This is a genomic window from Celerinatantimonas sediminis, assembly GCF_046054195.1.
Taxonomy (GTDB): domain Bacteria; phylum Pseudomonadota; class Gammaproteobacteria; order Enterobacterales; family Celerinatantimonadaceae; genus Celerinatantimonas.
In genome coordinates this window covers 460,880-518,550 of record NZ_JBEQCS010000001.1, presented here as the reverse complement: position 1 = coordinate 518,550, position 57,671 = coordinate 460,880, and the positions used below count along the sequence as shown (strand labels likewise).

The 57,671-nt window shown below is 42.2% G+C and carries 48 protein-coding genes (1 of these 48 cut by a window edge); 18 read left to right on the top strand and 30 right to left on the bottom strand.

All coding sequences use genetic code 11. From position 1 onward, the window contains the following. Window positions 1–367 precede the first annotated feature (367 nt). From ABTQ23_RS02410 to ABTQ23_RS02400, 3 genes are read right to left on the bottom strand one after another with little or no spacing between them, the layout of a single operon-like run. Window positions 368–1,522: a beta-barrel domain-containing protein gene (locus ABTQ23_RS02410; protein WP_408614030.1), complete on the bottom strand. Its 1,155-nt coding sequence runs from the start codon at window positions 1,520–1,522 to the stop codon at window positions 368–370. Window positions 1,523–1,531: 9 nt separating this feature from the next. Beyond that, window positions 1,532–3,643 carry an ATP-binding cassette domain-containing protein gene (locus ABTQ23_RS02405; protein WP_408614029.1) on the bottom strand — a complete coding sequence of 704 codons (2,112 nt, stop codon included), beginning with the start codon at window positions 3,641–3,643 and terminating at the stop codon, window positions 1,532–1,534. 14 nt (window positions 3,644–3,657) lie between these two features. Then, a complete protein-coding gene (locus ABTQ23_RS02400; protein WP_408614028.1) occupies window positions 3,658–4,893 on the bottom strand; it encodes a TolC family protein in 1,236 nt (411 codons plus the stop codon). An 837-nt stretch (window positions 4,894–5,730) separates the two neighbouring features. On the opposite strand from ABTQ23_RS02400, the gene ABTQ23_RS02395 reads away from it, so the two are divergent. After that, on the top strand, window positions 5,731–6,705 hold the full coding sequence (locus ABTQ23_RS02395) for a helix-turn-helix domain-containing protein (RefSeq protein ID WP_408614027.1): 975 nt from the start codon (window positions 5,731–5,733) through the stop codon (window positions 6,703–6,705). A 63-nt stretch (window positions 6,706–6,768) separates the two neighbouring features. On the opposite strand, the gene ssb is transcribed toward ABTQ23_RS02395, so the two are convergent. Next, window positions 6,769–7,359, bottom strand: a complete 591-nt coding sequence (gene ssb, locus ABTQ23_RS02390; RefSeq protein ID WP_408614026.1) for a single-stranded DNA-binding protein — start codon at window positions 7,357–7,359, stop codon at window positions 6,769–6,771. A gap of 234 nt (window positions 7,360–7,593) precedes the next feature. Next, the gene (locus ABTQ23_RS02385; RefSeq protein ID WP_408614025.1) at window positions 7,594–8,967 is read right to left on the bottom strand and encodes an MFS transporter; all 1,374 of its coding nucleotides are present in this window, start codon (window positions 8,965–8,967) and stop codon (window positions 7,594–7,596) included. 149 nt (window positions 8,968–9,116) lie between these two features. Here ABTQ23_RS02385 and uvrA point away from each other — a divergent pair, with 149 nt between their 5' ends. After that, entirely contained in the window at window positions 9,117–11,945 is a 2,829-nt protein-coding gene (uvrA, locus tag ABTQ23_RS02380; RefSeq protein WP_408614024.1) for an excinuclease ABC subunit UvrA, read from the top strand. Between the two features lie 452 nt (window positions 11,946–12,397). On the opposite strand, the gene ABTQ23_RS02375 is transcribed toward uvrA, so the two are convergent. The 5 genes from ABTQ23_RS02375 to ABTQ23_RS02355 all read right to left on the bottom strand — a co-directional run bounded on the left by ABTQ23_RS02375 (window position 12,398) and on the right by ABTQ23_RS02355 (window position 18,820). Continuing rightward, window positions 12,398–13,027, bottom strand: a complete 630-nt coding sequence (locus ABTQ23_RS02375; protein WP_408614023.1) for a hypothetical protein — start codon at window positions 13,025–13,027, stop codon at window positions 12,398–12,400. 386 nt (window positions 13,028–13,413) lie between these two features. Beyond that, a complete protein-coding gene (locus tag ABTQ23_RS02370; RefSeq protein WP_408614022.1) occupies window positions 13,414–14,082 on the bottom strand; it encodes a hypothetical protein in 669 nt (222 codons plus the stop codon). Window positions 14,083–14,174: 92 nt separating this feature from the next. Further along, window positions 14,175–15,140 (bottom strand): helix-turn-helix domain-containing protein, encoded by a 966-nt coding sequence (locus ABTQ23_RS02365; RefSeq protein ID WP_408614021.1) that lies wholly within the window; start codon window positions 15,138–15,140, stop codon window positions 14,175–14,177. Window positions 15,141–16,286: 1,146 nt separating this feature from the next. Then, window positions 16,287–17,801, bottom strand: coding sequence for a glycerol-3-phosphate dehydrogenase (glpD, locus tag ABTQ23_RS02360; RefSeq protein ID WP_408614020.1), 1,515 nt, complete (start codon window positions 17,799–17,801; stop codon window positions 16,287–16,289). Window positions 17,802–18,061: 260 nt separating this feature from the next. After that, complete coding sequence (locus tag ABTQ23_RS02355; RefSeq protein ID WP_408614019.1) at window positions 18,062–18,820, bottom strand: DeoR/GlpR family transcriptional regulator; 759 nt, start codon at window positions 18,818–18,820, stop codon at window positions 18,062–18,064. 285 nt (window positions 18,821–19,105) lie between these two features. Here ABTQ23_RS02355 and ABTQ23_RS02350 point away from each other — a divergent pair, with 285 nt between their 5' ends. Continuing rightward, a complete protein-coding gene (locus tag ABTQ23_RS02350) occupies window positions 19,106–19,960 on the top strand; it encodes an MIP/aquaporin family protein (RefSeq protein WP_408614018.1) in 855 nt (284 codons plus the stop codon). Between the two features lie 13 nt (window positions 19,961–19,973). Beyond that, on the top strand, window positions 19,974–21,497 hold the full coding sequence (gene glpK, locus ABTQ23_RS02345; protein WP_408614017.1) for a glycerol kinase GlpK: 1,524 nt from the start codon (window positions 19,974–19,976) through the stop codon (window positions 21,495–21,497). A 69-nt stretch (window positions 21,498–21,566) separates the two neighbouring features. Here glpK and ABTQ23_RS02340 read toward each other — a convergent pair whose 3' ends face one another. Beyond that, on the bottom strand, window positions 21,567–22,187 hold the full coding sequence (locus ABTQ23_RS02340) for a flavin reductase family protein (protein ID WP_408614016.1): 621 nt from the start codon (window positions 22,185–22,187) through the stop codon (window positions 21,567–21,569). Between the two features lie 471 nt (window positions 22,188–22,658). Between ABTQ23_RS02340 and ABTQ23_RS02335 the strand changes: the two genes are divergently transcribed. Further along, complete coding sequence (locus ABTQ23_RS02335) at window positions 22,659–22,874, top strand: DUF1127 domain-containing protein (protein ID WP_408614015.1); 216 nt, start codon at window positions 22,659–22,661, stop codon at window positions 22,872–22,874. Window positions 22,875–23,028: 154 nt separating this feature from the next. Next, entirely contained in the window at window positions 23,029–23,961 is a 933-nt protein-coding gene (miaA, locus tag ABTQ23_RS02330) for a tRNA (adenosine(37)-N6)-dimethylallyltransferase MiaA (protein ID WP_408614014.1), read from the top strand. Here the strand turns inward: miaA and ABTQ23_RS02325 are convergent. Further along, a complete protein-coding gene (locus ABTQ23_RS02325) occupies window positions 23,928–24,107 on the bottom strand; it encodes a DUF3624 family protein (protein ID WP_498038931.1) in 180 nt (59 codons plus the stop codon). The two genes, miaA and ABTQ23_RS02325, sit on opposite strands and share 34 nt — an antisense overlap. 132 nt (window positions 24,108–24,239) lie before the next feature. Further along, a complete protein-coding gene (locus tag ABTQ23_RS02320) occupies window positions 24,240–26,495 on the bottom strand; it encodes a TonB-dependent siderophore receptor (RefSeq protein ID WP_408614012.1) in 2,256 nt (751 codons plus the stop codon). Window positions 26,496–26,689: 194 nt separating this feature from the next. Here ABTQ23_RS02320 and fes point away from each other — a divergent pair, with 194 nt between their 5' ends. Then, complete coding sequence (gene fes, locus ABTQ23_RS02315; RefSeq protein WP_408614010.1) at window positions 26,690–27,925, top strand: enterochelin esterase; 1,236 nt, start codon at window positions 26,690–26,692, stop codon at window positions 27,923–27,925. Here fes and fepB read toward each other — a convergent pair. Continuing rightward, a complete protein-coding gene (gene fepB, locus ABTQ23_RS02310) occupies window positions 27,922–28,881 on the bottom strand; it encodes a Fe2+-enterobactin ABC transporter substrate-binding protein (RefSeq protein ID WP_408614008.1) in 960 nt (319 codons plus the stop codon). The genes fes and fepB overlap by 4 nt on opposite strands. A 219-nt stretch (window positions 28,882–29,100) precedes the next feature. On the opposite strand from fepB, the gene ABTQ23_RS02305 reads away from it, so the two are divergent. The 4 genes from ABTQ23_RS02305 (at window position 29,101) to ABTQ23_RS02290 (ending at window position 33,715) form a co-directional block, all read left to right on the top strand. After that, the gene (locus ABTQ23_RS02305) at window positions 29,101–31,320 is read left to right on the top strand and encodes a TonB-dependent receptor (RefSeq protein ID WP_408614007.1); all 2,220 of its coding nucleotides are present in this window, start codon (window positions 29,101–29,103) and stop codon (window positions 31,318–31,320) included. 178 nt (window positions 31,321–31,498) lie between these two features. Next, the gene (locus ABTQ23_RS02300) at window positions 31,499–32,506 is read left to right on the top strand and encodes a YheT family hydrolase (RefSeq protein WP_408614006.1); all 1,008 of its coding nucleotides are present in this window, start codon (window positions 31,499–31,501) and stop codon (window positions 32,504–32,506) included. Between the two features lie 87 nt (window positions 32,507–32,593). Then, on the top strand, window positions 32,594–32,830 hold the full coding sequence (locus ABTQ23_RS02295; protein ID WP_408614005.1) for a YheU family protein: 237 nt from the start codon (window positions 32,594–32,596) through the stop codon (window positions 32,828–32,830). 15 nt (window positions 32,831–32,845) lie between these two features. Next, on the top strand, window positions 32,846–33,715 hold the full coding sequence (locus ABTQ23_RS02290) for a phosphoribulokinase (RefSeq protein WP_408614004.1): 870 nt from the start codon (window positions 32,846–32,848) through the stop codon (window positions 33,713–33,715). Window positions 33,716–33,732: 17 nt separating this feature from the next. On the opposite strand, the gene ABTQ23_RS02285 is transcribed toward ABTQ23_RS02290, so the two are convergent. Beyond that, window positions 33,733–34,143 carry an OsmC family protein gene (locus tag ABTQ23_RS02285; protein WP_408614003.1) on the bottom strand — a complete coding sequence of 137 codons (411 nt, stop codon included), beginning with the start codon at window positions 34,141–34,143 and terminating at the stop codon, window positions 33,733–33,735. A 547-nt stretch (window positions 34,144–34,690) separates the two neighbouring features. On the opposite strand from ABTQ23_RS02285, the gene crp reads away from it, so the two are divergent. From crp to ABTQ23_RS02255, 6 genes are all read left to right on the top strand, one after another. Then, the gene (gene crp, locus ABTQ23_RS02280) at window positions 34,691–35,329 is read left to right on the top strand and encodes a cAMP-activated global transcriptional regulator CRP (protein ID WP_408614001.1); all 639 of its coding nucleotides are present in this window, start codon (window positions 34,691–34,693) and stop codon (window positions 35,327–35,329) included. Between the two features lie 285 nt (window positions 35,330–35,614). After that, the gene (locus ABTQ23_RS02275) at window positions 35,615–36,526 is read left to right on the top strand and encodes a LysR family transcriptional regulator (protein ID WP_408614000.1); all 912 of its coding nucleotides are present in this window, start codon (window positions 35,615–35,617) and stop codon (window positions 36,524–36,526) included. A 166-nt stretch (window positions 36,527–36,692) separates the two neighbouring features. After that, window positions 36,693–37,760 carry a TRAP transporter substrate-binding protein DctP gene (gene dctP / locus ABTQ23_RS02270; RefSeq protein ID WP_408613999.1) on the top strand — a complete coding sequence of 356 codons (1,068 nt, stop codon included), beginning with the start codon at window positions 36,693–36,695 and terminating at the stop codon, window positions 37,758–37,760. A 2-nt stretch (window positions 37,761–37,762) separates the two neighbouring features. Then, window positions 37,763–38,272, top strand: a complete 510-nt coding sequence (locus tag ABTQ23_RS02265) for a TRAP transporter small permease subunit (RefSeq protein WP_408613998.1) — start codon at window positions 37,763–37,765, stop codon at window positions 38,270–38,272. A 1-nt stretch (window position 38,273) separates the two neighbouring features. Next, a complete protein-coding gene (locus ABTQ23_RS02260; RefSeq protein WP_408613997.1) occupies window positions 38,274–39,593 on the top strand; it encodes a TRAP transporter large permease in 1,320 nt (439 codons plus the stop codon). 9 nt (window positions 39,594–39,602) lie between these two features. Further along, on the top strand, window positions 39,603–41,039 hold the full coding sequence (locus ABTQ23_RS02255) for an N-acyl-D-amino-acid deacylase family protein (protein WP_408613996.1): 1,437 nt from the start codon (window positions 39,603–39,605) through the stop codon (window positions 41,037–41,039). A gap of 79 nt (window positions 41,040–41,118) precedes the next feature. On the opposite strand, the gene ahpF is transcribed toward ABTQ23_RS02255, so the two are convergent. The 8 genes from ahpF to ABTQ23_RS02215 form a co-directional block, all read right to left on the bottom strand. After that, the gene (ahpF, locus tag ABTQ23_RS02250; RefSeq protein WP_408613995.1) at window positions 41,119–42,672 is read right to left on the bottom strand and encodes an alkyl hydroperoxide reductase subunit F; all 1,554 of its coding nucleotides are present in this window, start codon (window positions 42,670–42,672) and stop codon (window positions 41,119–41,121) included. Between the two features lie 74 nt (window positions 42,673–42,746). Next, window positions 42,747–43,304 (bottom strand): alkyl hydroperoxide reductase subunit C, encoded by a 558-nt coding sequence (ahpC, locus tag ABTQ23_RS02245; protein WP_408613994.1) that lies wholly within the window; start codon window positions 43,302–43,304, stop codon window positions 42,747–42,749. 167 nt (window positions 43,305–43,471) lie between these two features. Next, window positions 43,472–44,272 carry a DUF1338 domain-containing protein gene (locus ABTQ23_RS02240; RefSeq protein ID WP_408613993.1) on the bottom strand — a complete coding sequence of 267 codons (801 nt, stop codon included), beginning with the start codon at window positions 44,270–44,272 and terminating at the stop codon, window positions 43,472–43,474. A gap of 197 nt (window positions 44,273–44,469) precedes the next feature. After that, entirely contained in the window at window positions 44,470–45,699 is a 1,230-nt protein-coding gene (locus ABTQ23_RS02235) for a coiled-coil domain-containing protein (protein ID WP_408613992.1), read from the bottom strand. Between the two features lie 390 nt (window positions 45,700–46,089). Next, window positions 46,090–47,550 (bottom strand): succinylglutamate-semialdehyde dehydrogenase, encoded by a 1,461-nt coding sequence (gene astD, locus ABTQ23_RS02230; protein ID WP_408613991.1) that lies wholly within the window; start codon window positions 47,548–47,550, stop codon window positions 46,090–46,092. A gap of 25 nt (window positions 47,551–47,575) precedes the next feature. Continuing rightward, a complete protein-coding gene (astA, locus tag ABTQ23_RS02225) occupies window positions 47,576–48,589 on the bottom strand; it encodes an arginine N-succinyltransferase (protein WP_408613990.1) in 1,014 nt (337 codons plus the stop codon). Window positions 48,590–48,600: 11 nt separating this feature from the next. Next, window positions 48,601–49,818, bottom strand: a complete 1,218-nt coding sequence (locus ABTQ23_RS02220; RefSeq protein WP_408613989.1) for an aspartate aminotransferase family protein — start codon at window positions 49,816–49,818, stop codon at window positions 48,601–48,603. Between the two features lie 279 nt (window positions 49,819–50,097). After that, window positions 50,098–50,688: an anthranilate synthase component II gene (locus tag ABTQ23_RS02215; protein ID WP_408613988.1), complete on the bottom strand. Its 591-nt coding sequence runs from the start codon at window positions 50,686–50,688 to the stop codon at window positions 50,098–50,100. A 174-nt stretch (window positions 50,689–50,862) separates the two neighbouring features. Here ABTQ23_RS02215 and ABTQ23_RS02210 point away from each other — a divergent pair, with 174 nt between their 5' ends. Further along, window positions 50,863–51,600, top strand: a complete 738-nt coding sequence (locus ABTQ23_RS02210) for a carbonic anhydrase (protein WP_408613987.1) — start codon at window positions 50,863–50,865, stop codon at window positions 51,598–51,600. A 138-nt stretch (window positions 51,601–51,738) separates the two neighbouring features. On the opposite strand, the gene ABTQ23_RS02205 is transcribed toward ABTQ23_RS02210, so the two are convergent. The 7 genes from ABTQ23_RS02205 to ABTQ23_RS02175 all read right to left on the bottom strand — a co-directional run. Further along, window positions 51,739–52,416, bottom strand: coding sequence for a phosphoglycolate phosphatase (locus tag ABTQ23_RS02205; RefSeq protein WP_408613986.1), 678 nt, complete (start codon window positions 52,414–52,416; stop codon window positions 51,739–51,741). After that, window positions 52,413–53,084 (bottom strand): ribulose-phosphate 3-epimerase, encoded by a 672-nt coding sequence (gene rpe, locus ABTQ23_RS02200; RefSeq protein WP_408613985.1) that lies wholly within the window; start codon window positions 53,082–53,084, stop codon window positions 52,413–52,415. The genes ABTQ23_RS02205 and rpe overlap by 4 nt, the downstream gene beginning before the upstream one ends. A gap of 36 nt (window positions 53,085–53,120) precedes the next feature. Then, the gene (locus ABTQ23_RS02195) at window positions 53,121–53,984 is read right to left on the bottom strand and encodes a Dam family site-specific DNA-(adenine-N6)-methyltransferase (protein WP_408613984.1); all 864 of its coding nucleotides are present in this window, start codon (window positions 53,982–53,984) and stop codon (window positions 53,121–53,123) included. Window positions 53,985–54,010: 26 nt separating this feature from the next. Continuing rightward, window positions 54,011–55,600, bottom strand: a complete 1,590-nt coding sequence (locus ABTQ23_RS02190) for an SPOR domain-containing protein (RefSeq protein ID WP_408613983.1) — start codon at window positions 55,598–55,600, stop codon at window positions 54,011–54,013. Continuing rightward, the gene (gene aroB, locus ABTQ23_RS02185) at window positions 55,597–56,679 is read right to left on the bottom strand and encodes a 3-dehydroquinate synthase (protein WP_408613982.1); all 1,083 of its coding nucleotides are present in this window, start codon (window positions 56,677–56,679) and stop codon (window positions 55,597–55,599) included. Before aroB ends, ABTQ23_RS02190 begins: the two co-directional genes overlap by 4 nt. Before the next feature lie 11 nt (window positions 56,680–56,690). Further along, window positions 56,691–57,209, bottom strand: coding sequence for a shikimate kinase AroK (gene aroK / locus ABTQ23_RS02180; protein WP_408613981.1), 519 nt, complete (start codon window positions 57,207–57,209; stop codon window positions 56,691–56,693). A 155-nt stretch (window positions 57,210–57,364) separates the two neighbouring features. Further along, window positions 57,365–57,671: the end of a type IV pilus secretin PilQ gene (locus ABTQ23_RS02175; RefSeq protein ID WP_408613980.1), read on the bottom strand. Its footprint extends 1,340 nt past the window's final position; only the last 307 of its 1,647 coding nucleotides appear in the window; its start codon lies beyond the right edge, outside the window; it ends in the stop codon at window positions 57,365–57,367.

The window sequence follows — 57,671 nt, the reverse complement described above, 5'->3', positions numbered from 1 at the left end:
AAATAAATTAATATCTAGATTTATAATTTTTATTAAAATTATATTAATCACTTTTATTTGAATAAAAACAAATGGATTTTTTCTCGTTAACGACATCATAGTTGAATTTTTTATTATCTATAAAAATAAAGTTATTTACTACTTTCTTAAAGTTAACATTTTTCTTGCGATTATTAGCAATATGTAAATTTATATATAAAGCACATATACAAATACACATCAGGCAGCAGAAAAATAAGAACACAATAATAAAATTCAAATTTTCATTAGAAATAGGAGGCAAAAGCTCAACTAATAAAAATATACAACTTAGCGTAAATATCCACTTAACATAATTTAAGAAAGTCAATTTTCTCTCCCATTATAACTATTTTTCACCAAATGATTGTGAAATAGTTTTACGCAGTGGTTTTAATAAATAATCTAACAAACTCCGAGTTCCAGTTCTGATAGAGACTGATGCGGTCATTCCTGGAATGATATGAATTAGATGGCCAGTATTCGTTTTGACTGGCGATAAATTAGGTATGACATGGACTCGATAAAAAATCTCTTCATTATCGCCATCCTTTTCTTTTAAAGTATCTGCACTGACATACTTCACGGTTGCTTTGACACTTCCATAGATTGTGTAGTCAAAAGGATCCAAGCGAATTTCAGATTCTAGACCTTTATGAACGCGAGCAATGTCTTGTGGCCTTACCCTCGCCTCAACAATAAGTTGATCGTCAGTTGGAACAATCTGCATCAGTTCCTCACCGGCCCGCAGAACGCCACCAATTGTTGTTACTTTAATATTTTTAACGATGCCAGGAACTTTTGCGATAAAAACACTATCTTTTAACTCCTGCTCTTTGCGAGTTAAAACTTGCTCTGTCTGACTAGCATCATCTTCAGTTTTAGCTAGCTCTGAACGGGCCTTCTCAAAATAATCATTCCTTTTCTTAATAATATTCGATTTGGACTCATTGAAATTTTGTTTCGCTTTAATCAATTCTGACTCATTCACATCACCATGATGCTTCAAGTCAGTAACCATTTTAAGCTCTTTTTCTGCTAAAGCTTTAGCGGTATACAGATTCGATAATTCGGAGTGCAACCCTTCGACTCGTTGATAAAAAAGAGCTCGTTCGACCTCGATAATATCAGGGTAATTTTTTTTATATTTATCAGGGAAAGAAACAGTCTTTTTACCAATAACTTCAGCGCGAAGACGAATAATCCTTAGCCGCTGAGCTACAAGTTTTGCCCGAATCTCATCGACAGCTGCACCAACCCTGGTTTGTTCCAAAGTAGCTAATACTTCACCTTTTTTGACAATATCACCTTCTTTAACATTAATACTTTGAATAACACCACCATCAACCGACTGGATCACCTGAACCCGACTGCTAGCAATCACTTCTCCCCTAGCTCGAGCAACTTGATCAACTTTAAAAAAATAGCTCCATAAAATGAACACAATGAAAAAAATCATTAATGGAATAAAAAGTAAACCAAACTTTCTTTTGTGATAATTCATAGCAATATCCTAGGCGAGTTTTAGTTTAATATTTTTGTTAATTCTTGTTACAGGTTTTCTTAAAGAGGAATCACTAATGATATTCCCATCCCCAATATTTATAACTCTATTAATATACCCATCTAATAAAGTGTCGTTATGGCTAGAAACAATTAAAATATCCGATGGCTTAACATATGATTTAAGTGTGGCTAGGACTCTTTCTTGAGTTAATTTATCCATCGATGTTGTTGGTTCATCTAGTAGCCAAACAGATGGATTAGAGGAAATGACTCTATTTAGAGCAACAAGTTGCTTTTGCCCCCCAGATAACCCCTGACCGCCTTCTTGAACAGGCATATCAAATCCATAGGGACTTTTGTATGCAAATTGGTTAATTCCCAGTTCATTGGCAATTTTTGATACATAGTCAGGAGCGACCATTCCAGACAAAGACAAATTATCTCTTAATGTTCCTTTAAACAATTGACTATCTTGTGATAGATAACAAATTTCGGTGCTTAATTGAATAGGATCGACTTCCCATAAATCAATGTCATTTATTTTTACCATTCCTTCATTTGGCCTATATATTCCCGCTAACATTTTTAATAATGTAGACTTACCACCGCCAATCGAACCTAAAATTAGCACTCGGTCACCGGAGTTAAACTCAAGTTCTGGAGTATAAAACGAGTATGTAGGAGATTCAGGATAGAAAAATTTCGCATTAGCTAAAGCGATTTTGGTGACACTTTTTTCTAGTAGCAGTAAGTCTTGCTCATATTTTCGTTCTGTTTCTTTATTTAAAAGGCCATCGACTAGAGCAATGGATTGAGAAACGCCCTGCCAACGAACAAGCGTATTGGCCAGTTGTGCAACAGGATTAATAATTCGAGAACCGACAATAGTGGATGCGACAATGCCACCCGTTGTTAAATCACCATTAGCTATCTGAATCACACCAACAATGATCGCTGAAACATAAGCCATCGTCCCTAATCCTGAAATGATAGAACTACAAAGTTGACCTACATCTCGCTGCTTGTAACTATACTTTGAAACGGAGCTATTAATACCTTTCCATTTGAATAAAAATCGCCAGTTAGCATTATTGGTGCGAATCGTTTCAAGACCTCGAATCGAATCAACCAATAATCCTTCTCGCTCATTAGATTGTGTGATTTGCTTTCTCACAACATCTTTCGATAAGAAGTATGAAAATAATCCAACAATCAGAGATATCCCAAAAAAGATAGTGTAGACAATCCCCATATCATGCCCAACAAGATAAATAAATGCGATAAATAAAAAGGCAAAGGGTAAATCAACAATACTAAAAATCACGTTACCTGAGAAAAATCTCCTTATATTTTCGTAACTACTTACTTGGGCATGTAGCAAACCTAAACTAAAATTATCAACTCCCATTTTCAACTTTAGTAAATGATCAAATATCTTTAAACTTACAGTGTCATCTACTTCAGCGGCCAACGACTCAATGATACGAGAGCGTAACACTTTTAGTACAAATGAAATAGCAATAGCTATTAGCATACCAAAAGACAAGGTCGTTAATGTAGAAAATGCAAGTGTTGGAACAACACGGTCATAAACTTGCATCGAGAATAGCGAAGTAAAAATGACCAGCGTATTAATTATTACACTCGCAATAATACAATTGGTTAGCCAAGATTTGCTTTTAAAGATCTCTTTCAATATTATTTTTGATATTTTTTTATTACCTATATTATTCTTGTACATGCTGATTTTGGGATGTTTAATCCATAATACATAGCAATTCCCAAAAAGTTGTTCAGATGTTACTTCTTGCTCCTCCTCATCTTCATTTATTATTTTTATTTTTTCTTCTTCATCAGAATTGTCTGCCATCCACCATTGGTTATTGAAGAAGATAGGAGCAGGAAGGACTCGACGGTCAAGCCGATCCCAGCGAATCATAGATAACCGAGTACCACGAAGATTTAAGTTATTACATAATAACCCCAAAGATTTTAAGGGTGGCAGGTTTTCTTCTTGAAGCTTATCATATTCCTCATCAAATAATTGCTTGGGAATTCGAATCCCTTTTTGATATAACGCCTTATGTAAAAGATCTTTTGAAATATTATAAATTTCCATTTAGAAAAATCCCATTAATTTTGTTGAATACTTATATTGTTATATAAAATAGATAACTTGGCTTTATAACTAAGAACTGAATTATTAGCATTTATAAGTTTTAATTTTTCTTGAGAAATTTCTTTTGCAATATTTAATATATCTAACCATGATTTCCTACCTTTATTATAGAGGCGTTCATAAGAATCGAAAGTTTTGTTAAGTTCGATAATCAGATCTTTTTGAGTTACAGCTATATTCTTTTCGACATCTCGATTAGCGATATAACTTTTATATTTATCTTCTACATCTAATCGAACATAATCAAAATTAGACATAGCTGAATTAATGGCTGATTGTGCAGCTTCTATATTATTTTTTGCTAAAAAGCCAAACCCATCAAGGTTTGCTTTCACATATAAACCATATTGAGTTTCATTAGCATATGAGCTTCGTTCTGAATATGTATGAGTAACTTGGAGATAAATGGTAGGCATCATGCTCACTTTAACCCTGTCGCTATCTCGTTTTGACTCACTTATTTGACCCTTGGCATATAAAAGGTCCGTGTTATTAGAAAGGACCAGGCTATGAATTGCACCATCTGCGGGCAGGACTATATTTTCATATTTTAAATTTACAACTGACTCTATCTCTGTGTTGGTTAACGATTCTAAATTCAAAATTGATGTTCTTAATTTCCCCAATGCTTTTTGTTTATCAGCCTTTACTTGAGCAAGCCTAGATGATGATAAGATTACATCAGCTTTTGAGGCTAGCTGTCCTTGGTAACGACGTTTAATTCTGCTCACTAACTTCTCATCAATTGCTATACTTTCATTGATTACTGATATTTGTTGTTGCAGCCCAACAATTGATATGTAGTATTCAAGAGTTTTATCTAAAATTTTATTTTTTTCTTTTTCCAAATTTAATTTAGCCAAATTTACTTCATTTTTTGAATAGTTAATATCTGCAGATATTTTATTAAAAGACCAGATAGGTTGAGAAATTGTAATGGAGCCGTCATGTTCTTTGTAATGCATATCTTTGCCATAGTTTCCTGACAAAGTCGGATACCAAGAGGTTTTTTTAGCATCTAGTTGATGCTCTTTCATGCCCACTCCGTATAATTTACTTTTAATACTAGGACTGTTAGTCATCGCTAAATCTATAGCTTGTTGTAAGTCAATTATTTTCGTTTTGGAAATTCCCTTTTCACAAAATAATAAAAAAGAAAAAACACAAATAATAGCAGCAATTTTTTTCATATAATTGAATGTATTAAATAGAATTTATAGCTATAAATGTCGCCATTTAATATAGCTCGATCAACTATTATTTAAATTATAATAAATATAGATTTAATTATAAGTATTAATATATTTTAATATATTATTTAATTAAAATAATATGGTATATAATAAGTATGAGTTCAAAATTAAGACAAGAAATTGGTATGCTAGATTTTAACAAACCTATATTTAGTCGTAAATTGGTATACAAAGTTTTAATAACCATGAATTTTGTAATGAATTGGTACACAAAGCTTTAATGTCCATACATTTAGTAATGAATTATCTTTCACTATATTTATCCCGTCTAACGGGTAGCTAAATCGATTCACCTCCAACGATGATGTTTTTTTATCCAACTAGGTCATTTTATGGTTTCAGGAAGATAGGCACTAGTAGTTACATATTTTATTCTGAATCATTTAATATATAGAGATGATATTGCTTAATTTTCTTCCTATCACTTTGTTTGACATAGCGATTTATGTCATGTAACGGCTAAAACTTTTAAATTTATCTCATAATTACCCTATTAATGTTTTACAACTTGCATAAAGTTAGATTATTTGATGATAATAAAATTTATACCTGTTTATATCTATAATACTGTTAGTACAGTTTACATAAACAGCTATAGCTCTTTGTCAAATTATATATCATATATAATCAATTCTAATAACTATATAACCTTTCTAAGATCATTCACATCTATAGAGAAACGAGGCAAACACCTATATGTCATACCAATTAATCATAATTTATAAATTAAATATCTAGACTGAAGTAAAAACCATAACGAGAAGAAGGAATTTTATGTATCAAGAAGATAGCTCATCCGACCATAAAGCACCGAATATTTTTCCAAGACTGATTGAAACATATAAAAATTCTGATGTAATCTTTTCAAAAATATTTTCACAGTATTTTACTTTATCACCTACTCGAAAAACTAACGACAAACATCGATTGACATACTTGAATATAAATGGCATTTTTTTTATTCAAAGCTATCTATTTTCAGAAGAATTAATTAGAAATAATGATTTAGAAAAAGATAGCTCTGAATTTATTATTATTCAATTCTTATTATCAGGCAATAGTTCTTTCGAATACAAAAATAAAATCTACCCAATTGCTAAGGAAGTTCATTTAATAGATTTAAATAGCTCATTTAAAGCGACTTATAGTAATGATGCTGAGCTAATTTCGTTAGCTATTCCTTCAAAACTATTACATAAGTATGCTACAAGTTTTCCCGCTAAAGTGGGTATTATTATAGAACCAAATAGTTGCTCTGAAAAATTATTCAAGCAATATTTAATATCGTTAAGCAAACATATCCCATTTGTTAAGCCAAATGAACTGGATAAAATTCAACGAACTATTTTTTCACTGATAAACACTCTATTTATAGAGGAAAAAACAGATTATATTAGTTTATCAAAAAAAGGATTGGTCAATGCAGTTAAACTATATATTAGCGATCATTTAACCGACCCTAATTTATCAGTTGAATATATTTGTAATAATTTTTTTGTATCTAGAGCCAAATTGTATAGAGAGTTTCAAAAAGAGGGGTTAGGTATTAGCACTTTCATTAAAGAATCAAGGATTAAACTAGCTTACACGATGATCACTGCAGACCCTTCACTACACATAAAAGAGGTAGCGCTTAGGGTAGGAATTGAAAGTGCGAGTTACTTAAGCACTTGCTTTCGTGAAATGTATGGTATTCCGCCATCACAAATTAAATCGATTGCCAGAAAAGTCGGCAAAAAAGCCCCGTAAAAACGGGGCTTCAAATTGGTTACTCAATTATAAAACTTAACAAAACTAGGTCTCAGGTAATCGCTAGAACGGAATATCGTCATCAAAGTCCATTGGCGGCTCATTATAAGTTGGCTGCTGCTGTGGACTTTGTGTGCTTGCCTGTTGTGGGCGTGGTGCTTGCTGGTTTTGATTGTTATTAAAACCACCTTGAGGCTGTTGATTAAACCCGCCCTGCTGCTGAGGTTGCTGCTGGTTAAATCCACCACCTTGGTTTTGATTACTCCAGTTATTTTGTGCCGGCGCGCCTTGACCTTGGCCCATGCCTTGACCTGCACCGCGGCTATCAAGCATCTGCATCTCATTGGCGACGATTTCAGTCGTATAACGATCCTGACCTTGTTGATCTTGCCATTTACGCGTTTGCAATTTGCCTTCGATATAAACCTTTGAACCTTTGCGCAGATATTCACCGGCAATTTCAGCCAAACGGCGGAACATAACCACGCGATGCCACTCGGTTCTTTCCTGTTGCTGACCTTGCTGATCTTTCCAGTTTTCTGACGTTGCCACAGTCACATTGGCTACTGCGTTACCATTGGGCATGTAACGCACTTCCGGGTCCTGACCTAAATTACCGACCAGGATTACTTTATTCACACCTCTGCTGCTCATACATGCCTCTTTTTAAATCGATTTCAGACCATTTAAGATGTTTAAAAACAATGAAATGGCAACCATTAACGGATGCCTCGTTAACACATTGGATGTGCCGACATTGCTTTTATTATTCGCTAAATTATAAGGGAGGTTAGAATCACGATCCACACTCTTTATCGCAATCTCTATCGACAAGCGCAGCCCAGCCGATGGCCAGACCGCTAACTCACTGAGCTACAGCTTATAAAATTATTTGTCAGCTCGACCAAACTCATGCACCAAAGCTTGAGCATAAGCTAAGTCAAATTGCTTATTAATCACCTTCAGATAAGCGGTTTTATCATCAGGAATGACCACAACTTCTTGCACGCCTTCAAGCTGGCCCAAATGGTTGGCCAATGCATGACTGTCAAGACGCTGCTCAAAGCTGATGGTGTAATTTTTAAGGCCACTTTGTACTTTTAGCCCCAAAGCAATAATCGCCCAAATCACCAGTACGACAATAGCAGCAATCACCAGCGGTTCACGCCCTAAATGGCTCATCACTAACCCCGCTAAAGAGCCACCGACAAAAGCACCGATAAATTGGCAAGTTGAATATACGCCCATCGCCCCACCTTTTTGCCCTGCTGGTGCGAGCGATGAGATCATTGCCGGGAGTGACGCTTCCATGTAGTTAAAGCCAGTAAAGAACAATAACGCGCTGATAATCAGCATCGGCAAACTACTGGCAAACAATAAGATGATGTTTGAAACCAGAAAGATAGCCAAAGCGAGCAGGAAAAAGCCACGATGTTGATTGCGTTTGGCCGCAAATATCAGCATCGGTACCATCAGGATAAACGATCCAAATAGCACAGGCAGATACAAATACCACTGATGCGATGTTGAAAGCCCCGCCTCGACTAAGCGCCCAGGAAACTGCACAAACTCAGCAGTGAGTAATAGATGAAGAGCAAAAATACTCCAATCTAAACGCAGCAACTGGGGATTTTTAACCGCTTTAGCAAACTGTGCAACAGAGGTTGCCACTTCACCTTTAGGCGCATGGGTTGAGACGCTCGGCACGACCAAGCAAACAGCCAAAATACCTAAAATTGCAAATCCAGCACTCACCCAAAACATGCCATTTAAGCCAATCCAGCTGGCCAGTGGCGGGCCAAATACCAAGGAGGCAGCAAATGCCAAGCCAATACTCATACCGATGGTTGCCATCACTTTTGAGCGATGTTCTTCGCGGCTTAAGTCAGCGGCCAGCGCTAAAATAGCACTCGCAATAGCCCCAACGCCCTGCACGGCGCGGCCCACAATAATGCCAGTCATTGAATCGCTCATCGCAGCGATGACACTACCGATGGCAAAAATAATTAAGCCAGTGGTAATCACCGGTTTACGACCAATGCGATCCGATAGATATCCCATTGGGATCTGCAAAATAGCTTGGGTTAAACCATAAGCCCCGATGGCAAGTCCAACGGTAACCGGGGAGAATCCTTTAAGATGTTGTGCAGCGATCGCTAGAACCGGCATTATCATAAATAAACCGGCCATCCGTAGCCCAAATACCAGTGCTAACGACATGGCGCCACGCTTTTCTGTTGCCGAAATCGCTTCTTGAGCCATATCTTATTTCCTAGAAATGTTATCAAATGTTTACAATTGGGCGCATCATAACATGGCTGTTTAGCTTGCGTCAGCTATGTAAAAAGATGCTCATAGCATCTGATTATGCGATACTGCTGGATTAAATATTAACTTATGCTTTAGGTGATATGGATAATATTGAGATACGCGGGGCCCGTACCCACAACCTGAAAAACCTCAATTTGACGCTCCCTCGGGACAAGCTCATTGTCATCACCGGTTTATCCGGCTCAGGGAAGTCATCACTGGCGTTCGACACGCTTTATGCCGAAGGTCAGCGCCGTTATGTTGAGTCTCTTTCCGCTTATGCACGCCAATTTTTATCGCTGATGGAAAAGCCGGATGTGGATCATATTGAGGGGCTTTCACCTGCTATCTCCATCGAGCAAAAATCGACCTCACACAACCCTCGTTCGACGGTCGGAACCATCACCGAAATTTACGATTATTTACGATTACTTTATGCTCGTGTTGGCGAGCCGCGTTGTCCGCATCACGATTTGCCATTGACAGCACAAACTGTCAGCCAGATGGTCGATAAAGTACTTGAGCTTGATGAAGGCGCGCGCCTGATGCTGCTGGCGCCAGTCGTTAAAGAGCGCAAAGGCGAACATATCAAGTTATTAGAAAGTTTAAATGCTCAAGGTTTTATTCGCGCACGAATCGATGGTGAAGTGTGCGATTTATCCGATCCACCAACACTTGAGCTTAGAAAAAAACATACCATTGAAGTTGTTGTAGACCGCTTTAAGGTTCGAGCTGATCTGCAGCAGCGTTTAGCCGAATCTTTTGAGACAGCGCTTGAGCTCTCGGGTGGTACCGCGACCATCGCAGCAATGGATGGCCAGATGCAAGAGCTTATCTTTTCAGCTAATTTTGCCTGCCCAATTTGCGGCTATAGCATGCAAGAGATTGAGCCGCGGCTCTTTTCATTTAACAATCCAGCAGGTGCCTGCCCTCACTGTGATGGCCTTGGGATTGAGCAGTTCTTCGACCCAGAAAAAGTAATTGTGAACGCAGAGATTAGCCTCTCAGGCGGCGCCATTCGTGGTTGGGATAAACGCAATTTCTACTACTACCAGATGCTGCGCTCGCTTAGCGACCACTATGATTTTGCCTTGGATATTCCCTATCAGGAATTACCAGAAAATATTCAGCAAATTTTGCTGTATGGCTCTGGCAAAACCAAAATCGCCTTTAAATATGTTAATGACCGAGGCGATATAACCCTTCGCGAACATCCGTTCGAAGGGGTTATCCCTAACATGCAGCGGCGCTATCGCGAAACCGAATCAAATGCGGTACGCGATGAATTGGCCAAATATATCTCCAGCCAGCCTTGTCCGCATTGCCACGGCAGTCGGTTACGTGAAGAAGCGCGTCATGTTTTTATTCATCAGACCAATCTGCCCGCCATTACGCAGATGTCGATTCATGAAGCTTTGGAATTTTTCCAAGCGCTCGAGCTAACAGGCCAACGAGCGCAGATTGCTAGCAAAATCTTAAAAGAGATCAATGACCGATTAACTTTCTTAGTCAACGTTGGGCTGGATTACCTATCGCTTTCGCGTAGTGCCGATACCCTCTCGGGGGGTGAAGCGCAGCGAATTCGCCTAGCCAGCCAAATTGGCGCAGGATTGGTCGGCGTTATGTACGTACTTGATGAACCGTCCATTGGTTTGCATCAGCGCGATAACGAACGACTGCTAAGCACTCTTACCAGTTTGCGAGATATGGGCAATACCGTCATTGTCGTCGAACATGATGAAGATGCGATTCGCTGCGCCGATTATGTTGTTGATATCGGCCCTGGCGCAGGCGTACATGGTGGGAAGGTCATCGCTGAGGGAAGCGTTGAAAAAATCATCAACACACCGGACTCTCTGACCGGTCAATATTTGTGTGGTAAAAAACGCATTGCGATCCCACAAGCGCGCCATGTTCCCGAAAAAGACTGGGTTGAAATTGTTGGCGCCAGCGGCAATAACCTTAAAAATGTCACCGCTAAATTTCCAGTTGGGTTATTAACCTGTGTAACTGGTGTATCAGGCTCCGGTAAGTCAACGCTGGTCAACGACACGCTATTTAAAATAGCCCATCGCGATCTCAATAAAGCCGAAGGCAATGATATTGCGCCTTATTTAGCGATTAATGGGCTGGATAAACTCGACAAAGTTGTCGATATCAACCAGAGTCCAATTGGCCGTACACCGCGCTCAAACCCAGCCACATATACTGGGATTTTCACCCCGATACGAGAACTATTTGCTGGCACGCCAGAAGCTCGTGCGCGCGGCTATAAACCTGGCCGTTTTAGTTTCAACGTAAAAGGTGGGCGCTGTGAAGCTTGCCAAGGTGATGGCGTAATTAAGGTTGAAATGCACTTTTTGCCGGACATCTACGTGCCATGTGATACCTGCAAAGGCAAACGCTACAACCGTGAAACCTTAGAAGTTAAATATAAAGGCAAGAGCATTCACGAATGTCTGGAGATGACCGTTGAAGAGGCTCGTGACTTTTTTGATGCAGTCCCTGCGATTGCTCGTAAACTGCAAACATTGATGGATGTTGGCCTGTCGTATATCAAACTGGGACAAGCAGCAACCACGCTCAGTGGCGGTGAAGCGCAGCGCATTAAACTTGCGCGCGAACTTAGCAAGCGAGATACCGGCTCAACCTTATACATCTTAGATGAACCGACTACAGGCCTGCATTTTGCCGATATCGATATGCTACTGAAAGTCATTCATCGACTTCGCGATCAAGGTAACACGGTCGTTGTGATTGAACATAATTTAGATGTGATTAAAACAGCCGACTGGATTATCGACCTTGGCCCTGAGGGAGGTAAAGGTGGCGGCGAAATTATCGCAACGGGTAGCCCAGAAGAAATTGCAGATAATAAGGTTTCACACACGGCGCGGTTTTTAAAACCAATACTAGAACGCGGTTATTAATATCATTAGAACATCTATGCTATAAAATACAGGGTGTTCTTCACCCTATTAGCAATGGTTTCTCTTTGAGATCTTCATAAGATGATTCAGATATATTAATAGATTTTGCTTAAAAAACATAAAATAAAAAAACTGACATAGCAGGAAGCTATGTCAGTTAAGAGCACTTACTTAGATTTTCTAAAGTTATAAAAATTATATTTGTAAAAAAATGCCGGCAAAAGCCGGCTAAGTGAAACTGCCAATATAAAGGAGATATATATCTTAACTAAACTTCATAGCTCTTTGCTAATAAAAACAACATAATAAATTTTATTTTTACTTCAGAGGGAAGATGCACAGCAGATTGGATTTGGGGGCTAAAGAGTAGTTTTCGATTAAGGCCATAAGGAGAACTTAATCAGATCTTTTCATAACCAATAAAAATACTTATTAAGTATGAACAATCGTTTTTAATTAATAGTTCCAAGATAATTTACATAACGGATACAAGCAGCTGTAGATAAATCCATTCTTTTTATCTCTAAAGTTGTTCTTAGCAATTGATTCGTAGATTTACTAGGAATAATATATCTGTCTTTTTGAATAGCCATATTCAATGAGAGTTGGTAGATAACTGCATGCAATACTATTAAATATCTAGAATTATATATAATTTGAGAAATATTTCCTTCTTTACAATCATTCATCAATCTGGATGAATAAATATTACTTTTATCGATAAGGCTAATGATTTTTTTTAACGATTTTCTTTGATTTATTTTTAATATAAATAAATTAGTTTTTATAAACTCTTTTAAAGTTAAATTAAGCAAATACTCTGGTAGATCAATTTTTTTAATGAGACCAGGTGTATCAGAGCTATCCTGATGAATAGCTTTCGCATAGATATCATAAAGACAATCTAATTCATTAGAACACTCTTCACTAATATCTTGCAACTCTAGATATAGATTGGATAGATATGACTTATTTTTTCTATTATATTTAACTGCTTCTATCTTATTTGCCGAAATGACCATACACACTGCACCAACGATCCCTCCCACAACCGCAGAACCTATACTAAAGTCAGTCAACATTTTATCCCCTCTTAAATTTATTAAAATTATTACTAATTAAAAAAAATTCTCTCTTATATCTTTTTTATATGATGACAGAGCTAGGCTAGATAACTTTGTTCTTGAATGATGATCATTAGCTAACGTACTATTCGCATCATTATCATTATGGTTGTATATTTTGGGACTTTCGGCAGTCGAATTATTTAATTTAAAAGAAATTTGATCATGCGAATTTAGAGGAGTATTTGGTTTAGCATTTGATGAGTTATATGAAAAAACATAATTCAATGAGATAACACAAATAAAAATAAATAATAGTCGCATTTAAATCACTACATTTTCACGAGGATACTCTATCCAAACTAAATTTCATATAATAAAAAGTCAAAGATTATTTAAATTATTTATTTAATTTGAAATAAGATCATTAGTTTTTCGATATAATTCAGTTTTCTCAATTCTAATAATGGAGTGAGGCGTGATGGCCTTTCATGTAAAAGAAAAAATTCTGAAAGATTCACAACTTCTCTATTATTAAACTTTAATGAATATAGGTAAGATCTATTAAAATAATCTTTTACATAGACACATGTAAACTTCTGTTTAAATTGACTGAAATCAGTTTTATCAGAACGATAAGAAATATGAATAAATATTTTTTCTAAATATTTCTGCTGAGAATACTCATTTTTAGCAACAGTTATATCTATATTTTTCAATCTGTTTATCGAAACCGGTGATGAAAATATACTATATTTATGATTAATCATATCTAGAGCTTCTTTTAGAGAAAGCTTATCTGATTCGTCATTAATATCTAATAAATTCATTTTTAATGGTTCATAAACTATTGTCTTAAGAACTGATGTACAAACATCTCTCATCACATAGTTATTTATAAAAAGTTTATTTGTAATAAAAGGAAAAGATAGAATGATTAGCATTAAGAAAATCGATATATATACAACCTTTTTTATCTTACCTTTTTTAATAGGTCCTTCTTTTAGGTGTGAATTTATCATTCTTATCTTTCCAGTAAATTTATTTAATACTACTAATTTACTAAAAAACATGAACTCATGCTTAAAATTTAAGCTTAATAAAAATTATTAAATTAATTACAGTAACCCAATGAAAATTGAGTTACTGTAAACCATGGCAATTTCTATTTTTTCTTATTTCGATGTTCATGTCTATTTTGAACACCAATTTTCATTTGATGTGGAGAAATACCATAGAATTTCTTAAAGCATGTAGAAAGATATGAAGGACTTTTAAAACCTAGCTTTATAGCTATATCTTTAATTCTCATTTGGGTATTTTTCATAATTAGATTATAACATATTTTCACCCTAATAGCAGATATAAAATGATTTATGCCACCTTCTATTTTAAACTTTCGATATAATGATGCTCTTGATATAAATAAGTGCTTAGAAATATACTCTATGGATAGTTCAGAATTTCTAATATTTCTCATAATAAAATCAATAACATTATCACTTTTATAATTAACTCTAGACTGTTCCCGTCTATCAATTATTATATTCAAGTTTTTTATTAAAAGTAATTTAATTTTATTAAACTCATTTTCTTTTATTATTTCTCGATGAGAAATAATTGATAATATTATATCCTTAAATATTTTTTCTAAAATATCACCACTATTAGATATGATACCAGAGATCCTTGCTATGCGAGGATATTCATCCATAACAAAATCAGTTGGCAATGCAACCCCAACAACCTCCATCCCATGGCATTCAAAACGAGAAGTCTTATTTAAATTGATAACATGAAGCTGATTGCTCACATTAAATGAATTTTCACCACATATCACTTTACCACTGCCGGAAATTAAAAACTGAATAACAATATAATTTGTTTCAGGATGCAGAGCCATCCACATCTGATCTCTTATAAATATCTGTGGAGAACAACTGCAATGAAAAAAGAATGCTGGACCTAGAGAAAATTGAATCCAATTAGGTTTATCGGCTAATTTATGTTTACTGATTGTGTAATAAAATGGAGGCGTTATCTGATTTTTTATTAAGTCATTTTCATCTATCAGATCTTTATTTTGTTCACTCCGTGTTGAGTCGCTTTTATTCTCTTGCTCTTTAGTCATACTAATCCATCCTTAATTAATGACCAATCTATTTATAAACATCCATGTTATTAGTTGATTCATCAACAATTTATAATTACTATAGAAATTATTCTTATATATTTAAATATATTTTTCCATGAGTAAAAATAATGATTCACCTATAACAAATTTAATGTAATCGGTACCATAAAACTTAATATTGTTAAATTTTGTTTATTTAAAATAATCAAATAAAAATTGCTATTAGTGCAGTTAAATATTTTTCAAAAAATTTATATTATTTTATAACTTTTTAGCTTATGGCCTGACCATTAAATCTAATAGCGCGGTATAAATTGTAAGTTAATGTAAATTATACTAAAGCAAGGAAAATATAATCAAAAAAAGTGATCACTGAGGCAGTTTTCATATAAAACAAAGATGTACAGAAAATACTATTTAGTAGATAAAACAGGTTAATACTGCAGGTGTTTTTATTTAAAATATTTTATCTTCTCTGTGTATTTAAATCATTAATTATTATTGAGCACATATAAGAATAGATAATATGTCGTAGTATATTTAAAACGTGAGAACACAACATTGAATGATTTTACAAGAAGTTATCAACTAGAATTAGATAGATAACGAAATAGAAAAATAAATTGATTTTATATGAATAGCATTTCATACCGAAATGAGTTTAAAAGTGAGGGAGACAAGAAAAGCAAAAGCTACATAATAGTCAAGGAGCATTATGTAAGCCGATGCAGTGCTCCGCAAAAGGACATTATTAGAGTATCTTGCTCCCTCATGTTTTTATCATATAAGAGTTCACTAAATTATGTAAGTTTATAATTTATATAATTTAAATACTCAACTTAAATATAAAATAGAATTTGTTATTTATATAATATTGATTTTGGATAAAATTCGCGTTAGTTCTATATCGAGGTGAGGGAGCCGGGGAAATGCATTAACTATCAAACCTCATAATGAGGAGCCGTTATGTAGTCAAAGACCTTCGCTGGTAGGAAGCAAAAGTACTCCCTCACTCTTCTACTCTAGCCTCTTTATGGATTTTTTATAACTTTATAATTTTTATATTCTTTTTAATTTTTGTTCGAATAAAAAACCGCTGGTTATTCCCAGCGGTTTTTATCAATACAACGAATTGAAGCAGCTCTAGCCAACCTGAGCCATTGGAGCTTCATCGGCTGATTGCATACTTGGTAAATAGTCAGCTAGTGCTTTAGCGTCACTTTCATCGGTAATAATCCCAAGTTTTGTCCGTCGCCAGAGAATATCATCCGCGCTAAGAGCCCATTCAACGCTAACCAGATAATCCACTTCACGCTGACTTAACTGCTCACCGAACCATTGACCTAGCTCTTCTTTAGAGTGAGCACCTTCAAGCCAATTAAAGACATTGGTGCCATAAGCATGCGCGATACGCCGACAAATTGTCTTATTTAAAAACGGATAGTCATTTAACAGCTGAGTAGCCAATTGCTCAGGGTCGCAGTTCCCACCAGGAAGAATGCTTTTTTCACTCTGACAGTCTCCGCAATTAAAATAGGGCTGCAATTTATTCACGGCCGCTTCGGCAAGTTTACGGAAGGTTGTCAGCTTACCACCAAAGATTGAGACAAGTGGCGTTTGCCCCTGCTCATCTTGCAGCTCAAGCGTGTAATCACGGGTAATGGCCTGTGGAGAGTCGGATTCATCTTCACACAGAGGACGCACGCCCGAGTAACTCCAGATAATTTCTTCACGGCGAATGTTATGTTTGAAGTGGTTATTGACCACATTACATAAATAGTCAATTTCTGACTCGCTGATATGAACTTGGCGGGGATCGCCTTTATATTCTAAATCGGTGGTCCCAATTAAACTGTATTTGTTCAAATATGGGATCACAAAGACAATACGACCATCTTCATTTTGCAAAATATAGGCACATTTTTCTTTGTGGATCTGTGGCACTAAGATATGGCTGCCTTGAATCATGCGGATCCCGCGAGGTGATTTCAATTTTAATTGCTCATCGAAAATAGATTTCACCCAAGGACCACCGGCATTAACCAGCGCTTTAGCCCGGACTTGGGAGGTTTCACCAGAGCGCTCATCTTGAACGGTGACCAGCCATTGACCATTATCTCGTGTTGCGCTCACGCAAGGCCTATAGTTATAGACATCTGCGCCCAATTCACGGGCATGCATCAAATTCGCCACAACCAAACGTGAGTCATCTACCCAACCATCAGAGTACTCAAAGCCTTTGCGAATCTGGCTTTGCAGTGCACTCGTATGTGGATCAAAGCGAATTCCACAACTAGCAGGCAAAGTGACCCGCTTTGCTAGATGATCATATAAAAATAAGCCGATGCGAATCATCCATGCCGGACGAAGATGAGGCCGATGTGGCAGACGAAATCGCATTGGTGTAATCAGATGCGGAGCTTTTTGCAATAAGACTTCTCGCTCACCGAGAGCTTCGCGAACCAAACGAAATTCATACTGCTCAAGATAACGCAGACCTCCGTGAATAAGTTTAGAGCTAGCCGATGATGTCGCACTAGCAAAGTCTTTTGCTTCAAATAGCGCGACTTTTAGTCCTCGCTCGGCCGCATCAGCAGCGATCCCCGAACCATTGATGCCGCCTCCGATCACAACCAGATCATATTCGTGAATCGCCATAGATCCTCCAACAACAAATGTTAAAAAGTTTTAACACCCATTATTGTTCGAAAACGAAAAATTTCAATCATTTTATTAAAAAATTTTCGCAAAAGGACACATTAACAAGTTACCGACACATATTTGAGCGTCCAGAACATTTAAAGGGCTCACAATCTGGCGCCAAGCATTTCAAAATAGCCAGAATCCTTGTCTGAGTTTAGCTGATAAGTATGACAATTTGATGAGCATTTTAGCTCATCAAATCAGTGGCAGAGGTGTTAGCAGAGATGGCATTCGATATGGTTGGCGCTTAACAGTTCACTAATCTTTTTCGGCGGTTCAACGTCGGTGTATAAGGCGCCAATTTGAGTGATATTGCCCATGTTCACCATCGCATTACGCCCGAATTTACTGGCATCGGCAGCTAAAAAGGTATGCCGAGCATTGGCGATAATAGCCTGTTTCACTCGCACTTCATGATAGTCAAAATCAAGCAGTGAACCGTCTTCATCAATCCCTGAAATACCAAGGATGCCGTAGTCCATACGGAACTGCTGAATAAAGTCGCGGGTTGCTTCGCCAATAATGCCACCATCGCGATGACGCACTTCGCCGCCAGCTAAGATCACCATGCAATCTTCGTTTTTGAGCAATGTGCTAGCCACATTAATGTTGTTGGTGACAATTCTAAGCCCCTTGTGTTGCAGCAGTGCCTGCGCCACAGCTTCAGCTGTGGTACCGATGTCAATAAACAGTGACGCACCGTGGGGGATCTGTTCGGCGATTGCATTAGCAATTCTTTCTTTTGCCTGAAGAAATGCCATTTTGCGATTTGGATAAGGGTCATTCTCAGTGCTGGTTTGTAGTGATGCACCGCCATGATGGCGCTGAATACGGCGCTGCGCGGCAAGATCGTTAAGGTCACGACGAATCGTTTGCGAACTTACGCCGAAGTAATTCACTAACTCTTCAGTGCTTAAAAAACCATGTTCGCCGAGAAGTCCAATAATCTGGCTGTGACGTTCTGATTGCTTCAAAGACTCAACCCTCTTTATTATTTGACAAACTTTGGAGCCATCGCGCAGAAGCGATAGCACGAAAAGTTTATGAATAGACTGATTTTAGCGAGTTTTTGACACACTGTCGTGTCCAACTCTCTCAATAATCACGAAAAAACAAACTTTTTAATTTCGTAAAAAAACATTTTAAATGAATTAATGAGTGATATCGCTCAAATTTTTAATAAAATATGTTTCACAAATGTTTATTTATTGTCAATAATCTGTTTGCTGCATATAACAACTAATTTATAGAGAGGCAACATGAAGCAACAACACCCGTCACTATGGGATGAATGTCTGGCCGAAGTTATCGGAACGGCGATATTCATGTTTATAGGTACCGGCTGTGTCGCAGCGCTTGTGCTTAGTTCTGCTAAGTTCGGGCAGTGGGAAATCAGTATTATCTGGGGTCTTGCTGTTGCAATAGCCATTTATTCTATCGGTGGGATCTCTGGGGCGCATATCAACCCAGCGGTTACTTTAGCACTGGCAAGCTTCATGGGATTTAAGTGGCAGAAAGTGCCATTTTTTATCGTCGCCCAATTTATTGGTTCAGCGATTGGCGCCGGACTAACCTATCTTTTATATCAGCCACTGCTTGCTCACTGGGAAGTTCAACATCATGTGATTCGTGGTTCTATAGCAAGCTTGCAAACGGCTGGCATATTTACCACATTCCCTAATGCTAACTTATCTAATATCCATGCCATGTTTGTTGAAATCACAATTACGGCCATTTTAATGTTGGGTATTTTAGCGTTTGGAGATGATAAAAACCTCGGACCCAAAGGCATTTTTAGCGGAATTTTGGTCGGGTTATTAGTGGCGGCCTTAGGCGCCTCACTTGGCCCATTAACCGGGTTTTCAATGAATCCAGCCAGAGATCTAGCCCCACGCATAATGATTGACTGGCTCGGTTGGGGCAATGTTGCCATGACCGGAGGACGTCCAACCCTTTATGCCTGGGCACCAGTAGTCGGTGCCATTATAGGAGCACAGATAGGAGCAGCTTTATATAGTCGGGTTTTAGCGCGAGCCATGCCAAAGAGCGAATCGCCAGCAAAAGAACAGGAGTCGTCATTACCATCAGCGACTCATCAGTCTTCAAAAGTTTAACAAGGTATTAATTATGAGTGATTCCATTCCAAACAAAGATTATATTGTCGCTCTTGATCAGGGAACAACCTCTTCACGTGCTATTATTTTTGACCAACAGGCCAATATTGTCGGTGTTTCGCAGCGCGAGTTCACCCAGTATTATCCTCGTACCGGCTGGGTTGAACATGACCCAATGGAAATTTGGTCAAGTCAAAGTTCCGTCTTAGTGGAAGTGCTCGCTAAAACAGGGATCCGCTCCGATCAAGTGGCTGCCATCGGGATCACCAACCAACGTGAAACCACTGTTGTGTGGGATCGCAAAACAGGCCGACCAGTTTATAACGCAATTGTCTGGCAGTGCCGACGCACCAGTGACATCTGTGATGAACTAAGAGAGCGCGGCTTAGAGCAATATATTCGTGAAAATACGGGCTTGGTTATCGATGCTTATTTCGCAGGTACAAAAATCAAATGGATTTTAGATAACGTTGAAGGTGCTCGTGAAAAAGCCCAGCGCGGTGAGCTGGCCTTTGGCACCGTTGACAGCTGGCTCATCTGGAATATGACGCAAGGGCGCGTTCACGTCACTGACTACACCAATGCCTCACGTACCATGCTATTTAACATTAATACGCTGGACTGGGACGAACGAATGCTCGATGAATTGGGTATTCCTAAATCCATGCTGCCGGAGGTAAAAGGTTCTAGTACCATTTATGGTAAAACCAATATCGGTGGTAAAGGCGGGACTCGTATTCCAATTGCTGGTATCGCGGGTGACCAACAAGCGGCACTTTTCGGTCAGCTGTGTACCCAAAAAGGAATGGCCAAAAACACCTATGGTACTGGCTGCTTTATGTTAATGAATACCGGCACAACTGCGGTTAAATCAGAGCATGGCTTGGTCAGCACACTCGCTGTTGGTGATAACGGTGAAGTCAACTATGCGCTTGAAGGCTCGGTGTTTATGGGCGGCGCAACCATTCAATGGCTACGTGACGAAATGGGAATTATCCATGAAGCTCGCGATACCGACTATTTTGCCAGCAAAGTCGATGATACAAATGGCGTATATCTGGTACCCGCCTTTGTCGGACTCGGCGCGCCATATTGGGACCCACATGCACGAGGCGTCTTAGTCGGCTTAACTCGTGGGGCAAACCGCAATCATGTTATCCGTGCAGCATTAGAATCAATTGCCTATCAAAGCCGTGATATTCTTGATGCAATGCAGCAGGATTCAGGGCTTAAACTGGCAAAACTAAAAGTCGATGGCGGCGCTGTCGCTAATGACTTCTTAATGCAATTTCAATCCGATATCATGGGCACCCGTGTCGAACGGCCAAAAATGATTGAGTCTACTGCGCTTGGTGCAGCCTTACTTGCAGGCCTTGCGGTTGGTTTCTGGCCTTCCACTGATGCGATACGCAAATCGCTTGAGATAGACCAAACCTTTGCACCACAAATGCCAAGAGAAGATCGTGAAAATCGCTATAAAGGCTGGAAAAAAGCCGTGAAGCGCTCATTGGCATGGGATAAAGAAGACGATGAGTAGTCGTATCTTTTTCTGCTAGTTACTTTCGCGCCGCCACTTATGGCGGCGTTTGTTTATCTAAAATTGACATCATTTAGGTCGTCTTACAGTAAGAATATCACCCGGCAACTGATAAATATTTCCCCCCAAACGAGCCAGAGGCATCAGTTTTTGCGGGTTCACCATAATCCGCCCCTGATCATTAATATAGCCAACATCATCATCGATGTAAGCCTGCATAATCTGCCCGAAAATTAGCGTCTGAGCGCCCTCATCACCAATCGTTTGCAGTTGATGTAATTTACACCCCAGCGCCACTTTTGCCTGACTAATGCGTGGCAGTGCAAATTTAGTCATCTTACTCATGGTAAGTTCACTTGCTCCAACTTCAGAGTGGTTACGTGGCAAGCTCGCAGCTGTCTGGGTCACCTGCTCGGCTAATGATGCATCCGCAATATGCACGACAAACTGACGGCGTTTACGAATGTTATAAAGGGTATCTTTCTCATCGCGGTTGTCCGTTGCAGGCCCAACCGAGAACATGATTAAAGGTGGGTTAGCACACACGGCGTTAAAAAAAGAAAACGGAGCAATGTTGTAGTTACCTGAGTCATTTTCACTTAAAACCCAAGCTATTGGACGGGGAATTATCGTCTGGATCATGGCGTGATAACTATCATTGCCTTTGAGTCGTGAAAAATCTAAATTCACAAATCCTCCTATCTGATCGCATCTATATTCATCATACGCAACATCAGCAAAAGATGTCAGGACTTGAGCTCAAATTTTTCACCTCGAACCATCTTTGCCGCTGCTGACATATTTATTCATTAAGTTGGGCCAAAAGCGCTGATATATGCATAAAAAATAGATAACTCTATATCGCATTTGGGTTAAATAAATTTATATGAATAAATTGTTAAATTTAACGGATTGAGATTTTTTATTATTTCCCCGAACCCGTCACAAAAACCCTTGTAATAACTGCAATAATTAATAGATATGGGTTTTCACTGATAGCGCTAATGAGTTATATCCATCGCTGCAAGACGTAACATCAGTGTAAACAAGGCAGCCATTAATCATTAGAAAAAGTAATCCTTAGACATGAGTTTTGATCGTTTGATTGCTATACAGTGACTGACTATTATCTGCTCAGAATTTACGAAGGAGGAATCCACAATGGCTACAAAAATCGCACAGGTAGAACACCGTAATCAGGACGCTATGTCATGGCGTCAAATTTTTCAAAAAGCAGCAGTTGTAATGAACCAATGGCAAGATCGCCATCGTACTCGTCAGCATTTACAGGATATGCCTGAATACTTGCTCCGGGATATCGGTTTAAACAAACAAGAACGTCAGGACGAAGTTAATAAATATTTCTGGCAACGCTAGGATTTTTTAACGGATTCGTCTTCTTAATTTCGGCACGCTCAGCGTGCCGATTTTGCATCTGCACCATCTTCACTGCCGCGCACTGATAAAAGCTTTGTTCGAACGAAACAAGGTTTGTTAAACTTCCTCAGGTTTTTAATCAAACAAAGTGCATATGTCTTTCTCAAGCCAATACAATCTGCTGGTTATTCTCGGACCTACCGCATCGGGTAAAACCGGTTTAGGCGTTAAGCTCGCCCGCCATTATCAAGGTGAAATTCTATCCGCTGACTCGCGTCAGGTTTTTAAAGGGATGGATTTAGGCTCTGGTAAAGATTTAGAAGAATATGGCGAAATTGCCTATCACCTGATTAATTTAGTCGAGCCAGGTTCTGATTACAGCGTCTTTCATTATCAGCAAGATTTTTTTAGCGCTTATCAAGACATTTGCCACCGACAGAAACTGCCCATTATGGTTGGTGGGACCGGGCTATATATTGATGCCATTACCCAAAATTTTGCACTTAAAGAAGTGCCAATTAACCACACTCTTCGCGAATCACTAAAAGAGCTGTCCTTAGAGCAGCTCCAAGAAAAACTGCTGGCCCTTAAACCTGAACAGCATAACAACACGGACCTAATAGTTAGGCCTCGCTTGGTACGCGCGATAGAAATTGCACTCGGTGAGAAAGAGCCAGTTGAACCGGTGTCCTATGCGCAAATTAAGCCACTGATTCTAGGAATCCAATGGCCGCGCAGCGAACTACGCGCGCGCATTACTGAGCGCCTTAAAGAGCGTTTTAAGCAAGGAATGCTAGAAGAGGTTGAAGCACTACATCAACAGGGCGTGAGTTTCGAGCGGCTGGAGTTTTTTGGGCTGGAATATCGTTTGATTGCGCAGCACCTCAAGGGCGAGCTTAATTACAACGATATGTTTCAGAAACTAAATTCACAAATTCATCAATTTGCCAAACGCCAAGATACCTGGTTTCGCAAGATGCAGCGGCGCGGTGACAATATCCACTGGCTCGATGCCCATCAAGATTTAATGCAGCAAGCTTGTACGGTGATTGATCAATTTAGCTTTGAATCACCTGAGATTTTATAATAAAGCGCCATCACTAAATGCGCGAGCAGCAATAACCCAGCAGCTGCGCTAATAAAGATAGCGATGACGCGATAAACTGCGGTGAGGTTATCACTGTACCACAGGCAAATTAAACCAATGATTAGAAGCAGTGCGTTTAAAATCATGCACTGTCGACAGCGACCTAATTTTTGCCAGAACCAATCGCTAGAACACCCCTGACATGCCATATGAGATTATCGATTTAACAAAAGATAATGCATCATAGCATGCCAGAGATAAGTTCTGGTTAGAGCTAATTAAAAGTGCGTGTTTAAGCTGGCATAAAAGGTCCGGCCTGACTCATTATAAGTCTGCGCACCTGCGCCACTCATATAATCATTTGTTCTTGAGTTAGTGACGGTCAGAGCATTGCCCTCACGGTACTGGCGTTTATCAAACAGGTTTGAAACTCCTGCAGTGAATGAGACATATTTATTCACTTCATAAGTGCCGCTAAAGCCAAAGATAGCGTATGGCGCAACTTCATTTTTCTCACTGCCTTCCGCAGGTTCACCTTGATAATCATATTTACGCGGTTTCTGGCGACCATACCAAGTCATAGTACTTTGCAAAAACAGTGAATCCGTTGCCTGCCATCCCAGTTTGGAGTTGATGGTAAAGCGAGGGATAACCGAGAGATAATCACCAGTATCTTTGTTTTTATTCTGGATCATATACGTCAGGTTGTTTTTCAAGCTTAAATCACGGCTCAGCGGAACATTTACCGTTCCTTCTAAACCTTCCACTACTGCTCGTGAAATGTTAGTCCATTGATAAATATTGGCAGCATCGGTGCTAGTTGTACCAACAGGAGTTGTCCCGGCCTGAATTTTATTATGATAGTCATTACGGAACCAGGTTAAACCGGCCTGATAACCGTTATGGTCATATTCAATGCCCAACTCTTTATTCACACTATTTTCTGCTTTTAAGTTAGGGTTACCCATCAAATAACAGGCATCACTGCTGTCATAACAGCCGTTACCTTTACTAAACAGTAAATAGTTTGCATTGGTCTGATAGAGGTTTGGCGCTTTATAAGCACGGGCAATACCCATTTTCAGAGTGAAGTCACTGCCTAATTCCTGAGACAAGTTAAGCGATGGTGACCAGTTGTCTCCAGAGAAAGAATGATGATCATAACGCAGCCCTGGCGTTAACATCGTTGAGTCAGTCAGCGCGATGTTATCTTCTAAGAACAGCGAATAGATTTCATCCGATGAGAAAGGACTTCTATCTGATGAAACACCATCAATATCACCATATGCTGCGTACAGACTTTGAGAGGTTGAAATTGGGTCATTCATATGTTCATGAACATATTCAGCCCCGGCCGTCATGGTTTGATTCACCCATGCTTTAAATGGAACATCCACCTCTGAATGCAATGTCCAGTTTCGCAGTGCAATAGTGCTAAATCCTTCATTGGTGGTATCAAAAATCCCTTCCGTACCCCCAGCTAACCCTTCATTAATACGTGAGTTACGAGTGTATTCATACTGCACGTAGTTGTTGGTTGTAATCCCATTTGCCCAACCACCAGTCCAGTGCACAGCATACTGCTGACGATACAGGCGGTTGGTTTCATCACCGTATTCTTCTTCCACCAGCGTGTTACTGTTGGTGTTTTGTGTATCCCCTGCATAGAGGTTGCCTTGACGACTGTAATCAACCGAAAATTCTAAATGTTGATTCTCGGTAACATCCCAGCGCAATTTAGAGTGCAAATCTTTATCGACAACCCCTTCACGACCAGCTGGATATTCATCAGCATAGGTGCCGGTGCGCTCGGTGGTGTGGCCAGCATTGATGTCACGGGCATCAGGTTTAGTTTTGCTATAACCTGCGTATAACTGCAAAAATAATGAATCGCTTAGCGGACCATTTAAACTCACATTAGTACGCCGTGAACTGCCCTCTTTGCTGTGTTGCGGGGCGTTCATATAGGTGTTCCAACTGCCATGCCATTTTTTAGTTGGCGATTTGGTGACAATATTAATCACCCCACCTTCGGCGCCGCTCCCATAACGCGCTGCCGCGGGTCCTCGAATCACCTCAATGTGATCGACCATTTCTGGTGGAACCCAACCTGTATCACCACGCGTATCACGTTCACCACGCCAGCCATAGCGAACTGAATTTCGGCTTTTCACAGGCATGCCATCGACCAAAATCATGGTGTTCTCAGGTCCCATCCCACGAATATCAATTTGGCGATTATTACCACGCTGACCACTGGTGGAGTTACCGGTAAGATTCACCCCAGGCATGGTCCGAATAATTTCAGAGAGATCTCGCGCTGGTGGTGTTTTTTCGAGATCATCTTGGGTAATAATGGAAACGCCGGGAGCCTGCAGAGTTTGCTTAGCCGCAACAACAACCATCTGCTGCTTCTTTTCTACTTTGCTTTGGTCTGTGGTGGAATCTTGGCTCTTGGCGATGGCGGGGGTGGCTAGAGTCAACAGAGCAAGTTGCACTGCGACAGCCAGTGTTGTTCTTCCTATTGGTTTCATCGTTTATATCCCTAAAACAGCATCTGATAAGTCACTATCAGATTTTTCTAAAGCCCATCTGAGCACCTATATTTATCCCTATATATTGATAAATAAGTGATTATGGGGTTGACCGAGTGAAGCATCAGATAATATTGCAAATGATAAGTATTATCAATATCATTTGCTAATGATTTCTTACAAAGGCTATTTTCATGCAGAGTGACTGGTTCAAACGGCCCGACTTAGGCGAGCAAAGTTGGTGGGACGAACTGAAAAAGATAGGAACGCCCTTAATTGAACAGAGCGATAAGGACGATGGAACGGCTCGGGTTAGCTTTATTTGGCAAGACCCAGAACCAGATGCAAAACAATCCAACACTCAACGAGTGTGGCTCAATCTGACCGGGGTGAATGATCACCATCAATGCATGTATCCACAGTCACTTGAGCGGATTGGCCAAACAGATGTCTGGGCATTAGAGATGAACCTTAACCGAACCTACCGCGGTAGCTACGTGTTAATGCCAAGTAGCCAAGATAGTGACTATCAAGGCCCAGCAGATGACATGCTCAGTGTACGCACTTGGTGGCAGAGTATTTTTAGCCATGCTCAGGCCGACCCATTGAACCATCATCGTTCTTGGACTGGTGGTCGAGGGATCCCATCTTCAGCGCTACACATGCCGGATGCCCCCGATCAAAGTATCTGGCAAAGCGTCGATGAAGGGGCCAATATAACTGGCGATATTCAACTCACCCAACACCATTGGAATAGTGCATTGCTTGAAAATAGCCGCCGCGTCTGGACGCTTTGTTTTGGCCAAAGCACAAACCAAAGACCACTGGCAATCATCTTAGATGGTGCATTTTGGATTGAACAGATGCCCCTGCCTATTCCACTTTCGCAATTAACCAAACAGAGCAAACTGCCATCGGATGCGGTGTATCTGTTCATCGATTCGGTCAACTCAGCCCAACGCGCTCAAGAACTGCCATGTAACCCGACCTTTTGGCAGGCCGTGCAACATGAACTATTGCCCCAAATTAAAGAACATACGCCATACTCGCAAGATCCAGAGCGCACCATTATTGCCGGACAAAGTTTTGGCGGATTAGCGAGCGCCTACGCCACGTTAAAATTCCCATCGATTGCCCGTAATGCAATCTGTCAGTCCAGTTCATTCTGGTGGCCTAAAAAGCAAAAAGACAACCTTGATGGCACACTGCTTAGCGAGCTAGAGCAACATCAATTTAGTCGCTTGCGTCGGCGCTTTTTTATCGAATCAGGCAACGGTGAATTACTGATTCAAAAAGCCAATCAACATGTCATTGAACTATTAAAAGCCCAAGGACATGCGCTTATCTCTCGCACCGTTACCGGCGGACACGATGCAATGTGCTGGCGTGGCGGTCTCACCGATGGCTTGTGTGCACTTTGGGCGAATTAGTTTTTATTAAATAGTTGAGAGAGTCGCTCTAACAGCGCATTGCTACTGTAATAATCTAAACGAAACGTATCTGCACCTAGCGCATAAACCCGGTTGGCTTTGGCCGCCGGGAACATCTTCAATAGCTGATCCTGCTTGAGCTGGCTCACCGCTTTATTGCCTACCCCAAATAGCAAAAAGGTTTTACCACTCAGCGCATTAAAAAGATGCTCACCACTGACCCGCACCATGTCGTTACGCTGATTAGTTTTACCAATAGCGCCATTGGGTTTAGCAAGCTTAAATCCCAAAGAAGAGAGTAACTGGCCCTGAGCTGAATGCGGCTGCCAAAGACTAACCGAGCGAATGGCAGCGTTATAAACAAAGGCATTCACGGGTTGTGGGGGTAGTTTCAACTTACTTTTGAGCGTTTGCACGCGCTTGGCAAATTCACTGATTCGCGCATGCGCCTGAGACTCATGGCCTGTGGCTTGGCCCAGGATTGTCACCAGTTTTTGCCAACGATTGGTGCTGTAATCTAATACCAATGTTGGAGCAATCTTTTGCAGCTTGGCAAGCATGCCGATGGCTGAATCTTTACCCGAGGCACTAACCACGATTAAATCAGGATGCATTTGAGCCACTCTTTCGGCATCCACATCACCAATATATAGCGGTTTAACGCCGCGTTTGTGGGCAATTTTGCCCCACTGCTTAAAAAAACCATATTGGTCGCTAAAGCGATTATTAGGAACTGCCGCCGCAGTTGCAATCACGGGCGCATCAATGGCAAGCAATGACCCGGTTAGTGTCACACTAGTGCTAACAATTCGTGTTGGGGGTTTGGCTAAAGTAACTGTGCTCAATGGGGTTTTAATCTGCCTTGGCCAAGTTCCGGCATGAGCCACACCAACAAAACTAGTCAGGGCTAACCCAAGAATAAAATAGTGCCAAAGACGCAGTGCGAAAATCTTCATAGGGATCTTTTGATGCAAATAAAAACGATTCTTATTTATATCTTATCTAAATGCAAGTTCGCGATCACTTTGAAAATATTCAATTAATCTGGATCAAACAAATTATCGGATTGCTAAAAAGTTGTCTTGAAAAGGCTTTTTAACATTTGACTCACCGACATAAACTAAATGATAATTATTCTCCTTTTTATTTGTATAACTATTTGTTGGACAGGGACGATGAAACTAAAGGTATTATGGTTATCCGCCTGTTTGTTGCCAGCAATCACTCATGCCGCAACGACAGATTCCACTAATTCCAAAAAAGACACTAAAAAACTCGATAACGTAGTCGTAACTGCTAGTGCCGATGCATCACGCAATGGCCTGTCAGAAAGTTACGCTGGCGGTTTAGTCGCCCGTGGCCAAAATTATGGCTTGTTAGGTGATCAGGACTATATGGATATCCCATACAGCGGGACGTCATATACATCTGATTACATCGACGATATTCAAGCGCAAGGGGTTGGCGATATTCTCCAGACCGACCCAGGCGTCAGGGTTGCTCGCGGCTATGGTAACTTTCAAGAAACCTATTTTATTCGCGGCTTTCTCGTTAACTCCGATGAAATTGCCTACAACGGTTTATATGGCGTACTGCCTCGCCAATATGTTTCATCCCAGTTGATTGAACGGGCTGAAATTTTTCGGGGCGCAAGTACCTTCATTAATGGTGTTGCACCAGGTGGCGGTGGTACGGGTGGGACAATTAACCTAGTTCCCAAGCGGGCTAAGAATGTTCCCATTACGAATATCTCAGCGGGTGTGAATGCCCAAGGCCAAACAACCGTTTCTGCTGATATTGGCCGGCGCTTTGGTGAGCATGACCAGCATGGTCTACGCCTGAACGTTGCCCATACCAATGGCGATACCGCAATTGATGAAGAATCAGTTAAGACTAACGTTGTCTCATTAGGTTACGACTGGCGCGGCGATAAAACCCGAGTTTCAGCTGACTTAGCCTATCAAGAGCACAATATCAAACAGGGTCGCCCTAGCGTTACGATCGATGGTTTAAGCAGCGTTCCATCGGTTCCTAAAACCACTAGCAACTGGGCGCAGCCTTGGAGCTATTCCGACGAACGGGATGTCTTCGGTACTGTGCACATTGAGCATGACTTTAGCGATACCACCACTGGCTGGTTTGCAATCGGTGGGCGCATCTCACATGAAAGCAGCTCGCTGGCTAACTTAACCCTAAGCTCAACCGATGGCGATGCCACCACCTATGCTGCGGATACCAATCGAATCGATTACGTGTTTAGCACCAAGATGGGGTTACGTGGCCAATTTGCAACGGGTCCGGTTAGCCACCACTGGAGCATTGAAGCATCAACCTATCAGTTATATGAAGAAGCAGCTTACGCTTGGAGTGACTACAACGGGATTAATACCAATTTGTACAACCCAACCGATGTCAGTAAACCTGCCACTGTGAGCTGCACTTTAACTTCATGTTATTCCGGTGGAGACATGGATAATCCAGGACGAAAAGCGCGAAATAATCTACCTAGTCTTGCACTATCCGATACTTTAGGATTTTTTGATGATAGCTTACGTTTAACCCTTGGGGCTCGCTATCAGCATATGGATATCCGCAGTTATCTCTACAATGACGATGCAGGCACAGGTAAAACAGCAGGCTCACTGGACACCAAATACTCAAAAAGCCGATTATCACCTGCTGTAGGCGTGGTCTATGAGCTGACTCCAGATGTTTCGTTATACGCCAACTACAGCGAAGCGCTTCAACAAGGCGGGACTAACACCACAACAGGCTCGAATAACTATGGTGCGGTACTCTCTCCTTATGTCTCCAAACAAAAAGAGATTGGGGTGAAATATGATGGCGGCGACCTGGGCGGAACGCTAGCATTGTTTACCACCAGCAAACCAAGTGCTGGTATCAATAGCGATAACTACTATGCTGTTGATGGCAAAGAAAAACATCGCGGTATTGAAGCGACCTTCTTTGGCAAACCAATACAATCAGTTAGCGTCACGGGTGGGGTCACCTATCTCAACGCCAAACAAGCTGATACTACCGATAGCACCACTGGTGGCAAAAATGTTATTGGGGTTGCGCACTTGCAAGGGAACGTTGGGCTTTTCTATACCGTGCCTGCGGTTAAAGCATTAACCTTAGATACCCAGGTTATCGCCACCGGCTCACGTTATGCCGATTCAGCCAATACCCTTAAAGTCGGCGGCTGGACTCGGGTTGACTTAGGTGCCAAATACACCATGGACTTGGGTGACGATCAGTTAGTCTTGCGTGGTCAGGTTAAAAACCTATTCAACCGAGCCTATTGGGCCTCTGTCGGTGGTTACACTGGCTACGGTTATTTAGTGGCGGGAGATCCTCGTTCACTTAACGTATCAGCGACCTATAAATTTTAAGTCATTTGCATCTGTGCTGTTTAGCTAGGGCGGTTGATCTTTTGTGATTAGTTTTGTTCAAAATACGTTTCATTTGAACAAAATCAGACCACCGAAGATCACCCCCCCTGATACAGATGCAATTTTGACCAACGCTATTTATAATCATGGATATGTTGGATGAAGGATCCCATGATTTATGCCTAGTCAGCTCACAGCCCCTTTTAATCCGCCGCTCCTTTTTAAGAATCCGCATTTTCAGACCATCTACCCGACCTTTGCGCGGCAACATCAACCATTCATCAAATGGCAACGCTTAGAGCTAAACGATGGCGATTTTGTCGAGCTTGCACTCAATGGTGCACTTACAGCAGAACCGCTGCCCATTGTCATCATGCTACCGGGTTTAGAGGGCTCACTTGAGAGCCACTATATCAAACGCTTGCTGGGTAAGATTTCGCAGCTCAACACTCTTGCGATTGTGTTGCACCACCGCGGCTGCGGCCAAAGCCCTAATCGCCTCTGGCGGAGCTACCACAGCAATGACCAGATGGGATTAATCGCACTGGTAAACATGCTTAAAGCGCAATATCCCCAACGGCCACTATTTGCCGTGGGTTATTCAATGGGCGCAAATTTGCTGGCAAACTATTTAAGCGCTCATAGTGAAATCACAAAAGCGGCGCTAATCAGCCCACCATTTGATTTGGCGCTAAGCGCACAAATGATGAATGACGGAGTTCGTCGCATCTATCGCCGTTATCTTTTAGAGAGCTTAAAGCAGCGCCTTATCAACAAAATCGATGTATTTGCCAATGCTCCACTGAGCTTAGCCGATGTAAAAGCCGTTCGCAGCATTGCCCAGTTTGATGAGCTTTACACCGCTCCGGGTTGCGGTTTTGCCGATGCCAACGACTATTATCAAAAAGCCAGTTGCATAAATAAGCTAGCCACGATTCAAACGCCTACTTGGCTATTGCGCGCCGTCGATGACCCCGTCATTGATCCATTACCAGAGGATTTTCAAGCAAAACTAAGCCCTCACGTTTACACTCAAATTACCCCCTATGGTGGTCACGTTGGGTTTTGCGACTCACTCTTAGCCAAACGCAGTTGGCTGGATAAAATGCTTATACAATGGTTTGCGTTAGAGGCGAGAAAGGGTGAGAATAAAAATGTCATAAAAACAAATAAAAATGCTGTTTAACTATCAAACACCAGCACTTTGAAATTGGCTGAACAGGCTATTATGTGGTACAAAATATGACGCTCTTTTCTCGATTAGGAGGGAGAAATGATTATTCCTTGGCAGCAAATAAACGGTGAAACGCTGACCAACTTGCTGGAATCTTATGCACTGCGTGAAGGAACCGATTATGGCGAACAGGAAGTTCCCTTTGATAAAAAAATTGAGAGCTTACGTAGCCAGTTAGAAAATGGTGACATTGTGATTGTCTATTCGGAATTACACGAATCGGTCAATCTGATGAAAAAAGAGGAATTTAAAGCGTCCGAGAACGAACAGCTTTAGCATCTGGAAACGACTATGTCTGCGAAACACCCAATTATTGCAGTAACCGGCTCATCAGGAGCAGGGACAACTACCACCAGCGAAGTGTTTGCCCACCTATTTCGTCAGCTTCGCCAAAAAGCGGCATTTATCGAGGGCGATAGCTTCCATCGTTATACCCGCCCTGAAATGGATATTGCGATTCGCAAAGCCCGCGAACAAGGTCGCCATATTAGTTATTTTGGCCATGAAGCAAATGATTTTCAGCTGCTGCATGACTTTTTCAAAGAATATGCCGATGAAGGCAGCGGTCATTACCGGCGCTACTTGCACACCTTTGATGACGCTGTGCCTTATAATCAGATGCCTGGCACATTTACCCCTTGGCAAAACCTAACCCCCGACACTGACCTACTGTTTTACGAAGGTTTGCATGGTGGTGTGGTCTGGGAAGATGTCAACGTGGCGCAACATGTCGACTTGCTCATCGGAATGGTACCGATTGTCAACTTAGAGTGGATTCAAAAGTTAATTCGAGACACCACCGAACGGGGCCACTCCCGCGAAGCTGTTCAGGAATCCATTGTGCGTTCGATGGATGACTACATCAATTACATCACACCACAGTTTTCGCGTACCCACATTAACTTTCAGCGCGTACCTACGGTTGACACATCCAATCCATTTAGCGCTAAGTCCATTCCAAGCGCCGATGAAAGCATGTTAGTGGTCCGCTTTCGCGGTATGAAAAACATCGATTTTCCGTATTTGTTGCAGATGATTGATGGTTCTTTTATGTCGCGCATCGACACAATGGTCGTTCCTGGCGGGAAAATTGGCTTTGCAATGGAGCTTATCTTGCTGCCAATTTTAGAGCAGTTGTTGCAAACAGGCAGCGTCCGATAGACGCTGCTGCTTTAAAACTATTCGTTGATCACAACTTCATAGCTATGTTCAATCGGGCAGTGTTTCGCCAGCATTAGTGAGACTGAACAATATTTTTCCATCGACAAGTCAACTGCGCGAGCGACCTGTTTTTCGCTAAGCTCACTTGAGCCGGTCACGGTAAAATGCATGTTGATCTTGGTAAATACACGAGGTGCAGTGTCAGCGCGTTCTGTCGTTAACTCAACCTGACAGTCACTAATTGGCTGGCGCGCTTTATTTAAAATTGAAACGACATCAATAGAGCTACAGCCACCTGCTGCCAATAACACCATTTCCATTGGGCTTGCCGCTGTTTTTGCACCATTACCATCCATCACAATGGTATGACCTGAACCGGATTCACCGATGAACTGCATATCTCCAGCCCATTTCACTTTTACTTGCATCACTCTCTCCTAATGCTCTATTTCAAATAGTGCATCAGCTTAATCAACCTTAAGGCGAAAGGCTAGCGCTATCGAGCGCAGCACAGCAAAGACAAAAGATAGAAAAAGCAGAAGATAAAAATGAACAAAAAGAGCAGCAGCAGATTAAATTAAATCAAAAATTGCCCACACAATGAATGGCATGAAGAGCTAAATTGCAGAAAAATACAAATAACGAATAATTTGGCACAACGTTCAACGCTACCATCAAAATGTCCGATGTTCTAGTCCAAAAGTTTTAAAATAAAGCTTGGTTATCAGTTATTTGAATATAGCAGGAAATTATTTTTACATTTTATTAACCTCATTACTTTATAGCTGGTTGTAATAGTTGACAAATTTAACTAAAGGCAATTGATCTTTCGCAAATTTAAGGCCAGTTTATTGCAAAAAAGCCTCTTGCAGCGACTGTTCAAGCCGCTTATGCTAGAAGTCTAAGGGATGAATCGAAGTGCTAGGATTTCTTGCACTATTTAATATAAAACTACAAAAATATAGAGGACTACCTATGGTACTCGGAAAACCTCAATCGGACCCTGTATTAGAATGGTTTCTGTCACACTGCCATATTCACAAATATCCTTCTAAAAGTACCCTCATTCACGCAGGCGAAAAAGCTGAAACTCTTTATTACATCGTAAAAGGTTCAGTGGCCGTTCTGATTAAAGATGATGAAGGCAAAGAGATGATCCTCTCTTACCTAAATCAGGGTGACTTTATGGGAGAACTTGGCCTATTTGAAGAAGACGATGAGTCAACTCGTAGTGCGTGGATCCGGGCTAAAACTCCGTGCGAAGTTGCCGAAATATCCTACAAAAAATTTCGTCAGTTGATTCAGGTGAATCCTGATATTTTAATGCGCCTGTCCACTCAGATGGCTAAGCGACTGCAAGTTACCAGTCAGAAAGTCGGTAATTTGGCATTTTTAGATGTAACCGGGCGGATTGCTCAGACATTGTTGAACCTTGCCAAACAACCTGATGCAATGACTCACCCTGATGGAATGCAGATTAAAATTACTCGTCAGGAAATCGGGCAAATTGTCGGTTGCTCTCGAGAAACAGTTGGCCGAATCTTAAAAATGCTAGAGGAACAGAATTTAATCTCTGCACATGGCAAAACAATCGTAGTCTTCGGTACCCGATAGTAACGAGAAGTTAGCCATAAAATACTATGGCTAACTTCCTTAAAGATAGCTTTCGTTCTGCACCATTTTTATTGCCTTGATACAGGGCAATGCACTTTGTTTGTGCAAAAATTATTTTTTGGTACAAAATTTGCTGATGACTTATCTATAAATAAAGAATAAAAAAATCTCTCTTTACCCGTCTTTCCTTATATATCATTACCTTTTGGTTATACTCTAACTTTTCTTATATAAGGTGGTATCTAAATTGCTTGAATGCTACATCGTTGTTCATTGGTTCAAGCTATGTCTGTTTCCCCTTCTAATATAAATTTACGTCAAATTGAGATTTTTCGAGCCATTATGGTCACCGGCTCAATCAGTGGCGCATCTCGCTTATTGATGGTTTCACAGCCAGCAATTAGCCGAATGCTCTCCTATACCGAACAACGAACAGGCTTAACGTTATTTGAACGGATCAAGGGGCGACTCTACCCATCACCTGAAGCACGTCGTCTATTTCAGGATGTTGAGCACGTTTATCGAGATGTGCAACGGGTGAATACCACCATTAAAGACTTGCTCCAACAACAGCATGGCATATTGCGTATCGCCAGTAGCCCAAGTCTTGGACATTGTTTGTTACCTCCAGTCATTGCTCAATTTAGAGAACAATACCCTGATATGCGCGTCAGCCTTGAGTGTGTACGACATATCCTGCTGCGAGACCGCTTATTAGATGGTTATGTGGACTTGGCCATTTCACTGTTTCCGATTGAACATCCGAACCTTGAAGTCTCTAAATTACTCTCAGCCCGGTTGCTATTTGTCGCCCCCAAAGATCACCCATTAGCGCAGCGTGAGCAGCTAACTTTAGCCGAACTTGAGAATGAATCATTCATCGGGTATATGCCTGAAACCCCTTTTTGCGAGCTGACTCAAGCGGTCTTTGAAGAAGAAGATACCCAATATCTGCCCACGATTGAAGCCAGTTCGCCGCAATATGCCTGCTCAATGGCCAAAGCTGGCGTAGGGATTACCTTAGTGGATGAGTTCTCCTATTCCGTCCATCAAGACAATCTAGCCGTTTTGCCAATAAAAACTCCCTACCGGCTCAACGCTAACTTAATTCATTTGCGCCAGTCACCACTGTCGCAGATGGCTCGTTTATTTGTTGAGCAAATGCAGGACTATACCGCCAACGAATTTACTTTTTAACGCAGATTACGACTACCCTATAACAATAGGTTAAGGGGTACGAATAAATCAGCATACGACAAAAACGATAATTTTTTGAACAATCAAATAAGGTTCTGGATAAACCAGTTTCTTGTTGAACTGTTCAACAGTTTATATCTGAATCACAACATCTACGGAGACCACTATGAAGTTAAAGACATATTTCCATTCACGAAAGCGCCAGTTAACGGCTGTTGCTTTCACATCTGCCATGCTTATGTCTGGCTTCAGTAGCCAAGCTTTCGCAACTGAAACACTCACATTTGCCTCTAATACTGCGTTAAGCGGTCTTCGCGGAGAAGCAGAAAAAGGTTTTGTTGATACTCTGGAAAAAGTATCACACGGCGAAATTAAAGTTGTTCCATACTGGGGTGGATCACTGCTGAAAGGGAACGAGATTCTCGATGGCGTGAAAAACGGCGTTGCCGACATGGGCTTTGTCAACATCAACTACTACCCAACTCGTTTATTGCTCAACAGTGCTTTCCAGCTCTTCCCTGAAGGCCCTGAAGACTTCAACACCAAAATGAAGCTCTACAATGAGATCTATAAACAGATCCCTCAGTTGAACCAAGAGTTTGCAGCGCAAGGTCAGAAAATTATCTATTCGTATACTTATCTGCCATATGCGTTTATCTCTCGTGATACGCTCAAAACAACTGCAGATATCAAAGGTAAACGAATCCGTGCATCGAGCCGTTGGTTGCTCAATATCCTCGACGGCATGGGTGCAACGCCAGTTTCTGTGCCTTGGAGCGACACTTATCAAGCCCTGCAAAGTGGCACCATTGACGGCGTTATGACTAACTACGATAGCTTACACCGTGTCGGTATGGACCAAATTGCGCCAAACATCTTAACCACCAAAAAATTGTGGGTAGCGGTTCCAATTCTAATCACCATAAACCAAAGCAAATGGGATCAGTTGTCACCGAAGATGAAAGGTTATTTCAACGAAGCGCGCAAAGTTGCAACCCAAAAATTCGGCCAGTACTACAACAAGTCATTTAACAAAATTGTGTACTTAGAGAAAAAAGCGGGTTATCACGTAAATGCCGCAACTCCTGCTGAAATTAACGCGATCGTAACCTCACCTGCGATTAAAAAGAACCGCGATCTGTGGCTTAAAGACGCGAAGCAGAAAAATGCCAAAAATCCTGAGCAGATCCTCGACAAGATGGGTGCTCTGATTAAACAGTCACTGGGGCAGTAATCATGCCTGTAGAGTATCAACAACCTCGATGGCTCACGAAGCTTAATCAATGGCTGGCAGAACTTTGCGGCTGGCTATTGATTATTGTGATGTTTTTCATGTGTCTCGATTTGGTGACTCGCGGTTTATCGAAACCCCTTTATGGGGTTTCTGAAATGGCCATGTTTACCATGATTTCGATTGTGTATCTTGGCCTTTCACATAGTGAAGAAAAACGCGCTCATATCAATGTCGACTTTTTGTTAGAAAAATTACCGACTCGTTGGAGTTATGCTTTAAGCATTCTGATCTCCATCATTTCTGTTGCAACCATCGCCATCGTTTTATGGGCGTTATGGACAAATGCCGCAGCGTCCTTTGAAAGCAAACAAGCTATTGCAGGCCCACAGCCGATTCTTATCTATCCGGTTAAATTTATTATGACGTTCTCATTCATTCTGTATCTGGTTCAGGCCTTAATGAATGGTTACGTAAATGTCCTTAAGTTTTTACATTGTTCGAAAGAGGCCTGATATGGATTTTACGACTGTTGGGATCTGTGCCATTGGTGCACTTTTACTCTTATTGTTTATCGGGCTACCGCTGGCATTAAGTTTTATTATTACCGGTTTTGTAGGTATTTTTTTACTGCTCAATACCCATGTGGCAACCGCATTGTTGGGTGAAACAGCCTACAGTGCAATTGCCTCACCGACCTTTACCGTGTTGCCACTGTTTGTCTTGATGGGCTCATTTGCCGCAAGTAGTGGATTTGCCGAACAAGCTTATCGAGGTATTCATAAACTTATTGGGACAGTTCCTGGCTCACTGGCTGTTGCCACAGCCTTTGCAAGTGCTGCGTTCTCGACGGTTTGTGGTTCTTCTCTTGCAACTGCCAGCGTATTTGGCCGAATTGCTTATCCAGAGATGCGTCGATATGGCTATGAGAAAAAATTCTCGTTAGGAAGTATCGCCTGTTCAGGGTCACTGGCTGCGATGATCCCACCAAGTGGGATGTTCATTCTGTTCTCTATTTTTACTGATGTCCCAGTTGGAAAGCTCTTTATGGCGGGTGTTTTGCCAGGGATCTTAACGGCTGTTGCATATGTTGTCGTTATTTTTGTCAAAGCCAAACGTAATCCAGAAATTGCCCCAACACCGAAATATGAGAAAAAACCTGATGTAAAAACTCGCATGACAGGTTTCATCGACCTGTGGCAGTTGATGGTTCTAGCAGGTGTTGTTTTAGGCGGTATGTATTCTGGGTTATTTACTGCAACCGAAGCAGGTGCCGTTGGCGCTTTTGGCGCGCTGTTAATGGGTGCGATCCGTGGTCCACTGCGCTCGATCAAAACTATGCGTGAATCACTTCGTGAATCAGCAGGGGTAACGACCACCTTATTTTTCATCATCATTGGCGCATTATTTTTCAGCCGTTTCTTAGGTTTGACTCGGATTCCATTGGATATTTCCCATTATCTGGTTGCCTCTGGGATGCCAGGCTGGGTAATTATGGCTCTAGTCTTGGTCATTTGGTTCTTAATGGGCATGATCATTGTGCCAGCAGCGGCCTTTGCTCTGACCTTACCGATCATCTTTCCAATCATTACCCAGCTGGGTTATAACCCAATCTGGTTCTGTATTATTGCGATGAAAATGGCTGAAATCGCAGGGGTTACGCCGCCTGTGGGACTGAACGCATTCGCCCTTGGCAGTGCTGCGGGCAAAGAGGTGAAAGTGAGCGAAGTATTCGCTGGCGTTTGGCCGTTCGTTGCCAGTGACTTGGTTGTTTTGGCAATTTTATTAGCCTTCCCAACGATTTCGACTTGGCTACCCACCACTATGTTTCATTAAGGAGTTTTGATGCACTGGGACTTACTCATCACCAACGTTCATCTGGTTACTGGGCTTAACGATCCAATTCAATTGGGATCTCTTGCGGTAAAAGATGGGCGAATTGCAGCCATTGGAGAGATTGATAATGACGCACAAGCGGATGTTATCATTGACGGACAAGGGCACTATTTATCGCCAGGGTTTATTGATGTTCACACCCATGACGATATCGCAGCAATTAAACACCCTGAGATGTTAACCAAACTTTCTCAAGGCGTTACAACGGTGATTGTAGGAAACTGTGGGATCAGTGCATCCCCTGCGGTATTAAATGACGCACCACCTGATCCAATGGATTTGCTCGGTGATCAGGAGGTGTTTGTCTATCCGCAATTTCGTGATTATGCCAAAGCCGTTGATCAAAGCATCCCCGCGGTTAATGTCGCAGCTCTGATTGGCCATACCACGCTACGCTCGCAAGTCATGGATAGATATGACCGAGCAGCAAGCGATGACGAAATAGAGAAAATGAAACAGCTTTTGGGCGACGCGCTTGAACAAGGCGCGATTGGTTTTAGTACCGGTTTAGCTTATCGCAATGCCCAAGCGACACCGAGTTCTGAGGTTGAAGCACTCTTAGAAGTCGTCGGCCAGCACGATGCGTGCTACAGCACGCATATGCGTAACGAGCGAGAAAATCTATTCGATTCAATCGATGAGTCACTTTCTGGCGCGAAGCTGCATGATGTGCCGCTGACTATTTCCCATCTTAAATGTGCCGACCCAGAAAACTGGGGCAAGAGTATTAAAGCATTATCCAAGATTACCCAAGCATCACAGCATCAAACGTGTTGCTGCGACTGTTATCCTTACGATGCATGCTCGACAACGCTTGATTTATGGCGGGTTCGCCACGAGTTTGAAATTCGTATCACCTGGTCCAAGCCTCATCCGGAACAAGCCAATCGACTGCTCAATGAAATTGCTGATGATTGGGGTTTAAGCATGGAAGATGCTGCTAAAAAGCTGATGCCTGCGGGCGCAATTTATCACAATATGTCAGATGATGATGTGAGTCGAATTGTTGCCCATCCGATGTCGATGATTGGCTCTGATGGCTTACCAAGCGATCCGAATCCACATCCACGGCTGTGGGGCACATTTTCTCGAGTATTGGCTCATTACTGCCGCGATCGAGGATTAATGAGCCTTGATGAAGCGGTTCGTAAAATGACATACATGCCATCAAAGCAATTTGGCTTAAAAGACCGTGGTCATCTGCGAGTGGGCGCTTGGGCTGATTTAACTTTGTTTGACTTTGAAAACCTGCAAAGTAAGGCAACGTACACCAATCCGACTGAACCAACTAGCGGCATTGAGTTAGTCGTCGTCAATGGTCAAATCACTTATAAAGAAGGCCAAGTGATTGGGCGCGCCGGACAACTGCTCAAACGCAATCAGTAATCCCGAACAGCACTTATAAAAAAACGCCCAATATTGCATTAATATTGGGCGTAAAGCACAGGAAGTAATTTACGTTAGCTTAATTCACTGAGCTGCGAATAAGATAATCAAATGCGCCAAGTGATGCGGTTGCCCCCGAGCCCATTGAGATAATAATCTGTTTGTATGGGCTGTTAGTCACATCCCCTGCGGCAAATACACCTGGCAGTGACGTTTGTCCTTTGGCATCCACAATCACTTCGCCACGAGAAGTGCGCTCCAGCGTACCTTCTAACCATTCACTATTTGGCACTAGGCCAATCTGGACGAAAATTCCCGCAACATTTAACTGCGCTGATTCACCATTGGCTCGATTGGTATAAGTTAAACCTATTACGCGTTGACCATCACCGAGGACCTCGGTTGTCGCAGCTTGGGTAATAACGTCGATATTGCTCATAGAGCGCACTTTTTTAAGCAGCACTTCATCGGCTCTTAGAGTATCGGAAAACTCAAGCACTGTGACATGCTCAACAATTCCAGCTAAATCAATCGCAGCTTCAATTCCAGAGTTGCCCCCGCCAATGACAGCAACTTTCTTACCTTTAAACAGTGGGCCATCGCAATGTGGGCAATAAGCCACACCTTTACCGCGATACTCGCGCTCACCGGGGACATTCATCTCGCGCCACCGGGCACCGGTTGCAATAATAACGGCCTTACTTTTAAGCTGTGCACCATTTTCCAGCTCTAACTCAAAGAGATCTTTTTTGGCTAATTTGGCAACACGCTGCGGTTTGATAATATCAACATCATAATCCAGAACATGTTCTTCTAAGCTTGCCGCCAATTTTGGGCCATCAGTTGTAGGGACTGAGATAAAATTTTCAATTGCATTGGTATCTAAAACCTGGCCACCGAAACGTTCGGCAACAACGCCAGTTCGAATACCTTTACGAGCGCTATAGATGGCAGCGGCTGCACCTGCTGGGCCACCACCAACAATTAACACATCAAAGGGTGCTTTTTGTGAAAGTTGCTCTGCTTGTTTGGCACTAGCCCCACTATCAAGTTTGTTGATAATTTCCGCCAACGTCATTCGCCCTTGGCCAAACTCTTCACCATTAAGATAGATAGTTGGGACCGCCATAATGTTGCGCCGTTCCACTTCATCTTTAAACAGCGCCCCGTCAATCATTGTGGTGGTGACGTTCGGATTGACCCGCGCAAAAGCATTCAGCGCTTGAACAACGGTTGGACAGTTTTGGCAAGATAACGATGCATAAACTTCAAAATGAAGCGGTTGAGAGAGCATTTTTGCTTCTTCAATCAGCGCCCCATCCTCTTTAATCGGGTGACCACCTGCTTGCAATAACGCTAAGATAAATGAGGTAAATTCGTGGCCCATTGGAATGCCCGCAAAGCCAACCCGTGGAGTTTCTCCTTTGGGAGCAATCTGCATTAAAGGTGCTCGCGAGTCGCTGACCTGATTAATTTGGCAACTAATTTTAGCGGATATTGCGCTTACTTCTTTGGCAAGTTCTGCTAATTCCTGAGCTTTTGCTGAATCATTGACAGACACAGTTATTTCTATCGGATTAGTGATATTTTGAAAATATGTGTCTAGTTGTTGTTTTACATTTGCATCTAACATCGTGTTTAACCCGTAACTGTGTATAAAACAAAGAACCAAGCTAAGAGCAGGTGGCCCCTGCTCTTAAATCTCACTTAGATTTTGCCAACCAAATCCAGTGAAGGAGCTAAAGTTTTTTCGCCTTCTTCCCATTTAGCTGGGCAAACTTCACCAGGGTGAGCGGCAACATATTGTGCAGCTTTGAGTTTACGCAGCAAATCAGTTGCATCACGGCCAATGCCTTCAGCGGTGATTTCCATCGCTTGGATGATGCCTTCTGGGTCGATTAAGAAAGTTGCACGGTCTGCAACGCCTTCATTTTCACGCAGCACACCGAAGTTATTGGCTAACAGATGAGTTGGGTCGCCAACCATGGTGTACTGAATTTTAGAAATCGTGTCAGATGAGTCGTGCCATGCTTTATGGGTAAAGTGGGTATCGCAAGAAACCGAGTAAATTTCTACACCACGTTTTTGGAATTCTTCATAGTGATCGGCCAAATCACCTAATTCGGTTGGACAAACAAAGGTGAAGTCAGCTGGATAGAAGAAAATAACAGACCATTTGCCTTTAAGATCTTCGTTTGATACTTCAATGAATTCGCCTTGTTTGAACGCATTTGCTTTAAAAGGTTTAATCGCAGTGTTAAGCATGGGTAATCTCCTTAAATGAACACACTGTTTGTTTAACGAGATTAAATATAGTCTAGTTATTTAATTGATAGAAATTGTTAATACCTTAACTATTGATAAGTTTTCACTATTAATTGCCACATAAAAAATAGGGCTTTATCAAGCCCTATTTGTGTTTATTGATTTAATTAGCCAGCCGCTCGCATATTCGTGCTATCAAAAATTTTATCGGCCGAAGCCTCCACAAAGCCTTGATATAACTGGCCACTCGCATCTGGATAGCGCAGAGCAAATTCATAAAAGCATGAGGGGATCAGCTCTTTTTGCTCAACAAAATCTACACAGACATGCTCGGCAAGAGTTGCCGATTGTTCTAACATCTCAGAGCGACTTCCTTTAATTGGCCCACCACTGCGATTGAGCTGATAGCCATGCTCAATCAACACTTCATTGACATCTTCAAGCGTATTAAAACGTTTCAGCGCGTTAACGCTCACCGTAAAATGATTCGCTCGATAGCCAAATGCTGCCACCCACGCGGCATATTCACTCTCGCTTAAGAGCATTTGGTAGTCCTGATAACTGATGCGCCAAGGCCTGCCACTATATAAAGCGCTGCTATCTTTCATAAAACCGGCAGGAATCTGTTGATAGAGCTGGCCAATAATGCGCTGCGCACCGCTTGAAAGCTCATCAACTTTCAGTTCACTGATAAACACTTTGGGAACATGTGGATCGGGATGCAACAAATAACGGGCACGTAATTTTTTAAGTTTGAACTGATACTCGTCTTTGTAGCGATATCCTAGCGCAATGAAATGACGCGCTAAGTCTTCTAAACGGATATCCGGCAATGCGTAGGTGCGAAAGGCAACATGATCATTAATGATCTCATCCTCATCACAAAGCAATTGCTGAATAGGTTTTGCACAGGGGGTTACTTCAAGATATTGCAGCCATAATTTGGCAAACAAGGCATCGATTTTCATCACCACCTCCAGCCACGAAACTCACAATTGAGCATGTTGGTACTTTTATCTTAACTGATACAGAGCATTTCCCCACTCTTAGCTTTGTGAGCCCCCTCACGGATCTGTATGTAGAGATACGAAAAAGCTTCTTTTATTTCATCAATTTGATCATTGAATCCAACAAAAGAAGCCCCTAAAGCATATTGAATTAACCGCTAAAAGTGGTAATCAAGCTGGGTTCTGAACAGATGCCGCATCGCATTGCGATCGCTGGTTGCATCGGCAGAGCGATTACGCCGCTGAACAGAAAAGAAAGTTTCCCAGACGATGTTTTTAAATGGCACGAATGTCGCGCCCCAGATCCAGCCTTTCGCATCACCAGGCAATGATCCCCATTCATCATCATGGGAGTAATCCCCATAGCGTTCAAAATCAATATATCGGGTATACAGCCCCCACGAGCCGACATCTTGTAAATCATAACCTTTATAATCAATTCGATACTCTTGGCTCACATTATCATCGTCGGCATTGGTGCGAACCAGAGCGCCTCTTAGTAAAATATCCTTGGTTGCCTGGAACTGCAGCTCTACCGCGGCCATGTTGTTCATCATCTGGTCGCCATCGTGGTTCTCGTTATTGGCATACGTCAAACTAGATTTGAGCGTGTCGCTAAGATCGGTAGTTATACTAATCCCGCGAATATTTGTTTCAGAACCATTTGGCATGCTGATCAAATCCCCTTGACGAGGACGCAACCAAAAGCCTTTTACATTCCAATTTTCAACCACATCGTAATCAACCGAAATCCCATCGGCCGCATGACCAAATGGCACATTCTGAAAGCCCAAGCCCCACCATTTTGTCCCCAGCGCTATATTGACATTATATGGTCTGCCTTCAACCCAAATACGCTGAACAGTCCCATCTTGATCATCACTACCGTCATCACCATCCCGCCATGATTGATTGACGGTATAACCTTTGCGAGTTTCACTTTGAAAATGAGCATCCCAATCTTTGTTGACGCGCATCTTCGCTTCTAAATCTAAGTAAAAATGTTTGTTGTTACTACCCGAACCAATTCCTGAGCGGTCATCGTCATCATATTTAGCTCTGAAAAAACCAAAGATGTCGATGCGATCGAGCTCTTCTTTTAATTTGTCATAAGAGCGATTGTTCGCCTGACGAGAAGACTGATCCACCACCACCTGTTCCTGAGATTTATCAAGTTCATCAAGTTTTTGTTGATATTGCTCCCTTAGCTGTTTCATCTTTGCCAGCTCAGCTTCATACGATTGCTGCATCTGGCTCATTTTTTCAATCTGTGCTTTTAATATGGCTGCATCTTCGCTGGAAGTTGTGGCAGCGGCGGCTGCAAAACTTCCTAATAAAGAACTGCTACAGCCAATGGCGACTGCCAGAGATAGTGCTCTGATTTTCATAATTAAGATCCTTCAAGCATCCATTGGCTTGTACTTGTCTATGCAAGCTGCTCGATTATCAAAACAATGAATCAACGATTATCCCAATCGTCTGGTGACAGATTTAAACGGAAAACGATTTCCGATTAAATCCTTACTTTGGTTCTAAAAGCTGTTTCACTGTGAATCATCAAAAGGCCGATTTTCCTAGCCACGACTTTGATTTTCATCGAGAGAGTAGAGGATCAGATTTTATGAGAGTGTGTTTAATCGCACATTTATGGAAACCGATTTCCATATTAAATCCATTTATAATCCAAAATGCGATCCAAACCACTTAATTGGGAAAACAATAGGGAATAAAAAACCCCTGACAAGCAGGGGGTTCATCATTATAAAAAGAACAGACGCTTAAAAAGTAACACCAGGGGCTAAAGAGTCTGGCATGCTGAGATGATCGTCTTGCACTGTTGATACAGGATAAGAGCTATAATCAGCCGCATAATAGGCGCTGGCCCGATGGTTCCCAGAATCCCCAATGCCGCCAAATGGAGCGCCACTTGATGCACCAGTAATCGGCTTGTTCCAGTTAACAATCCCAGCACGGCTACGCTGATAAAAATCGCTCCAGCGCTCTTGGCTGTCACTTAACAATCCAGCAGATAAGCCATAACTTGTATTGTTAGCAATCGCGATAGCTTGGTCCCAGACTTGGTAACGAATAATTTGCAATAACGGACCAAAGAACTCTTCATCAGGCACTTCAGGAACGCCAGTCACATCAATAATTCCCGGAGTGACAAAGCCTTTTTGCTCGTCTGTTTGCACCAGTTCGACGAGAGAACGAGCGCCTTGAGAGAGTAGCATCTGCTGCGCTTTAACCATGTTGCTGGCAGCTTTTGCACTAATCATGGCGCCAATAAATGGCTGTACAGGATCATCATAAACGCCAACTCGCAGCTGCGCGGTCACTTCAATCAATCGCTCAAGAATCGCTTCACCTTGCTCAGTGGCAGGTAAAATTAATCGTCTTGCGCAAGTACAACGCTGACCGGCAGAAATAAACGCAGACTGAATAATGGTATAAACTGCTGCATCAACATCACTGACTTTATCGATAACCAGTGGATTGTTACCGCCCATCTCAAGCGCGAGAATTTTATTCGGACAGCTGGCAAATTGCTCATGCAATAATTTACCGGTACGAGAACTGCCGGTAAAAAACAGGCCGTCAATATCACGATGAGCGGATAACGCCTTACCCGTTTGAACTTCGCCTTGAACTAGGTTAATCACACCGTTTGGTACCCCAGCTTTCACCCATAACTGCACGGTTGCCTCCGCCACAGCGGGAGTGAGCTCTGAGGGTTTAAACACAACGGTATTACCCGCTAACAAAGCAGGAACAATATGGCCGTTTGGCAAATGCCCCGGGAAATTATAAGGACCAAACACCGCGACTACACCATGGGGTTTATGGCTGACAACAGCTTCGCCACCGGTTGGCATCGCTTGGCGTTTTTCGCCAGTTCGTTCGTGATAGGCTTTTTCTGAAATGGCGACTTTGCCAATCATCGAATTAACTTCAGTTCGGGTTTCCCATAACGGTTTTCCCGTTTCCTGAGCAATTAACAGCGCCAGTGATTCGCGGTTTTCATCAAGCAGTTGAGCAAAACGCTTAACCACCTCTAAACGTTTATCAAAACCAGCCAAATACCAGCTTTGCTGTGCTTTACGAGCGGCCTGAACGGCACCATCAACTTGTGCGTCACTGGCACTGGCACCTTCCCAAATTACCTGGTTTTTGGCCGGGTCAACTGAGGTGAATGTTTCACCTTGACCTTCACTCCAAACACCTGCAATTAGCTGCATATTGTCTCCTTATTACAAATGGGTATTAGCGCACGGCGACCAAACGCAGTGGATCGCCTTCACTGACTCGCAGCGCTTTAGCGGTTGAGGCAGTAATCGTGACTTCAGCACGTTTGGTATTTAAATTTACTTTATCAACGCACGCTCTAAACTGGCTTAAATTAGTATTGGCCAGCAGCATCGCATCACCGCCGATCACATCGCCAATAACGACATTGACCTTCTGGCTCTGCGCCACTGAGTGAATATTATCAAGCTGACATTCAACCGTTGGGCCGGCATCGAAAATATCGACATAGCCACGATTTTGGAACCCTTCAGCTTGTAACAGTTTCAGTGCTGGCACTGTTTTTTCATGTACCTTACCAATTACCGATTGCGCCTGCTCAGAGAGCAAATTAACGTAGATCGGATGCTTAGGCATCAGCTCGGCGATAAATTCTTTACGGCCAACACCAGTTAAGTAATCAGCGGTTGGAAAATCAACGCTGAAAAAGTGTTGCTCAAGCCATTGCCAAAATGGCGAGTTGCCCTGCTCATCAGAGACACCACGCATTTCAGCGATCACCATTGAATTAAACACCTCTGGGTGCTCAGCTAGCATTAAAAAGCGGCATTTCGATAACAGCCGGCCATTATTGCCACCGCGATGTGACTCGCGTAAAAACAAGGTGCAAAGCTCCGTCACACCAGTGTAATCATTACCAAGAGTGAGCGTTTCAACCACGTTATACACGTTTAAACTACGCGAGGCGTGCACGACTTTACCCAAATGGTAAGTATAAAATGGTGTGGTTAAGCCAACTGCCGCATCGATTGCAGTGGTCCCGACTACTTCGCCGGTCTCACTGTCTTCTGCCACCATTAAGAAGAATCGTTCTGGATCTGATTCACCAGAAAAAGAGCGCAACGAATGCGCTATCTTATCGTGCAGTAATGGCTCATCAACTGGCAGTGAGGTGAACCCCACGCCAGATTCATCTGCCATCGCAAACAACGCGGCAAAATCAGATTGTTTAATCGGACGAACGACTAACATAACGTTCTCCCTCAGGCACTAATCACTTGCGCAACTGCTTGTTCAAAACGAGCCAGGCCTTCTTCGATATCTTCACGAGGAATGATTAACGAAGGCGCAAAACGGATGACATCAGGTCCTGCGACCAAGACCATCACACCATTGTCGATCCCAGCGGTTAAGAACTCGCGAGCACGGCCCTGATATTCTTCTTTTAACGCCGCACCTAACAGCAAGCCTTTGCCACGAACTTCAGTGAAAATATGGTGTTTTTCATTGATTTTATTAAGTCCGTCACGCATCCACTGTTCACGAGCTTTAACGCCATCAAGTACTTGTGGTGTATTAATCAGCTCGACTACTTTATTGGCAACAGCACAAACCAATGGGTTACCACCGTAAGTACTACCATGAGTCCCTGGCTGGAAATGCTCAGCAACTTCATTAGTGGTAAGCATAGCAGCAATTGGAATACCGCCACCGAGCGATTTAGCAGAGCTTAAAATATCCGGAGTGACACCCAAGCCCATATAGGCATACAACTCGCCAGTGCGGCCCATACCAGTTTGAACTTCATCGAAAATCAGCAATGCATTATGTTGTGTACACAAAGCGCGAACCTGCGAAATAAATTCAGCATCTGGTGGAATAATACCGCCTTCGCCCTGCAATGGCTCAATCATCACTGCGCAAGTATCATCATCGATGGTTGCTTTAAATGTTTCTAAATCATTGTATGGAATGTGAGTGATTGCACCAGGTTTAGGACCGAACCCATCAGAATATTTAGGCTGGCCACCAACAGTTACGGTAAAGAATGTCCGACCATGGAAACCCTGTTTAAAGGCGATGATTTTACTTTTCTTTTCACCAAATTTATCAAACGCATAACGCCGGGCCAGTTTCAGACAAGCTTCGTTAGCTTCACCACCAGAGTTGGCAAAGAACACTTTATCGGCAAAGGTACTATCAACAAGTTGTTTGGCCAATTTCAATGCAGGCTCATTGGTCATCACGTTACTTAGATGCCAAATTTTATTGGCCTGTTCGGTGAGTGCGCCCACCAAGGCAGGATGACAATGTCCTAATGCACTTACCGCGATCCCACCAGCAAAATCGACGTATTCACGTTCATCCTGATCCCATACTCGAGAACCTTCTCCTCGCACCGGAATAATGGCAGCAGGATTATAGGTTGGCACCATTACTTCATCAAAAAGTGCCCGAGTGGGATGGTTTGCATTGGTCATTACTCTCTCCTCATTATACCGACCTGTTTATTATGCAATCACTTAGCGTATTACTTTTATTGGGTCTTCGAATTATTCCAAAATTTAAGCCAAGTGTCTGGATAGTTCCTGAATTTATCCAACAGATGTAGAGATGAATAATCGCGCTAAGTGCATTTAATGTCCATTATAATTGGTCTTAGAGCATCACCTACCAGTTATTGATAATGCACATAGTGAATAATTATTCACTTTATATTCATTCTAAAAAAGTATCGCTATCTTCTTTGATAACACTATTTAGTTCGATTTATTCGACTCAATAAAGTTATTTAGCATGGCTAAACCATATTCACTCAGAATACTCTCCGGATGAAACTGCACGCCTTCTATCGCCATTGCTTTATGGCGGAGCCCCATAATGATCGCAGTTGAGTCCTCATCATCATACGACCACGCAGTGACTTCGAGGCAATCTGGCAGCGATTTGGCATCAACCATCAACGAATGATAACGAGTGACAGAAAAAGACTCAGGCAACATTTTATACACGCCTTGGCCTGTGTGATGTATCACGCTGGTTTTACCGTGCATTAATTTAGGTGCTCTCACAATGTCTGCACCAAAGTATTGAGCAATACACTGATGCCCCAAGCAGACTCCTAAAATCGGCAGTTTTCCCGCAAAATACTCAATCGCGGCCAACGAGATACCCGCTTGTGAGGGCGCTTTAGGCCCAGGTGAAATCACCAAATAATCTGGGGCTAATTGCTCAATTTGAGCAATTGTGATCTCATCATGACGATACACACAGACTTGCTCGCCAAGTTTCGCGAAATACTGATAAAGGTTGTAAGTAAAGGAATCGTAATTATCGATGATAAGCAGCACTTGGGAATTCCTGAAAAACGTGTGGAGATGATTACTCTAAGCATTATAGCCGAGCGCTCACTCTACCCGGTTTCAAAGCAACTGTCATGTGGCTGATTTAGGGTCTGTCAAAGCTACCAAAATTTCGAAAAGTCTCTAAACTAATGAAGTTAATCGGTTAAAAGAGCAGGTGCCATGAAAAAGCTTATCCAACTAAGCTTACTAAGTTTGTTTGGCTGTATCAGCTATTCCAGTTACGCCAATGACTGGAGTTATAGTGGCGATACGTCACCGGAGCATTGGGGTCAGATAAAAAGCGCCTATAGCTTGTGCCAAACCGGAAAAAATCAGTCGCCAATAGATGTCAATGAAACCATTAAAGGACAATTGCCAGAGCTTGCCCTGCACTATAAAAATGCCCACGCCGAACTTATTAACAACAATCATGGCATCAGCGTTAAGCTAACCAAAGCTGGCTATTTAACCTTGGCCCATCAGCGCTATTACCTCAATAAACTATCATTTCATAGCCCCAGTGAAAACACCATTGATGGCCAGCATTACCCAATGGAAGTGCAGTTTATCCATACCAGTAAAACAGGCCAAATAGCGGTGATTAGTATTTTGTTCCGCCAAGGCAAAGCCAATCGAATACTCTCTCGCTTATGGCGGGATCTGCCCATGCATGAAGACGAGCATGTTCGCCCCAAACACACTTTTAATCCGATTTTATTGGTGCCACTCAATGAAGCTTACCTGCGCTTTAACGGCTCAATGACTACGCCTCCTTGTCAAGAAGGCGTCACTTGGATGTTGATGCAAGCGCCCAACACTATATCGCTCGACCAGATAGACAAATTAAATAAAAGCCAAAAGGGCCAGAGCAATGCTCGGCCAACACAGCCGCTCAATGCCCGCGTTGTTATCCAATAAATAGATGAGCTCAGCGCAAATCTATTTATTGGCGCACTCTCATTCCTATTTGCAAGTACCTAAGATGAAAACCGCTGGATAAAAAAATCCGACATCAGAAACTGATATCGGACTTTAACCTGCTGACTTTTATAACCCTTAGTCAAAAAGCTTTTCAATATCGCGAATGCTATCGCTCACCCAATCGGGATCACTTTCGGCAATAGGAACGCCGTAGTTATAGCCATAAGTCAGTGCAAAACTTGGGCAACCAGCCGCCTTTGCGGCCAAAATATCGTTACGCGAATCACCAACCATCAGCATCTGTGATGGTTCAAGGGCGCGTTTTTCCAAGACATACTGCAATGGATAAGGATCGGGCTTACGCTTAGGTAATGATTCACCACCGAGCACAATGTCAAAATAGCTATCGAAGCCAAGCTCAACCAATAGTGCTTTGGTAAATGGGTAAGGTTTATTAGTAACCACCGCCATGGGGATCTGTTTATCATGCAGGCGCTCTAATGTTTGTGCAACCCCAGGATACGGCTTGGTATTGACGCATAAATTTTCACCGTACAACCTATCAAAGCGAGCCCGAGCATCTTGATAGAGCGCATCATCTAGATCTGGGGCGATATTTTCTTGGCCACTTAAAGCGCGTTTCACAAGCACTTCAACGCCATTGCCCACCCAACCTTGTACAACCGTTGATACAAAGGTGTCTCGACCGAGCTCTTTAAGCATTAAATTAATTGCTAAAGCCAGATCTGGCCCGCTATCAATCAGCGTTCCGTCAAAATCAAAAGCTATCGCTTTTAGCGCAGCACTGTTCATACAGCCTCCAGTTGTTGACGCATTTTAGCAATCGCTTGAGCATAATCCGCCTGATTAAAAATTGCAGAGCCCGCAACAAACGTATCTGCTCCAGCTTTGGCAATCTCGGCAATATTATCTGCGCTCACACCACCATCGACTTCAAGACGGATCTCTCTGCCACTGGCATCAATGAGTTCACGGACTTTGCGGATTTTATCCAAGGTCGCAGGGATAAATTTTTGGCCGCCAAATCCTGGGTTCACCGACATCAGCAGAATTTGATCGACTTTATCCATCACAAATTCGAGATAACTCAATGGCGTGGCTGGATTAAAAACCAATCCACAGCGACAACCGTTATCTTTGACAAGCTGTAAAGAGCGGTCAATATGTTCGCTGGCTTCGGCATGGAAAGTAATCGTATTGGCGCCAGCTTTGGCAAAATCAGGAATAATCCGATCGACTGGTTTGACCATCAGATGAACATCAATCGCAGCGGTGATGCCATAATCACGCAGCGCCTGACAGATCATCGGGCCAAAACTTAAATTAGGGACATAATGGTTGTCCATCACATCGAAATGAATTTGATCAGCTCCAGCGGCCACCACTGCCGCGGTATCTTCCCCTAAGCGGGCAAAATCAGCCGATAAAATCGAAGGTGCAATATGATAAGGTAATTTCATGATGTCACCATTGGTAAGAAGATAGAATGGTCGATATTAACGCACTTTAACATCACCAGCCAGACTCGCTAATGGCTCAACGCCCTGTTTAGCTGGATAAAGCGCTAATAATTCATCAACTTTGATGCGCTGCTTACCCTTGCGGCTGATGGTGCGACGCACTTTCAATGAGCTTAACTGCGCACGCTGATAGATTTCTTTAGTAAAGGCTAACTCGTGGTTACTAATTAAAACCGTGGCCCCTTGGTGGGTGCTGGCATGTTCAGCCAACTTTGCGAGTCGAATCTGATCGCTCTTGGTAAACCCACCGCTGGTGTAACCCGTAAAGCTGGCCGTTGCAGACAATGGCGCATATGGCGGATCGCAATAAACGACATTTCCAGACTGGACCAGAGCAAAAGTCTGTTCATAGCCACAGCAGAGAAACTGCGCTTGCTGCGCTTTTAAGGCAAAGGCTTCTAATTCGGCTTGAGGGAAATAAGGTTTTTTATAGCGCCCGAACGGCACATTAAAGCCACCGCTTTTGTTATATCGACACAGGCCATTGTAACCGTGACGATTTAAATACAAAAAGAGCAATGAGCGCTGATAAATATCACCGCTGGCATTAAACTCTCGGCGCAGCGCATAATAGCGCTCCGACTGATTATTCTGCTCGTTAAAAAACGTGCGAGCATCGCGAATAAACTGATCCGGACTATTCTTGAGCAAATTATACAGATTAATCAGGTCAGCATTGATATCGGTGAGCAGGTAATCTTTATAGTCTGTATTAAGAAAAACAGAGCCTGCTCCGGTAAATGGCTCAATTAATCGGTCACCATCTGGCAAGTGGCGGCGAATATCCTCAATTAAATGATATTTACCGCCGGCCCATTTCAAAAAAGCCCGAATTTTCATCGTCCTTGCCAACAACTTTTAACAACCTATGATTGCTTGAGTTCAAACTGAACTTGGCGGAATGATTTAAGTAAACTGACCTGCCCTTGAGCTTTGAGTTTACGCTGTTCTCCCAAAGCTTGCTGACGAGAGGCAAAATCCCCCGTAATCACTTTATAAAGAATTTGCGAACTACCTTGGAATGGATAAACCCAAGCTGGGGAATATTTACCACGTTTAACAAAATCAGTCGCCGCACGCATTGAGCTAAAGGCTCCGAGCTGCAATGTATAATGTTTTGGCGCTTTGGCATTAAGGACACTTTCGGTATCTTGCCCCTGCGCAGGTGTTGCAACCGTTGTTGTGGTATTTGTACTGCTTGCGTTGGCTGCTGAGTTAGAGCTTGTAGCCGGTGTTGCTGGCGTAGTATCAGCAGAATTCTGAGCACTTGGCGCTGATGGCTGAGAGTCACTCGCTGATGAACTAGCTGCACTGGCGCTTTCATCCTGCGCTTGTGGGCTTGTTGCTGATTGTTCAGCCTTAGCACTGTCTTTATCAGCACTTTGCTGCTCTGTTGATGATTGCTGAGCTTTTAACAGCTCATCGACCACTTGGTCATCAACCACAACACGTTTTTGACCAACCTCTGGCGAATCTTTTTTGGTAATGGTCTTGTCCGTGACGGGCGCTGGCAAATCGGCAGTATTGTCCTTTTGTGAAGACTCTGTTGGAGTTGTGCCACTGTCTGATTGAGCCGCAGCTGCGCTATTGTCAGCTGTTTTTTTCGCAGGGATAACGACTGGGATCTCGCTATTGGGCTTAAGCGGTACTGACTGCTTGGCTTCAGGTTGATCATTTGAATGTAGCAGCTGCACAGCTAAACCTGCGACAGCGGCAATAATGACAGCAATAATCATCCAAATTAAATAGGGCTTGCGTGCTTTGTTCTGCTCTTGAGACATGATCCCAGCTCCTGAAATAGTTTGCTCAACGACCTGACAAATAGCGCGAGGATTCCCCTGCGCAGCTTCTATTAACTTGGCCAATGCTTGTTTGTTGGCAACACTTGATTGATATTGCGCTCGAACAAACAGCTGTTTGGCGAGAAGATTTGACTCATATTCATCAAGCGGCTCAATATCTAGCTCTAAAACATCACTCACCTGCCAGCTATATTCACGAGCAAGTTGCCGATATCGACTTGATGAAAACAACACTACATTTAATGCATCTTTATAGTTTTGCGAATATTTTTCAACGAGTTCAAAGAGTTCACTATATATCTGTGGCGATAATAATTCAGCCTGATCGATAACCAATAACTGAACACCACCGGAGGATTCCTGATTACGGAACAAACTCTCCCATAATGGATCGTCAGCATTAAAAAGTGGATCTCTGAGCCATTGTTTAAGCAACTGCTCACGGATCTGCGAGTCAGTTAGCTCCGACTCAACGCATACCCAAGCTTGATTAGCAAACTGACAACGATCGAGCAGACTCTGCGCCAGAGTTGTCTTAGCACTGCCACTGTCACCATGGACAAAAATAATGTGGCTGGAGAAACGAGTTAATGTTTCCAGCCGCTCAAGCAACTGGTGTTGGGAAGATAGCTCGACCAACGCAGTTTGCATCATCTTGCCCGAAGCGCTCCAATGACGCTTTCAATATCAGCCTGGGAGAGTGCATCAGTAATGATAGCTGAACCAATCGCTGTCGGTAAGATAACTCGCAATTGCTGATTGAGTACTTTTTTATCACGCATCATGTGCGTCATAAAATCATCGATACCCATCGCTTGCGGTGGTTTTACTGGAAGGCCTACTTTATCGATGAGCGCAATGATCCGCTCAACCTGCTCATCTTTGAGATAACCCAATTTTTGCGCAGATAACGCTGCCATGACCATGCCAGTGCCGACCGCTTCACCATGCAGCCAATTACCATAACCTTGGTGCGCTTCAATCGCATGACCGAATGTGTGCCCTAAATTAAGCAATGCCCGAATGCCATGTTCGGTTTCATCTTTACCCACAACTTCGGCTTTGATTTCGCAGCAACGATAAATCGCATGGGTAATCGTCTGTTCATCGAGTGCATGCAGTGCGTCTAAGTTATTTTCCAGCCAGGTAAAAAATTCACCATCGTAGATAATGCCGTATTTGATAACTTCTGCCATGCCTGCACGATATTCGCGTTCAGGAAGGGTTTTCAGGCAATCGATATCAATGACAACGCTCTGCGGCTGATAAAAAGCACCGATCATGTTTTTACCCAGCCGATGATTCACCGCCGTTTTGCCACCCACAGAAGAGTCCACCTGCGCCAGCAGTGTGGTTGGCACTTGCACAAACGGGATCCCGCGCTGATAACAGGCCGCTGCAAAACCCGCCATATCACCAATAACACCGCCGCCTAAAGCAACGATCGTTGTGTCTCGGCCGTGGCGTTTTTCTAGCAAGGCGCTATAAACATTATCCAAAACTTCACTCGTTTTGTACTGTTCGCCATCAGGCAAGGTCACTACATCAACCTGATAAGCTGATAATGTTTTAACTAATGCATCAAGATACAATGGACCAACGGTATCATTGGTAACCACCATGACCTGATGGCCTTTGATCGCCTGCTGAAAAAAATCGGGCTGACCTAACAGGCCTGGCCCGATTGAAATGGGGTAGCTGCGATCACCTAGTGCGACGGTTAATCTTTTCATATGCTCCCTTTTTAGAAGCCTAGCAGTTCAATAATCTGATTGGCGACTGCCTTGGCACTTTGATCATCGGTCACAACCCGATAATCAGCAATCTCTTCATATAATGGGCCACGTTCTTTGGCCAGCTCTTCAAGCCGTTCTCTTGGATCACCACAATTTTGCAGTAAAGGGCGACGCTTATCGCGTTGCGTGCGGGCAAACTGTTTATCAATAGATGTTTCCAGATAGACAACAATGCCACGCGCCGACAATCGATTTCGGCTTTCTTTGCTTTTTATGCAGCCGCCTCCAGTTGCCAGAATGATCCCTTGTTCTTGGGTCATATCATCAATTACTGTCTCTTCGCGGGCTCGAAAGCCGTCTTCACCTTCGACATCAAAGACCCATGAAATATCTGCACCGGTGCGGCGTTCAATCTCACTGTCAGTATCAAAAAACTGCATATGTAGCTGTGAAGCTAAATGACGACCAATGGTGCTTTTTCCGGCACCCATTGGGCCGATTAAGAAAATGTTTCGTTTTTCAGCCATGTCTCTATATTAACAATCTATTGCGTCAATTTTTCTCCGCGTAGATAAAATTGCGGAGTACCATCGTAACCAACCTTTTTGATTAACAAAGATCAGGTGCGCGATTATCGCAGTTTGCGCCCCGTCTTGGCAACCGGAAAATCAGTTCACTTGGTTCACAATACCTTCATTTGAGAAGCCATAATGGTTGGCGTTACAAATATTAATAATTCATTTTTTTGTATCTGATCGCTGGTATGACGAAATAAGCCACCGATACCGGGGATGTCTCCTAACAAAGGCACTTTTTCAACTGATTTTTGTTTTTGCTGCTGATAAATACCGCCTAACACGATAGTTTCGCCATTTTGTAACAGTACCTGAGTTTTAATCTCTTGGGTATTGATTGCTACAGCAAGGCCGGTGGACGTGTTTACCTCATCGCCAGCATTATTTTGCGTGATCAACAGATCTAGAATAATA

Bases quoted from the DNA above. Each gene is read 5' to 3' on its own strand.
- ABTQ23_RS02410 (WP_408614030.1), bottom strand. From the start codon at position 1,522: ATGAATTATCACAAAAGAAAGTTTGGTTTACTTTTTATTCCATTAATG.
- ABTQ23_RS02405 (WP_408614029.1), bottom strand. From the start codon at position 3,643: ATGGAAATTTATAATATTTCAAAAGATCTTTTACATAAGGCGTTATAT.
- ABTQ23_RS02400 (WP_408614028.1), bottom strand. From the start codon at position 4,893: ATGAAAAAAATTGCTGCTATTATTTGTGTTTTTTCTTTTTTATTATTT.
- ABTQ23_RS02395 (WP_408614027.1), top strand. From the start codon at position 5,731: ATGTATCAAGAAGATAGCTCATCCGACCATAAAGCACCGAATATTTTT.
- ssb (WP_408614026.1), bottom strand. From the start codon at position 7,359: ATGAGCAGCAGAGGTGTGAATAAAGTAATCCTGGTCGGTAATTTAGGT.
- ABTQ23_RS02385 (WP_408614025.1), bottom strand. From the start codon at position 8,967: ATGGCTCAAGAAGCGATTTCGGCAACAGAAAAGCGTGGCGCCATGTCG.
- uvrA (WP_408614024.1), top strand. From the start codon at position 9,117: ATGGATAATATTGAGATACGCGGGGCCCGTACCCACAACCTGAAAAAC.
- ABTQ23_RS02375 (WP_408614023.1), bottom strand. From the start codon at position 13,027: ATGTTGACTGACTTTAGTATAGGTTCTGCGGTTGTGGGAGGGATCGTT.
- ABTQ23_RS02370 (WP_408614022.1), bottom strand. From the start codon at position 14,082: ATGTTTTTTAGTAAATTAGTAGTATTAAATAAATTTACTGGAAAGATA.
- ABTQ23_RS02365 (WP_408614021.1), bottom strand. From the start codon at position 15,140: ATGACTAAAGAGCAAGAGAATAAAAGCGACTCAACACGGAGTGAACAA.
- glpD (WP_408614020.1), bottom strand. From the start codon at position 17,801: ATGGCGATTCACGAATATGATCTGGTTGTGATCGGAGGCGGCATCAAT.
- ABTQ23_RS02350 (WP_408614018.1), top strand. From the start codon at position 19,106: ATGAAGCAACAACACCCGTCACTATGGGATGAATGTCTGGCCGAAGTT.
- glpK (WP_408614017.1), top strand. From the start codon at position 19,974: ATGAGTGATTCCATTCCAAACAAAGATTATATTGTCGCTCTTGATCAG.
- ABTQ23_RS02335 (WP_408614015.1), top strand. From the start codon at position 22,659: ATGGCTACAAAAATCGCACAGGTAGAACACCGTAATCAGGACGCTATG.
- miaA (WP_408614014.1), top strand. From the start codon at position 23,029: ATGTCTTTCTCAAGCCAATACAATCTGCTGGTTATTCTCGGACCTACC.
- ABTQ23_RS02325 (WP_498038931.1), bottom strand. From the start codon at position 24,107: ATGATTTTAAACGCACTGCTTCTAATCATTGGTTTAATTTGCCTGTGG.
- ABTQ23_RS02320 (WP_408614012.1), bottom strand. From the start codon at position 26,495: ATGAAACCAATAGGAAGAACAACACTGGCTGTCGCAGTGCAACTTGCT.
- fes (WP_408614010.1), top strand. From the start codon at position 26,690: ATGCAGAGTGACTGGTTCAAACGGCCCGACTTAGGCGAGCAAAGTTGG.
- fepB (WP_408614008.1), bottom strand. From the start codon at position 28,881: ATGAAGATTTTCGCACTGCGTCTTTGGCACTATTTTATTCTTGGGTTA.
- ABTQ23_RS02305 (WP_408614007.1), top strand. From the start codon at position 29,101: ATGAAACTAAAGGTATTATGGTTATCCGCCTGTTTGTTGCCAGCAATC.
- ABTQ23_RS02300 (WP_408614006.1), top strand. From the start codon at position 31,499: ATGCCTAGTCAGCTCACAGCCCCTTTTAATCCGCCGCTCCTTTTTAAG.
- ABTQ23_RS02295 (WP_408614005.1), top strand. From the start codon at position 32,594: ATGATTATTCCTTGGCAGCAAATAAACGGTGAAACGCTGACCAACTTG.
- ABTQ23_RS02290 (WP_408614004.1), top strand. From the start codon at position 32,846: ATGTCTGCGAAACACCCAATTATTGCAGTAACCGGCTCATCAGGAGCA.
- ABTQ23_RS02285 (WP_408614003.1), bottom strand. From the start codon at position 34,143: ATGCAAGTAAAAGTGAAATGGGCTGGAGATATGCAGTTCATCGGTGAA.
- crp (WP_408614001.1), top strand. From the start codon at position 34,691: ATGGTACTCGGAAAACCTCAATCGGACCCTGTATTAGAATGGTTTCTG.
- ABTQ23_RS02275 (WP_408614000.1), top strand. From the start codon at position 35,615: ATGTCTGTTTCCCCTTCTAATATAAATTTACGTCAAATTGAGATTTTT.
- dctP (WP_408613999.1), top strand. From the start codon at position 36,693: ATGAAGTTAAAGACATATTTCCATTCACGAAAGCGCCAGTTAACGGCT.
- ABTQ23_RS02265 (WP_408613998.1), top strand. From the start codon at position 37,763: ATGCCTGTAGAGTATCAACAACCTCGATGGCTCACGAAGCTTAATCAA.
- ABTQ23_RS02260 (WP_408613997.1), top strand. From the start codon at position 38,274: ATGGATTTTACGACTGTTGGGATCTGTGCCATTGGTGCACTTTTACTC.
- ABTQ23_RS02255 (WP_408613996.1), top strand. From the start codon at position 39,603: ATGCACTGGGACTTACTCATCACCAACGTTCATCTGGTTACTGGGCTT.
- ahpF (WP_408613995.1), bottom strand. From the start codon at position 42,672: ATGTTAGATGCAAATGTAAAACAACAACTAGACACATATTTTCAAAAT.
- ahpC (WP_408613994.1), bottom strand. From the start codon at position 43,304: ATGCTTAACACTGCGATTAAACCTTTTAAAGCAAATGCGTTCAAACAA.
- ABTQ23_RS02240 (WP_408613993.1), bottom strand. From the start codon at position 44,272: ATGAAAATCGATGCCTTGTTTGCCAAATTATGGCTGCAATATCTTGAA.
- ABTQ23_RS02235 (WP_408613992.1), bottom strand. From the start codon at position 45,699: ATGAAAATCAGAGCACTATCTCTGGCAGTCGCCATTGGCTGTAGCAGT.
- astD (WP_408613991.1), bottom strand. From the start codon at position 47,550: ATGCAGCTAATTGCAGGTGTTTGGAGTGAAGGTCAAGGTGAAACATTC.
- astA (WP_408613990.1), bottom strand. From the start codon at position 48,589: ATGTTAGTCGTTCGTCCGATTAAACAATCTGATTTTGCCGCGTTGTTT.
- ABTQ23_RS02220 (WP_408613989.1), bottom strand. From the start codon at position 49,818: ATGACCAATGCAAACCATCCCACTCGGGCACTTTTTGATGAAGTAATG.
- ABTQ23_RS02210 (WP_408613987.1), top strand. From the start codon at position 50,863: ATGAAAAAGCTTATCCAACTAAGCTTACTAAGTTTGTTTGGCTGTATC.
- ABTQ23_RS02205 (WP_408613986.1), bottom strand. From the start codon at position 52,416: ATGAACAGTGCTGCGCTAAAAGCGATAGCTTTTGATTTTGACGGAACG.
- rpe (WP_408613985.1), bottom strand. From the start codon at position 53,084: ATGAAATTACCTTATCATATTGCACCTTCGATTTTATCGGCTGATTTT.
- ABTQ23_RS02195 (WP_408613984.1), bottom strand. From the start codon at position 53,984: ATGAAAATTCGGGCTTTTTTGAAATGGGCCGGCGGTAAATATCATTTA.
- ABTQ23_RS02190 (WP_408613983.1), bottom strand. From the start codon at position 55,600: ATGATGCAAACTGCGTTGGTCGAGCTATCTTCCCAACACCAGTTGCTT.
- aroB (WP_408613982.1), bottom strand. From the start codon at position 56,679: ATGAAAAGATTAACCGTCGCACTAGGTGATCGCAGCTACCCCATTTCA.
- aroK (WP_408613981.1), bottom strand. From the start codon at position 57,209: ATGGCTGAAAAACGAAACATTTTCTTAATCGGCCCAATGGGTGCCGGA.